Consider the following 56478-nt stretch of genomic DNA (forward strand, 5'->3'; position numbering starts at 1 on the left):
CCCACCTGCGGCTTGTACGAGATCCAGATCATGACGAACGCGATGGTCAGGGCGACCAGCATGCTGAAGAACACGCCCAGCCAGCGCGGCATCAGCCCCGGCTGTTCGTAGGTGCCCTGCACCGGCAGCGGTTCGGCGCCGGAGCGCTGCACGGAGAGCGTGAAGGGCCGCGATTCCTTCGCCCCGGCCCAGATGACCTGGCGCGGCTTCAGGGTGGTCTTGATGAAGGCGGCCCGGCCGGGTTCGATCTGGACGTTGGCCGGGTGGATGTCGTACGAGATCTGGTCGCCGTTGTCGCTGCCGCTGACGGACGCGGTGAGCTTGACGTTGCCGAGGTTGTCCACGGCGAGCTTGGGACGTCCCCGGAACCGGCCCTTGACCGTCTGCGGCACGAGTTCGGCCCGTACCTCGCTGAACGGCGTGACGGTGATGTTGCCTTCGGGGACGGTGGTGGCCTCGGGGTGCTCGGTCGGGATGATCTGCACCCCGTACGCGTTCGGCCCGGCCGTGGCGTCCGGTGTGCGCGGCGGGGCGAAGGTCAGCTCCACCGTGCCGGTCGTCCCCGGGTACAGCCGGAGCGTCTGCGGCTCCACGGTCGTCCACGGGGACAGCTCGCCGACCGGTACGAAGCGGTACTCGTCGACGACGTCGCCGGTGTTGCGCAACCGCAGCCGCACGCTGGCCGAGCCGCCGGGGTCCACGGTGGTCGAGGCGGGTTCCAGAGAGGTCCAAAGGCTCACCTCGCGACGCTATGGCGGGCGCCCGCCCGCTGTCGCAGGCGTCGGGGCACGGTCCGTTGCCTCAAGGCTCGTGCGCGTTGCCCCGCCGGGCTGCCTCCGGGTACCGGGGTGCCCCGGAGTGCCCCGCGGGCCCGGGAAGGCTGCCCCGGTTCCTCTGCCGCCGCGCGTCCGCCGGGCGTAGCAGAGGGAGCGGACGTACCGGACCAAGGAGAGGCGACGGCCGATGCACGCGCGACGAAAGCCGGACCACGACCAGTACCCCGACCGGGCCAGGGCCCTGGCCCGTCCCGCACCGGTCCGCGCCACGGCGCGGCCGGACGCCCACCCCGGACCCGGCGGCGCGATGACGCCGGGGCGGGCCATCGCCCTCCAGCGCTCGGTGGGCAACGCGGCGGCGAGCCGGGTGATCGAGCAGGAGCGGCACGTCCACGGCGCGGACTGCGGCCATGAGGCGCCGGTCCAGCGGGCGGTCGTCCAGCGGGCGGGAGGGCCGAGCGCGGGCGCGGCCGCCGCCGAGCCCGCCGAGGACGCCAAGGACAGCAAGGACGTCAAGGGCAAGGAGGTGATCTACCGGCTGAGCCGGTCGATCGAAAGCCGCGCCGTCGAGAGCAAGCTGAAGCCGAACGTCTGGGCGCCGGGCACGTGGTATCCGGAGAAGCTGATGCTGGAGGGGAAGATGCGCCTGAGGCGCACCCTGGACCGGCGGGTGATCGCCGGTGAGGTGTTCACCGCGCAGGACTTGGCGGACATCGAGGCGCTCACGACGGTCAACGCCACCTGGCTGAAGGACGTGGGCATCGGCACGATCGAGGATGCCAAGGCGTACACCGCCAAGGGCAACTACAAGGACTGGCTGACTCTCCCCGCGGGCAAGCGCGTCCTCACCGCGACCCTGGCCTACAACAACCATCTGAAGGGCGCGCCCGTCCCGGACGCTCCGGACTACACGCTCGGCCGGTTCTTCACCACCCAGGGGCGCAGCCTCACGGACGACCAGAAGCAGCCGCTGCTGGACGAGCGCGACGAGCAGATCCGGCAGACCGCCGTCCGCACGCTGCACCCGGCCGCGATTCCGCCCCAGGACATGCACCCCGACGCGAACAAGGCGCATGTCACCCAGCACCAGAAGAAGGCCGACAAGGCCCGCGACGTCTTCACCAACGTCCTTCTCGTCCTCCAGCACGGACTGAAGATCTACGACAAGGAGCAGCAGCAGCACCTCGACTACCGCGACGGCGACGTCGTCCGGGCCCTCGCGCACGGCGGCCGGGTCAACATCCGCGTCCCTGCCCTGAAGGGTGAGGAGTCGGCCACGGCCCTGACGGATTTCCTGGACGTCACCGACAAGGGGAAGCCCACGCAGTTCGTCGAGGACCGGCCCTACGCCACGCACGGCATGGACATCGAGAAGAACAAGGACGGTAAGCGGGGCAAGTTCAAGGAGACGAGCGGGGGCCTCGTCTCCCTCGGGAACCGCGTCAAGCCGGGTGGTCCGGACATGTGGGGGGTGGACGTGCCCGGCAACGGCTTCGGTTCGAAGGACTGGAACGGCGATGTGGTCCTGCCGACCGGATCGCACGGCCACATGCTGCTGGTCTTCACCGCGCCGACCAAGGAGAAGGACGGCTCCCTGCTGGTCGGCATCGAGACGATCGGGCCCGAGAAGCCCAGCCCGGTCGGCTACAAGCACGACTTCCGGTCCACCGAGGCCACGTCCAACCCCGAGACAATCCTGCACGGACACAAGCGCGACAAGATCGGCTCCGGCGGGACGGCCAAGAACGAGCGCTACGTGGACCTCAAGGAGCTGGGGGACGCACAGGGACACGGGAACTGGCGCGCGTTCCTGGACGACATCAAGCAGCGCTGGTACGCCGAGCTGAAGGAGACCCAGGACGGCTCCGACGAGCGGCAGGCGCTGTACCACCAGCTCGTCGGTCCGCGGCAGCACTTCTACGGGCAGACCGGCTGACGCGACCCCCGGGCGATACGGGCACGGCGGGGCCGGGACCGGGACCGGGCGCACCGGGGGCTGCCCGCCTGGCGCCGCCCATACCTTCGGGCACCCGCTTTGCCCCCGGATAGGGCCCGGGGGACCTATCCGGGCTGTCGCCGCCCGGTCAAGGGTGTGAAGGTCCTACGTTCTTCCTCATCCTTACCCCGAGGAGCACAGCGCATGCCGTCGTATCTGTCGCCGGGCGTCTACGTGGAGGAAGTCGCCAGCGGCTCCCGCCCGATCGAGGGGGTGGGCACCTCGGTGGCCGCCTTCGTCGGACTCGCCCCCACCGGGCCGCTGAACACCCCGACGCTGGTCACCAACTGGTCCCAGTACGTCGCCGCCTTCGGCGAGTTCACGGACAGGTACTACCTCGCGCACTCCGTCTACGGGTTCTTCAACAACGGCGGCTCCGCCGCGTACGTCGTCCGGGTCGGCGGATCGGCCGACGAGGACGCCGTGACCACGGGTGCCTCCGGTGGCCCGGCCGCCGTGGCGGGTTCCGCCGGCGCTCCGGCCGAACTGCCCGCGGGCGCCCCCGCCGAGCTGGGCACGTTCTCCGTACGGGCCCTCACGCCCGGCGGCGCGCTCAGCGTCGAGGTGGCCGACCCGGAGGGGGAGGGCCCGGCCGAGCGGTTCAAGCTGATCGTCAAGGACGACGGCAGGGTCGCCGAGACCTTCGACGTGTCCGCGAAGAAGGGCAACCGCTCCTACGTCGTCACGCAGGTCAAGGAGCGCTCCAAGCTGATCACCGTCCAGGAGACGGCCCCCGCAGGGCAGTTGGCCCGGCCGGAGAACCAGACCGTCGCCCTGGTCCGCCCCGCCCCCGCCGCCCCGGTGCCCGCCGGTGCCCCGGCCGAGGCGTCGGCCGCCCACCCCGGCCCCGCCGAGTACCTCGGTGATTCCGCCGACCGCACCGGCTTCGGCGGCCTGGAGGCGGTCGACGAGATCTCCATGGTCGCCGTCCCCGACCTGATGGCCGCCTACCAGCGCGGCGCGATCGACCTGGAGGCGGTCAAGGCCGTCCAGCTCGGGCTGATCGCGCACTGCGAGCTGATGGGCGACCGCGTCGCCGTCATCGACCCGCCGCCCGGCCTCAACGCCCGTGACATCCGGGTGTGGCGCCAGGAGACCGCGGGCTACGACTCCAAGTACGCGGCCGTCTACTACCCCTGGATCAAGATCTTCGACCCGGCCAGCGGCCAGGGGCGCATGGTCCCGCCGAGCGGTCACGTCTCCGGCATCTGGGCGCGCAACGACTTCGAGCGCGGGGTGCACAAGGCTCCCGCCAACGAGGTCGTCCGCGGTGTCGTCGACCTGGAGAACCAGGTCACGCGCGGCGAGCAGGACCTGCTCAACCCGATCGGCGTCAACTGCATCCGCGCCTTCCCCGGCCGCGGCATCCGCATCTGGGGCGCCCGCACCCTCTCCTCCGACCCGGCCTGGCGCTACATCAACATCCGCCGGTACTTCAACTACCTGGAGGAGTCGATCCTGATCGGCACCCAGTGGGTGGTCTTCGAGCCCAACGACCAGCAGCTGTGGGCCCGTATCCGGCGCAACGTCTCCGCGTTCCTGGTCAACGAGTGGCGCGCGGGTGCCCTGTTCGGCTCCAGCCCGGAGCAGGCCTTCTACGTCAAGTGCGACGAGGAGACCAACCCGCCGGAGTCGGTGGACGTGGGCCGGGTCGTGTGCGAGATCGGCATCGCGCCGGTCAAGCCCGCCGAGTTCGTGATCTTCCGGCTGGCCCAGTTCAGCAGCGGCAGCGGGGAGCTGGAGGAGTAGCGGCCGCGTCCACCCATCACTTCCGTTCATCAGTAGCAGCAGAAGGACAAGCGGTTCATGAGTCTCCAGCCCGGTGATTCCTTCACCTCACACAACTTCGGCATCCAGATCGACGGCGTCATGGTCGAGTACCTCCAGGAGGTCAGCGGCCTGAGCTTCGAACAGGACGTCATCGAGTACCAGCAGGTCTCCGCGCAGGGCAAGCCCAAGGTCAGCAAGATGCCGGGCGTGCAGAAGGCGGGTCAGTGCACGGTCGTGCGCGGCATGACCCCGTCCCCGGCGTTTACCCAGTGGATCCAGCAGTCCATCAAGGGCCAGATGTCCACGGCCCGTAAGAACGCCACGATCATGGTGATGGACTACGAGCTGAACCCGGTCAAGCGGTACAACCTGCGCAACGCGTGGTGCAGCAAGATCGACGCCAGCACCGTCAAGGCCGGTGAGGCCTCGGCGCTGACCGAGACCGTCACCATCACCTTCGAAGAACTGGAAATCGAGTAATGCGCCGCACGGCCGTCCGCGCGCCGGCAGCGGAAGCCGCCCCGCCGCCCGAGGCGGCCGTCGCGGCTCCCGCTCCGGCTCCCGCGCCGGACCCTGAGCCCGAACCGCAGCGGCTGCGGACCGAGTTCGCGTTCGAGCTGCCGCGCGGCTACGTCGACGAGTCCGGCACCGTGCACCGCTCCGGGACCATGCGGCTGGCGACCGCGCGGGACGAGCTGATCCCGCTGCGGGATGTGCGGGTGCAGGAGAACCCGGCCTATCTGTCGGTCGTGCTGCTCGGCCGGGTCATCACCCGGCTCGGCGCGCTGACTTCGGTGCACGACGGCGTGGTGGAGAACATGTTCGCCTCCGACCTCGCCTTCCTCCAGGACTTCTACCGGCAGGTCAACGCCGAGGGCCACACCCGGGCCGGGGTCACCTGCCCGCACTGCGAGCAGCCCTTCGAGGTGGAGCTGGGCGGGAGCCGCCTGGGGGAATCGTGACGTACGCGACCGACCGTCTCCACGAGGAGATCGCGTACATCGCCTACCACTTCCACTGGAGGCTGGAGGACATCCTGGACCTCGAACACGGCGACCGGCGACGCTACGCGCAAGAGATCGCCTCTCTCGTCACCCGCGCCACGGAGGGGTAGATGGGACTGCTCGACAGATTCCGCGGCCAGTCCCGGCGGAAGACGGCGGCCGGTGCCGCGGCTGGTGAGACGTCCGGGCGGGCGCCTGGGGAGGACGCCCGTCCGGCATCCACGGAGGACACCCGTCCGGCATCCGCGGAGGGGATGCCGGACGGTCCGTCGTGGGCGGACGCGTCCGCGGACGACCGCACAGACCGCCGGGCGGCGGCCGCGTGGGCTGGACTTCCCCCGATCCAGCCCACGGCCGTCGCCCGGCTTCCGCGCGGCGTCGCCGACCCCGGGTTCGGCGGCACGCTCAGCACCTGGCAGAACCCGTCCTTCACCGGGACGCTCTCGCACGCCGTGCTCGACGGCGCGCCGGGCGGCCTGGTCCGGGGCACCCTCAGGACGTCGGGCACCCCGCGTCCCGACCTCGGCGAGCCCTCGCTGACCGTGCCGGTGTCCCGGCCGGAACCGTCCACGGAGGCCGCCGTTCCGCCGGCGGGCCCCCGGGTGCGTCCGGTCCCACCGAGCGCCGCCCGCGCCACGACGCTGACCACGGCCCCCGCCGTACAACGCCGCGCCCTGCCAACGGCCCGCCCGGCGGGGCCCGCGACGGCTGCGGCGCCGACGCCGGGCCTGGCGGCCCCGGCTCCGGCGGATGCCGGGTCCGGCCCGGCTCCGGTCGCTTCGGGGACGGCTGTCCCGGCGCCCGGCCCCGCCCCGGGTACGCCTGCTCCCGCCTCAGCGGCATCGGCTCAACCGCCCGCCACGCCCGCGACCCAGCGGCGGGCCACCGCGGCTTCGACGCCTGACGCGGCGCCGGGTGGTGGCGCTCAGGCGTCCGCCGGGCTCACGGCTCCTGGGGTGTCGCAGTCGGCTGCTGCCGGTGCCGTGCCTGCGGTGCGGCGGCGGGCCGCGCAGGCTGCTCCGGGGCCCGCCTCGGGCCCGGCGGTGTCCGCTTCGGGGGCGTCTGCTGCGGGGCTCGCTCCGGGCCAAGGGGCTTCGGCGTCTGGTTCCGCTTCTGCGACGTCGGCTCAGGCACCTGCCGGGCGCGAGGCCAATGGCCCCGGGCCTGGAGGTACAGGCCTGGGCGCGCCAACGCCCGCCGCGCGTCCTGTCCAGCGGCGGGCCGCTGCTCCGTCAGCTGCGGCGGCGCCCGATTCCGCTTCGGGTGTTCCGACTTCGGCCCCGCTTGACGCGGCGCCGGACGGTGGCGCTCAGGCGTCCGCCGGGCTCACGGCTCCTGGGGTGTCGCAGTCGGCTGCTGCCGGTGCCGTGCCTGCGGTGCAGGGGCGGGCCGCGCAGGCTGCTCCCGGGTCCGCTTCGGGCCCGGGGTCCACTCAGGCGCCTGCCTGGCCTGCGGTTCAGCGGCGTGTGCCCGGTGACTCTGGTCCTGGGGGTACGGGCCTGGGTGCGCCGACGCCCGCCGCGCCTCCTGTCCGGCGGCGGACCGCTGCTCCGTCTGCTGCGGCTTCGGCGGCACCCGATTCCGCTTCGGCTGCTCCGACGTCGGCCCCGGCGCCGGACGCGGCGCGGGGCGGTGGGCCAAGCGGTGGCGCTCAGGTGCCTGCCGGGCCTACGGCTTCCGGGGTGTCGCAGTCGCCTGCCGTCGGTGCCGTGTCTGCGGTGCGGCGGTGGGCCGCGCAGGCTGCTCCGAAGTCCGCTTTGGCGGGTCCGGATCCGTCCGCTTCGGGGCTCGCCCTGGGCCAGGGGGCTTCAGCGCCTGGTTCCCCATCTTCGGCGTCGGCTCAGGCGCCTGCCGGGCCCGCAGTCCAGCGGCGGACCGCTGCTCCGTCTGCTGCGGCTTCGGCGGCGGCCGATTCCGCTTCGGCTGCTCCGACGTCGGCCCCGGCGCCGGACGCGGCGCGGGGCGGCGGGCCAGGCGATGGCGCTCAGTCGCCTGCCACCGGTGCCGTGCCTGCGGTCCAGCGGCGTGTCCCCAACGGCCCGGGCCCCGGAGGTACGGGCCTGGGCGCGCCGACGCCCGGCATGCCTGCGGCGCGTCCTGCCCAACGGCGGGCCGCGCAGGCTGCTCCGGGGCCGGAGCCTGCCCCGGAGCCGGGTGGTGGGCCAGGCGGTGGCGCTCAGGCATCCGCTGCCGGTGCCGCGTCTGCGGTCCAGCGGCGTGTGTCCGGTGGCCCCGGGCCTGGCGGTACGGGCCTGGGGGCGCCGACGACCGGCGCGCCCGCCGTGCGTCCCGTCCAGCGGCGGGCCGCGCAGCCTGCATCGGCTTTGGCGGCGGCCGACTCCGCTGCGGGTGCTCCGACTTCGTCTGCCACGGCGCCGGGCGGTGAGCCGGGTGGCGGCGCTCAGGCGTCCGCTGCGGCGACCGGTGTGCCTGCGGCGCGTCCTGTACAGCGGCGGGCCGCGCAGGCTGCCCCGGCGCGGGGTGGCGGGGCGGACGGGGGCGCTCAGGTGCCCGCCGGGCCCACGGCCTCTGGGGTGTCGCAGCTGCCCGCTGCCGGTGTCGCGCCTGCGGTTCAGCGGCGTGTCCCCAACGGCCCCGGCCCCGGAGGTACGGGGCTGGGCGCGCCGACCGGCGACGTCCCGCCTCGCCGTCGCCCGGGCCTGGGCGCGCCCCTGACCTCGCCCCCTGCCCCCTCGGCCCCCGTGCGACAGCCGGTCGCGGCCACGGCACGGCAGGCGCCCGTACAGCGCGCGGTCGCGCCGCCCTCCGGCTCGCCCCTGCCGGTCGTACGGCCCCAGCAGGCGACGTGGCTGCCGCCCGTACCCCTGGAGACCGCACCAGCCGTGCGGCGGAAGGAAGTTGAGGGCCGCCCGGCCGCCCCTGCCTCGCTTCCCCTGGCGTCGGCGCGCGCCCTGACCTCTGCGCTGCCGACGGCGACCCCGCCCGGTGCCGCCGCCGTACAGCGCGGCAGTGCGCCGACGGCGGTGCCGCTGCGCCGCATCGGTACGCCGGGGGGTTCGCCGACCGGGCCGGTGGCGTCGCGGCGCTCGGCGGTGGCGCCCGACCCGGGCGCGTCGGCCAGCGGCCACGATCTCCCACCCGCCCCGGCGGATGCCGGACACGCGCCCTCGCCCGGGCTGATCGGCCGCGCGGCGCGGCGACTTACCGGCCGTGCGGCAGCGCCGGGGCAGTCGCCCACGGGCGGCGCCGACCGGCCGGTGCAGCGTGCGGCTGTGTCGCCCGGCGGTGCGCGGACGCCCGTGCCGAAGGGTGCGGTCTCACCGCAGCGGCAGGGCGGGGTGCCGTCCCAGGCCGCGCCGGGTAGCGGGAACGGGTCCGCGTCGGTGGGGCAGTTGCCCGCGCCGGTGCAGCGTGCGGCTGTGCCGCAGGGCGGGGCGTTGCCGTCCGTGCCGATAGGGCGGCAGGCCGCCCCCTCGCAGGCCGCCCCCTCGCAGGCCGCCTCCTCGCAGGCCGCCTCCTCGCAGGCCGCCTCACCCGTGTTGCCTTCCGGCGCGTCGTCCGTGCGGCGAACGGCCGCGCCGTATGGCGTCGCGTCACCGCAGCCGCCGGTTCCGCCGAGGGGCGGGAGCGGGCCCGCGCCGCACAACTCCGCGTCACCGCAGCGGCAGGGTGCCGCACAGCCGCCGTTCCCGTCCGCGCGCATGGGGCTGCCGCCCCAGGGGGCACCCGGGGCCGGGCAGTTACCCGCGTCGGTGCAGCGTGGGGGCGCCGCGCCCAGTGGTGCGCAGCCGTCCGTGGCGTCCGCACCGCCGGGGTGGCCCACGCCCGGGGCCGGGCCGTCGCCTCTGCCGGTGCAGCGGCAGGTCGACGGCCCCGGTCCCGGGCAGCACGGCAACGGCGTACCGCCCGGCGCACCCGTGCGGCTGCGGGCGGCTGCCCCCGCACCGCCCGCCCCGCTGCCGGTGCAGCGCAGCGCCGCCCCAACGCCCGTCCCGACGCCCCCCGCGACCCCCACAACGGCACCGGCAACGGCACCCGCACCCGCACCCGCGCCGCCCCCCGCCCGCTGGCCACCGGCGGCCCCCATCCAGCGCATGCCCGCACGGGCGGCGGCCGTCCCGCCCGCGAAGCACATCGTCGGCAAGCGTCACACCGCGCACACCACCCGCAGCCGGAACCGCACCGCCGACTTCGACGCCCGGGCGCTGACGGACGGGCAGTTCGACGAGCTGGTGCACCGGCTCATCGGCCCGCTCACCCGGCTGCTGAGAACGGAATTCCGCCTCGACCGCGAACGGATCGGCAAGCTGCGCGATCCACGCCGATGACCCCTGGCCCCTGAGCCCTGAGCCCTGAGCCCTGAGCCCTGAGCCCTGAGCCCTGACCCGTAAGAAAGAAAGGCCGCCCCCGATGCCCAGTGATCTCGACCCGGGATCCACGATCTTCTTCACCCTCACCATCGACGGCGAGAGCCTGGGGTATTTCAACGGCTGCGAGGGGCTGTCGTCCGAGGTGGAGATCGAGCACCACCAGGAAGGCGGCAACAACGGCTTCGTCTGGCAGCTGCCGTCCCGCGTCACCTTCTCCAGCATCCGGCTGACCCGCCCCCTCACCCCCGACACGGCGAAGGTGGCGGCGTGGGTCTCGTCGATCACCACGGGGGTCACCCGTCCCACCGGGCAGATCGCCGCGCTGCGGGCGGACGGTTCGGTGGTGGCCCAGTGGGGGCTGCTCGACGTGCTGCCGGTGCGGTGGCAGGGGCCGTCGCTCAGCCCGGACAGCCCGGCGGTCGCCACGGAGGTCCTGGAGATCACCCACCACGGGTTCACGGACGCGGGGGCGGCGTAGATGGCCACCAAAGGCGGCGCAGGAGGCAAAGGCGGCGGCCGCGGCGGCAACCCCGGCGGCGGCCGCGGCGGCGGCAAGGGCGGCGCGGGCAAGAGCCTGGTGCGCGCCTCGCTCGCGATCCACGAGCCCCCGGTCGGCCAGAGCACCACCCCCGGCGGGCTGATCAAGAACTTCGACTTCGACTTCAACCCCGCCCAGCTCACCATGAGCCGCCGCACGGACTGGAAGTACACCCCGAGCCCGGCCGTCCGCGACGGCTCGCAGCCGGAGTTCATGGGGCCCGAACCGCGCACCCTGAACATCGACGTCTTCCTCGACTCCTCGGACCAGCCGGACAGCAACGAGGTGCTGAAGAAGGTCGAGGCGCTCTTCTCCTGCTGCGAGGTGACGGCGTCCAGCCTCTCCGCCAAGCAGCCGTCCACGCCGTGGGTGGTGTTCCAGTGGGGCTCGTTCTCCACGGCCCGCTTCACCGCGTACGTGGAGTCCGTGGACGTCACGTACACCCTGTTCGGCACCACCGGCGTGCCGATCCGTGCCACCTGCCAGGTGAGCCTGCACGAGATACCGAGCAAGACGAAGGGGCAGAACCCGACGTCCGGCGCGCTCACCGCGCGCCGCGTCCACCGCCTCGTGGCGGGCGATTCGCTGCAGTCGCTGGCCTGGCGGGAGTACGGGGACGCCACCGTCTGGCGGGTGATCGCCGAGACCAACGGCATCGACGACCCGTCCCGCCTCGCGCCCGGCACCGAACTCATCCTGCCCGCCGTCGAGGAGGTGACCGCCTGATGCCGCCGATCTCGTACTCCAGCATCATCCACGTCAAGCTGGACGGCACCCCGCTGCACCCGGTCAAGGTCGCACCGCTGCTGGCGGAGGCCTGGGTGGACTTCGGGGCGGGGGTGCCCGGCGCGTTCCAGCTCACCTTCCGCGACCCGAAGCGGGCGGTGCTGGGACTGGCGAAGATCAAAATCGGGACGAAGGTGGTCCTGGCGCCCGTCGCAGGCGGCAAGGGGACGCAGGATCCGCTGTTCACCGGCGAGGTCACCGGGCTGGAGACGGATTACGACTCCACCGGCGCGTTCACCGTCGTCCGCGGCTACGACCTCGGCCACCGCATGCTGCGCCAGCGCCGGGTGGCCGGGTACACCGCCATGCGGGCCTCCGACATCGCCAAGCGGCTGATCGGGAAGAGCGGGGTCACCCCGGGCCGGATCGAACCGACCAAGACCACCTACGACTTCATCACCCAGGACAACATCACCGACTGGGACTTCCTCGCCCGGCTCGCCGAGGACAACAAGAAGGTGATGTTCCTGGACGGGGACGGGAAGTTCCAGTTCGTCAGCCGCAAGAGCGCCTCCGGGGCGCCCCCGCCGACCACGGACGGCGACAAGAGCCCGTTCGTACTCCAGGGCGGCGTGGACGTGCTGCGCTGCCGGGCCTCCGTCACCTCGGCCGACCAGGTGCCCCAGGCGCAGGCGCGCGGCTGGAACGTGCAGAGCAAGAAGGCCATCACCGCCCAGGCGCCCACCAAGAGCAACCCGGCCCTCGCCAACGGCGCCAAGCCGGGCGAGGGCGCGGAGAAGTTCAAGGCGACCAAGCTGGTCGACACCGCGTTCCCGTACGACCAGCAGGGCGAGGTCGGCCGGGCCGCGCAGGCGCTGGCGGACGACGTGACGTCGGCCTTCGCCGAGATGGAGGTGACCGTCCACGGGAATCCCAAGCTGCGCGCCGACATCCCGGTGACGCTGCGGGACGTCGGCAAGCCCTTCGACGGCAAGTACACGACGACCGGTGTCCGCCACGTCTTCGAGAAGAGCAAGCCGTACACGACCTGGGTGACCGTCAGCGGCCGCCAGTGGCGGTCCCTGTACGGGCTCGCCTCCGGCGGCGCGGCGGCCGCCTCCCGCATGCCGTCCGTGGCCAACGGGATCGTCACCAATGTGAAGGACCCGCTCAAGCAGGGCCGGGTGAAGCTCAAGTTCCCCTGGCTGGACCCGGATTACGTGAGCGACTGGACCCGCACCGTGCAGTGGGCCGGGGTGGGCGGCGGCAGCGTCTTCCCGCTGGACGTCAACGACGAGGTGCTGGTGGCCTTCGACCGCGGCGCCCTCGACCACCCGTACGTCATCGGCGGCCTCTACAACGGCAAGGACAAGCCGAAGCCGGGCGACGTACCGCTGCACGACGCGCTCAAGGGCAAGGCGACCCGGCACACCGTCGCCGACCGGGAGAACAACCGCCTCGACCTGCTCAGCCAGAAGATCGGCAAGCGCGGGGTGCGGCTGAGCACGGGCAACGACCGGCTCACCATCAACCTGGACCGCACCAAGACCGAGATCACCGTGGACAGCAAGGGCACCGTCGTCATCAAGGGAACCGGGGCGGTGTCCGTCCAGGCCGGTGGCAACCTGAGCCTGCGGGCGGGCGGCAGCATGAACCTGAACGCCGGGGGAGCGCTCACCCTCAACGCGGGCGGAGCCCTGTCGGCCACCGCGGGCGCCGCCTTCAACATCAAGGGCGGCAGCGGATCGATCCAGACCGGGGCCCTGAGCGTGACGGCCGGGGCGGTCAACGTCCTGCCCGCGACGTTCACGATGATGACCCCCGGCGCCATCACCATCGGCGGCACCTCGGTCGCCCTGACCGGCCTCGTCACGATCAACAGCCACGTCCCGGTGGTGGTCTGATGGCCGGGCAGTTCGTCGGTTCCGGATGGTCCTTCCCGCTGCGCATCAGCCCGACCGGGGGCATCGCCCTGGTCAGCGGCGAGCGGGAGATCGAGGAGGCCATCCGGCTCGTGCTCGCGACCGCCCCGGGCGAGCGCCCCATGCGCCCGGAGTTCGGCTGCGCCATCCACGACCTGGTCTTCGCCCCGGTCAACGAGGCCACCGCGGGCCGCATCCAGCACGAGGTGTTCACCACCCTGGACCGCTGGGAGCCCCGTATCGAGGTGCGCGAGGTGGAGGTGACCGCGGGCGACAGCGACGAGCAGGGGGTGCTCTACATCGACGTCCGCTACGTCATCCGCGGCACCAACAACCCGCGCAACCTCGTCTTCCCGTTCTATGTCATCCCCTCCCACGACGACCCCGACCCGTCCTCCTCCGGTCCCGGCGACGGGCCCGGCGACCGCCCCGGCGACGGCGGCGGACCGGCCACCGAAAGCGATCGCTGATGGCACTGCCCTCCCCGAACCTCGACGACCGGCGCTTCCAGCAGTTCGTCGACGACGCCAAGCGCTACATCCAGCGGCGCGCCCCGGAGTGGACCGACCACAACGTGTCCGACCCCGGTGTGACCCTCGTGGAAACCGTCGCCCACATGGCCGACCAGATCGTGTACCGGCTCAACCGGATCCCCGAGAAGAACCACCTGGCCTTCCTCGACCTCGTCGGCATCACCCTCTTCCCGCCGTCCGCCGCCCGCACCGACGTCACGTTCTGGCTGTCCGCGCCGCAGGACGACCCGGTCCGCGTGCCCGTCGGCACGGAGACCGCCACCCTGCGCGCCGACAGCGAGGAACCGGTCGTCTTCGCCACCGAGCGCGAACTCACCGTCATCCCCAGCGAACTGAGCCACCTCGCCGTCCAGCACAGCGGCGAACAGGTCACCGACCGCACCACGGACCTCATCGAGGGCACCGACCTGCTGTGCTTCGCCGAATCCCCGTCACCCGGCGACTGCATGCTGCTCGGCCTCAGCGCCGCCGTCCCGCACTGCGCCGTCGCGCTGCGGCTCGACAGCCGCGTCGACGGCGTCGGCGTCGACCCGCGGCAGCCGCCGCTGGTCTGGGAGGCGTGGACCGCCGAGGGCTGGACGGAGTGCGAGGTCGACCAGGACACCACCGGTGGCCTCAACCGCCCCGGCGACGTCGTCCTGCACATCCCCGGCGGACACATCCTCTCCCGCACCGGCCGCAAGGAGGCGGGCTGGCTGCGCTGCCGGGTCACCGAACCCGCCGCCGACCAGCCCTTCTACACCACCTCGCCCACGGTGCGCTCCGCCGAGGCGTTCACCATGGGCGGCACCGTGCCCGCCGTCCACGCCGAGACGGTGTACGACGAGGCGCTGGGCGAGTCCACCGGGCTGCCCGGCCAGCGGCTGCGGCTCGCCCACGCCCCCGTCGTCGGCGACGTGCCCCCGCTCCACCTCCAGGTGGCCGACTACGCCGGGCAGGAGGGCTGGACCGACTGGGACGTCGTCCCGCACTTCGCCGCCTCCCGCCCGCACGACCGGCACCTGACCCTCGACGCGGCGACGGGCGAGATCGCCTTCGGCCCCGCCGTCCGCGAACCCGACGGCACCCTGCGCCAGTACGGTGCCGTCCCGCCCAAGGGCGCCGTGATCCGCGCCCGCCGCTACCGCACCGGCGGCGGGCGCACCGGCAACGTGGCGCGCGGCGCCATCCGTACCCTCCGCGACTCCGTCCCGTACGTCGCCGAGGTCGTCAACCGGGAGGCCGCCCAGGGCGGGGTCGACGGCGAGACCGTCGAGGAGGCCAAGGCCCGCGCCCCCATCACACTGCGCGCCCAGGACCGCGCCGTGACCCTGCGGGACTACGAGGAACTCGCCCGCCGCGCCGCCCCCGAGACCGCCCGCATCACCTGCCTGGAGGGCCAGGTGGAGGAGTACGGCTCGTACGCGGTACGCGTCCTCGTCGTCCCCCACGCCGTCCCCGACCCCGGCGGGCGGCTCCGCTTCGAACAGCTCGTCCCCGCCGACGCGCTCCTCCAGCGCATCACCCGCCACCTGGACGAACGGCGGCTCATCGGCACCCGGCTGGCCGTCGGCCCGCCGTACTACCAGGGCGTCACCGTCGTCGCCACCGTGCACGCCTTCCGCGGCATCGACGCCGACCGCGTACGGCGCGACGCCCACGACGCCCTCTACCGCCACCTCGACCCGCTCACCGGCGGCGCGGACGGCACCGGCTGGCCCTTCGGCCGCCCGGTCCAGGCGGGCGAGATCTTCGCGGTGCTGCAGCGGGTGCCCGGGGTGGAACTGGTCGACGAGGTACGGCTGCACGCCGCCGACCCGCTGACCGGCAAACGCGGCGACCGCACCGACCGCATCGACCTCGACCCGCCGTCCCTGGTCTTCTCCTACGACCACCGCGTCCGGGTGATCGGGGACTCGGCATGAGCCACCGCCTGATCGGAGGTACGCCATGAGGGGATCGATCGACGGTCTGGCCTCCTCCTCCCCGCTCGGCATGATGCTGCCCGCCGTCTTCGCCGACGACGACCTCGCGCAGCGCTTCATCGCCGGTCTCGACGAGGTCCTGGCCCCCATCCTCAACACCCTGGACTGCCAGGAGAGTTACTTCAGCCCCGCCCTCGCCCCCGCCGACTTCGCCCGCTGGCTCGGCTGGTGGATCGGCGCCGAGACGGACGGCATCGAGGACGACCACCCCGAGGGCGAGGCCCGGCTGCGCGCCGCGGTCGCCGCCGCCGCGTACCTGCACCGCGTGCGCGGCACCCGGTTCGGCCTGGCCGAGACGGTACGGCTCGCCTTCGGCGTCGAACCCGAGATCACCGAAAGCGGCGGCGCCACGTGGAGTGCGCGCCCCCGGGGCTCGTTCCCCGGCCAGCCCCGCCCCGGCCTGCACGTCACCCTGCGCCTGCCGTCCCCGACCCCGGCCGACGAACACCGCCTCGACGAACTCGTGGCCGCCGCCCGTCCCGCCCACGTCCCGTACACGGTCCAGGTGACCGCAGCCGAAAGGACCACCCAGAGATGAGCCCCAGTCAGGCCCCCGGCAGCCGCGGCAGCGGCACCGAAGAGCCGACCCTGACCTGCGACGAGTGCGGCACGCGGAACGAGCCGGGCCAGTCCTTCTGCGAAGGCTGCAACGCGGTCCTGCCCGATCCCGCCCCGGCCCGTCGCCCTGCCACCTCCGGTACGGACCGCCACGGCGCCCCCAGTGCGGACCCGTGGGCCGATGGCGGGACGGCGCCCGGCACGTTCGGCCCGCCCGGCTCCGTGGGCGGCCCCGGCGCCGCCCACGGGCCGGGCCAGCGCGGCGACCACGACCCGCGCGCGTACCAGGGCCGCCCCGACGGCGGCGCCGCACCCACGGCCCAGGGGACGGACCCGGCGCCGCGCGCCGACGTCCGGACCGGCGCGCCCACCCCGTCCGGCCCGGCGGGCGCCGACGACTGGCCGGTCACCGGCAACTCCGGCGGCAACCCCACCGGCGACGCCGACCCGACCCGCCCCGTACCCCGGGCGACCGCGCCCGGGACCAACGCCCCCGCACCCAACCCCGCCACGGACGGGAACCAGAACCAGACCCAGCCCTGGAACCACAACCAGCACGCGAACCCCACCCCGCCCCCGCCCCCGAACCCCCAAAGCGACGCGGACCGGGCGCGGGCCCTGCTCGTGCCCGTGGCCGACCCGCAGGGCGAACCGGCACGCCCCCCGTCCGTAGCGCCGGTCCTCCCGGGCCGCCCGGAACCCGCCCGTCCCGAGGTCCGCGCCCCGGTCGCGCCCGAGAACCACGGCGGCGTCGCGTGCCCCTGGTGCCACGTCGCCAACCGCCCCGACCGCCACTTCTGCGCCCGCTGCGCCATGCCCATGGCCCAGGGCCCGGAGAACCCGGCCCGCCTCCCCTGGTGGCGGCGGCTGTTCGACTACCGCAACCGGGAACAGCCCTGGGCGGGCGACCGCCCCCGCCTGCGCCACCAGATCGGCCGCATCCTGCGCTGGGTGGCCCTCGCGGCGGTGCTGGCCCTGGTGGGCTGGGCCCTGTTCCAGACCCCGCAGGCCGTCAGCGCCGTACGCGACCACTTCGCGAAGCGCGCCCCGCTCTCCCCGGACTCCGTCAAGGCGTCCCGCTCGTTCCCCGAGCACGGCCCGGAGAAGGCGTTCGACGTGGTCAGCAACTCCTGGTGGGGCCCGGGCGTCACCCAGTCCGCCCAGGGGGAGTGGCTGGAGGCCCGCTTCCGGGACCCGGTACGCCTGCTGGACATCGGCATCACGCCCGGCCAGTCCGGCCACGGCGACACCCTCACCAAGTCCGCCCTGCCGCACCGCATCGAGGCCCGCGTCACCACGGACGACGGCAAGACCACCGTCCGCGAACTCAACCTCGACCAGGGCGCGGGCTTCCAGCGCCGCAAGTTCCGCGCCCAGAACGTCACCGCGGTCCGCTTCACCATCCAGTCGGCCTACGGAGCCGACGGGAAGAAGCAGGTGGCCATCGCCGAGATCGAGTTCTTCGGCCCCTCCAAGGCGAGCCGCTCCTGACACCCGGACCTACGGGTCGGCCGGAGCGGTCCCGGGGACGACGTGTCACGCGGTTTCGCGAGAGCCCCGGATGTCCCGGGGAGTCTGCGACGGCGACGGGTCCGAGCCCAGACGGCGGAGCAGCGCGTGCAGGGCCGGGTTGTCGTTGTCCTCACGCCAGACGAGGTTGAGTTCCACCGGCCTGGGGGTGGGGAGTTCGATCGGTTTGAAGACGATGTCGGCGTAGCGGAGCCGGGCGGCGGCCTCGGGGACCAGGGCCACCCCCAGGCCGCAGTTGACCAGGGCCAGAATGCTGTGGACCTGGCTCAGGTACTGGCAGAAGACGGGGGCGACGTGCGCCGCGCGGAAGATGCTGATGAGCAGCTCGTTGAAGTAGCGGGCCTCGGTGGGCGAGTACATCAGGAACTGCTGTCCGTCGAAGTCGGTTATCTCCAGCGTCCTGCCGCGCGCCGCCAGGCCGTGGCCCCGTGGCAGCGCCGCGAGCAGCCGTTCGCGTACGGCCGGCCGGGTCCGCAGGTCGGGGCCGGTGACCGAGGGCCGGCCCAGCCCCAGGTCCAGGCGGCTTTCGGTGAGGTCCTCCAGTTGGTCCCGGGTGACCATCTCCCGCAGCACGATCTCCGCGCGCGGCACGACCTCGCGGGCGGTCTCCAGCAGGGTGCCGAGCGTGGAATAGGCGCTGGCCGCGGTGAACCCTATGACGATGCTCCCCGCCTCCCCGGTCGACACCTGCCGGACGGCGAGGGCGGCGTGCTCGGACTGCCGCAGGATGCGGCGGGCCTCGGTCAGGAAGGCGCGGCCGGCGGGGGTGAGCCGGACCGAGCGGTTCGTACGGTCCAGGAGCTGGACCCCCAGGTCGTTCTCCAGGAGCTGGATCTGGCGGCTCAGCGGTGGTTGCGTCATCTGGAGCCGCTCGGCGGCCCGGGTGAAGTGCAGTTCCTCGGCGACCGCCACGAAGCTGGTGAGTTGGGTGAGAGTGAACAATGATGCTCTCCCGGTATCAGTGCATACAAATTTTAAGTTAGACGGAGATCGTTCCACGACTTAGCTTCAAGGGGCGGCCGAGCGAGACACGCCCGCCGAACTCCGCGACCGGGTCCGCGAAGCGCGCCGGTCGCTCCGCCCCGCACTCACAGGAGCGCTCAGTGGTGATCTCTACGAAGCCGACCCCGGACGCCGCACAGCAGGCAGGCGAGGCGACACTCGACAGGATCTCCTGGATCAGGCTGTCGTCGGTGTTCCTGCCGCTGGCCACGCCCATCAGCGACGCCAAGGTCCTCACCGGACGGCAGAAGCCGATGACCGAGGTCGCCTTCCTCTTCGTCGAACTGGCCACCGAACAGGGGCACCAGGGCATCGGCTTCAGCTACTCCAAGCGCGCCGGGGGCCCGGGCCAGTTCGCCCACGCCCAGGAGATCGCGCCCACGCTGCTGGGCGAGGACCCCAGTGACATCGCCAAGATCTGGACCAAGCTGGTGTGGGCGGGCGCCTCCGTCGGGCGCAGCGGACTGTCCACCCAGGCCATAGCGGCCTTCGATGTCGCGCTGTGGGACCTGAAGGCCAAGCGGGCCGGTCTGCCGCTGGCCAAGCTGCTGGGTGCGCACCGCGACTCGGTGCGCTGTTACAACACCTCCGGCGGCTTCCTGCACACTCCCACCGGGGAGCTGCTGGAGAACGCCTCCGCCTCCCTGGCCGACGGCATCGGCGGTATCAAGATCAAGGTCGGGCAGCCCGACGGCAAGGAGGACCTCCGCCGGCTGACCGCGGTGCGCGAGCACCTGGGCGACGAGGTGCCGCTCATGGTCGACGCCAACCAGCAGTGGGACCGGCCCACCGCGCAGCGCATGGGACGCGCGCTGGAGGAGTTCGGCCTGGTCTGGATCGAGGAGCCGCTGGACGCGTACGACGCCCGTGGCCACGCGGCCCTCGCGGCCTCGCTGGACACCCCGATCGCGACGGGGGAGATGCTGGCCAGCGTCGCCGAGCACTGGGAGCTGATCCGCAACGACGCCGCGGACATCATCCAGCCCGACGCGCCGCGGATCGGCGGCATCACCCAGTTCCTCAAGCTGGCCGCGCTCGCCGAGCACCAGCAGCTCCAGCTCGCCCCGCATTTCGCGATGGAGATCCACCTCCACCTGGCCGCCGCCTACCCGCTGGAGCCGTGGGTGGAGCACTTCGACTGGCTGGAGCCGCTGTTCAACGAGCGGCTGCGGATCAGTGACGGCCGTATGCACGTGTCCTCCCGGCCGGGGCTCGGCATCACCCTCAGCGAGCAGGCCCGGGTCTGGACGCGCGTCGAGTGCGAGCTGGGCACGCGCCCGTAAGGCGCGTCCCCCCGGAGTCCTCTCCGGAGAGAAGTGGTGGACGCACACCCATTGACCTGGCGTGCACGCCACCCTAATCTCCATTTTCATATGTAGACCGAATCCATGTATGTGGAGAAGAGTTCATGACCTTGAACACGGTGCAGGACGTCGCGCGGCGGCTGCGTGACGGCATGGCGCGCGGTGTGCTGTCCTTCCCTCTCACCAGCTTCCGGGACGACGGCAGCCTCGACCTGGACTCCTACCGCACCTATCTGGCCGGTCAGCTGGCCACCGCCCCCGGCGCGGTGTTCCCGGCCTGTGGCACCGGCGAGTTCACGGCCCTGGACGAGGACGAGTACCGCGAGGTCATCACCGCCGCGGTGGAGGTGGCGGACGGCCGGACGCCGGTGGTCGCCGGCATCGGCTACGGCTGGGCGCAGGCGCTGCGCTTCGCCCGGATCGCGGAGGAGGCGGGCGCGGACGCCGCGCTGGTGCTCCCCCACTACCTGGTCAAGGCCCCGCAGGACGGTCTGGTGGAGCAGGTCCGCCGGATCGCCTCCGGGACCGGGCTGCCGCTCATCGTGTACCAGCGCGACCAGGTGGCGTTCTCCGTCGACGGCCTGCGCCGGATCGCGGAGATCCCGACAGTCATCGGCCTCAAGGACGGACACAGCGACCTGGACAGGCTCCAGCGCCTGACCCTGGCCGCCCCCGAGGAGTTGCTGTTCTTCAACGGGGCCGCCACCGCCGAGGTGCAGGCACGCGCCTACGCGGCCGTCGGCGTGCCGGCCTACTCCTCTGCCGTCCACGCCTTCGCCCCCGAGATCGCGAACGCCTTCTTCGCCGCACTGCGAGACGGCGACGACGCGACCATGGACCGGCTGCTGCGCGACTTCTACGTCCCGCTGGTCGAACTGCGCGACCGGGTGCCCGGCTATGCCGTGTCCCTGGTCAAGGCCGCCGCCCGGCTGCGCGGCAAGCCGGTCGGCCCGGTGCGCGCCCCGCTCACCGACCCCTCCTCCGGCGATCTCGCCGAGCTGGAGAGGCTGGGAAGGGAGGGTTTGGATTTGGTGTCTGCAACCGAACGCCCCACAAGCCGGGGGTGTTCGGGGCGCCTCGTGTCCCCCCCCCGCCCCGCTCCCCGCCCGCCCCTGAAGCACACCAGGGGCCAAGGGCGCCGGCACGCGCATCCGCCCGCCGGCCGCCGACACTCCCCGTCGCCCCTCCCGGCTCCACCCCCGCCGGTGACGACCGGGCCGCTGCCACCCCCCGCACACCTTCGTCCCGCCTTCTCACGCGCACGGCGCCTCAACGAGCGGGAACCACTTGCCAAGAGCAGTTCAAAGGGGAACTGATCCATGCCTCTTGTCGTTGTCGGAATCAGCGTTCTGATCCTGCTGTTCCTCATGACCAAGCTGAAGCTGAACGGCTTCATCGCCCTTCTGCTGGTGGCGGTCGGGGTCGCACTGGTCCAGGGGGTGTCCCTCGAAAAGGTCCCGGACGTCCTCGCGAGCGGGGTCGGGGACCAGATCGGCGACACGATGCTCGTCGTCGGGCTCGGCGCCATGGTGGGCCGCGTCATGGGAGACTCCGGCGCCGCCCAGCGGATCGCTGACAAACTCATCGGCGCGTTCGGCGTCCGCCGGGTCCAGGTGGCCATGGTGGTGACGGCCATGCTGCTCGGCGTGACCATGTTCTACGAGGTCGCCTTCGTCATCATCGTGCCCGTCGCGTTCACCATCGTCCGGGTCACCCGCAACAACCTGCTCTGGGTCGGGTTGCCGATGTCGATCGCCCTGTCGACCATGCACAGCTTCCTCCCGCCGCACCCCGGCCCCACCGCGGTGGCCACCACGTTCCACGCCTCCGTCGGGCTGACCCTGTTCTACGGCCTGTTCTTCGCCATCCCGTTCGGGGCGCTCATCGCCCTGGTGTGGCCGCGCCTCCCGTTCGTGAGGAAGATGGACCCCTCCATCCCCAAGGGTCTGGTCTCCGACCGCACCTTCACCGAGGACGAGATGCCGAGCATGGCCTGGTCGCTGTCGGTGGCCCTGGTCCCGGTGGTGCTGATCGCCAGCTCGGCGGTGTACGACATGGCCGTGTCCGAGTCCAACCCGGCCCGGCCGTTCGTCACCTTCATCGGGTCGGCTCCGGTCGCCCTGCTGCTGGCGCTGCTGCTGGCGATCTGGGCCTTCGGGCCGCGCATCGGCCGCCCGCTGTCCGAGGTCAGCGCGTCCTGCAACTCGGCCGCCCAGGCGATGGCCATGATCCTGCTGGTGATCGGCGCGGGCGGCGCCTTCAAGGGCGTCCTCGTCGAGGGCGGGATATCCGACTACATCAAGGACGTCACCCACGGCTGGTCCATCTCGCCGATCATCCTCGGCTGGCTCGTCGCGGTCATCCTGCGGATCGCGCTCGGCTCGGCCACGGTCGCCGTGGTGACGGCCGCCGGTGTGGTGGAGCCGCTGGTCGCCGGAAGCGGAGTCCACCCCGAGCTCATGGTCCTCGCCGTCTCCTGCGGGTCCATCGCCTTCAGCCATGTGAACGACCCGGGGTTCTGGATGTTCAAGGAGTACTTCAACCTCTCCGTCCTCGACGCGATCAAGGCCCGCACCACCTACACCACCGCGCTCGCGGTCCTCGGCCTCGGCGGGGTCCTCGCCGTCGAAGCCTGTCTCGACGCCCTCAGCATCTGACCACCGCCCACCGCCCACCGCCCACCGCCCACCGCCCACGCGCCCCACGGACGTAAGGACGACTTCCATGAGCCAACCCACCGTCACCTCGTTCGCCGTCTACCCGGTCGCCGGCCGCGACAGCATGGAGCTGAACCTCTCCGGCGCGCACGGCCCCTACTTCACCCGCAACGTGGTCGTCCTCACCGACTCCGAGGGCCGCACGGGGCTGGGCGAAGTACCGGGTGGGGAGAAGATCACGCAGACGCTGCGCGACGCCGAGTCCCTCGTCGTCGGGGCGGGGGTGGGTGACTACAAGCGCGTCCTGCGCGAGATCGGGGACCGGTTCAAGGACCGCGACTCCGGCGGCCGGGGCCTGCAGACCTTCGATCTGCGCACCACCGTCCACGCCGTCACCGCGGTCGAATCCGCGCTGCTGGACCTGCTGGGCCAGCACCTCGACGTGCCCGTCGCGGCGCTCCTGGGCGACGGACAGCAGCGTGACGCCGTCCGGGTCCTGGGTTACCTGTTCTACGTGGGCGATCCCGACCGCACCGACCTGGACTACGTCCGCGAACCCGACGCGTCCGCCCAGTGGTACCGGATCCGGCGCGAGGAGGCGCTGACCCCCGAGAAAATCGTCCGCCAGGCCGAGGCCACCTACGAGCTGTACGGCTTCCGCGACTTCAAGCTGAAGGGCGGGGTGCTGGAGGGCGCCGAGGAGGTCAAGGCGATCCGCGCGCTCAAGGAGCGCTTTCCGCAGGCCCGGATCACCCTCGACCCGAACGGCGCGTGGTCACTGCGCGAGGCGGTCGAGCTGTGCACGCCGCTGGTCGGCACGCTCGCCTACGCCGAGGACCCGTGTGGGGCCGAAGGGGGCTACTCGGGCCGCGAGATCCTGGCGGAGTTCCGGCGTGCCACCGGCCTTCCCACGGCGACCAACATGATCGCGACCGACTGGCGGCAGCTCACCCACGCGCTGGCCCTGCAGTCCGTGTCCATCCCCCTCGCGGACCCGCACTTCTGGACCATGCAGGGCTCGGTCCGGGTGGCCCAGCTCTGCAACGCGATGGGGCTGACCTGGGGATGCCACTCGAACAATCACTTCGACATCTCCCTGGCCATGGTGACCCACTGCGGCGCCGCCGCCCCGGGCGAGTACAACGCCCTCGACACCCACTGGATCTGGCAGGAGGGCATGGAGCGGCTCACCACGGCCCCGCCGCGCATCGTCGACGGCGAGATCGCCGTACCCAGGACACCCGGGCTCGGCATCCAGCTCGACATGGACCGGCTCCACGCCGCCCACGAGCTTTACCAGAAGAAGGCGCTGGGCGCGCGGGACGACGCGGCCGCGATGCGCCACCTCATCCCGGACTGGACGTTCGACCCCAAGCGGCCCTGTCTCGTGCGCTGAGTGCGGGCCACTCACCCCCCGAACCGTCCCCTCAGAAAGGATGAGCCTGCTCCCAGGCCTCGAGAACCTCGCGCGGCACACGCCCGCGAAAGGGCACCTCGTACCCATGGGCCCGCCCCCACTCCCGGATGCTCTCCGTGTCGACGGGCGGCCGGGCCCTCACGTTGACAGGCACCCAAGGCGTGGGCGCCGAGACCGTGAACCCCACCGGCCCCTCCAGCAGCCCGTCGGGAAACTGGGGGACCACGGTCTCGCCGCTCAGAACCGAGACGAGGAACGCGGTCAGCGTGCCGTCGAAGGTGAACCAGCGAAACCCACGACCCTCGTTCACGGCGATGCGCCAGGTGTCGGGGGCGTCCGGCGGGTCGGTGATCCAGAAAAGGTCTTCGCCGTTGTCTGTGCGGCCCATGGTGAACAGACGCCGCGGATGGCAAGGGACAGGAGCCTTGCCCTGGTCGTAGTCCTGCTGGAGGTACTCGCGGATGATGCCGGGCATGCGGCCGGTGAGGTTGCTGTACTCGGTGTACCCATGCGGATGACGAATGCCGATGAAATCGGCGAAATGCCCGGGCCCGTAAGCGGCGGCGAGCCACTTGTAGTCCGCGGGCAGTCGCATGCCGAGGGTGGCCTCGACCGCGCCCCAGTCGACCGGCCGCGGCGGATCGGCAGGAGGCGGGCACAGCTGGACGAGTGCGTCGATGGCGTTCACGGGATTCCTCATGTCGATGTCGTACGAAGCCTCTTACACCGGCGCCCCGCCAACGCATTCCCCCCAACGCGCCCAACGTGTCAGTCCCCGGCGCCCAGAACACCCCCCCGCCACAGCCCTCGACGACCGCCTGATCAGGAGCCTCCGCACCGAGCGAGCGCAGCACGTCGTCCACCGCCACATCGCGATCGTGGAGGACGACCAGGTACTGCGTATACGCCTCACGACGCACCTGCCGACGCCACTGGTCATGCTGCGAACGCGCCTGGGTCCGCCCACTGCCCGATGCGGCCCCCAATGAAGCGACCGCCCCGAGGGCAGCCCCCACCAGCGCCGCAAGTCCCGCATCCATGTCCGCAATTCTGCCTGCGCGGGTGCCTTCGGCAGAAGGGAACGGTCACATTTCCGCCCATTGCCCACTGCGCGGCCGTGATCCCCACTCCCGGGCCCTGGTCCGGCGAAATTCCCAACAGCCTTCTGTGCACGGCCTCTTGTCGTCGGCACTGGCCCATGCTTAAAGTCATGGCCGCAATGCCGACTGGGCATGCAACGTACGGGGGACGCAAGAGGAATGCCTTTCTGTGGGCAGTCCTGCGCGCCTCCCCTGACACACGGGGAATCAATGAGCTTCAAAGCCGGATCGGCGGCGGCCGCTGTGGTCGTCGCCGCCACCGCAAGCATCCTGATGGCGCCCGCCGCCTCCGCGGCTGACTCCACGGGTAATACCATCAAACCTGGTTACGTCTGCACCTCAAAGCACACGCAAACCACGGGATCTGCCAAGTGCTCCAACCTGGCCCGGTTCGACCAATATCGGGCGAAGGTCACCTGCATCGACTCCCGCGGTATCAAAGCGGTCTTCTACGGCCCCTGGAAGAAGGGCAAGAGCGGCGAGTGGTCGAGCCGCAAGTGCCCCGGCACCGAGGGCGGCCGGGTGGGCGTCTACAAGGCGGGCTACCAGGTCGAACTCATGTGACGCCCGGTAGGCCCGACCCGCCTGCCCGTCACAAGCACGAGTCATCGAAATCACGGGGAACACGTATGAATCGCAAGAAGGCATTCCTCGCCGTCGCGGGAATGGTGATGGGCGCCAGCCTCATCACACCCTCCGCCCTCGCGGAAGACGGCGATATCGGAGTTCGCTCCGTAGACTGCAACACATGGTCCAAGAACGGCACCACTGGCTACGCCTATTGCTCCGGCCTCGGCCAGGTCGGCGCACACCGGGTGAAGGTAGTGTGCGTGGACACTCGCGGCGTGGAGGTCACGTTCTACGGCCCCTGGGTCGGCAACGCCAAGACGTCGAAGCGAAAGTGCCCGGGCACGGACGGTGGCAGGGCGGGAGTTCTCCGCGTCGGCTCGGAGATCAAGGACTGAGCCAATAGGCAAATCCCTGATATGCCGGTGGGTGGCCCAACGAGCCGCCCACCGGCGACCTTTGCCCGCAGCTATTCCCGCGCCCTCTCCAACGCCGCAAGCTCCGACGGGGTGCCGACGAAGGCCGGACCGCAGCCCGGCGGCAGCCGCTCGATCACCATGGCCAAGGCCTCGTCCACGCTCCCGACCTCACCGACGCCCTCACTTCTGGACGGACCGTCGACCCGGTACCGGCCGTCGTACGAAGGAGCCACGTACGGAATGTCCCAGGTGTAACGCGGCTCCGTGCAGCGACTGAAGTGCAGCTCCCACATCCCCGTCCACGGATAGAGCTGCCGCAACAGCGGCTGCGCGTAGGCGGCCCGCACGAGCTCGCTGAAGGGACCCAGGAGCGGTGAACCTATTGGCCTGACGGGTTCTCCCGCGGTCTGCAACAGCCGGCGCCAGGCACTTTCGACAGGATCGGTCACGCCACCATTGTCTCCGGCGCCGGGTCCCGCAGCCCTGAGTCGACTCGGCAGTCGCGGCAGTGCCGACCGGGTTCGGCCGCGCGGAAGGCGCGTTCGCAGCCGTCGCAGTTCCGCCAGGGGAGGGCGGGCGGTGCCTTGGGGGTGGCGGCGGCTCGCGCGGGCGCGGGGAGGGGCGGTTCGCTGAGGCGGAACGCGAGGATGCGGGCGGGGCGGGTCCGCAGCTGGTCGGGGAGCCGGCTGGTGAGTGCGACGGTGATCTGCGCGGGCCCCACTCCGGCGGCGAGCCATTCGCTGACGGCGGGTGCGAGGTCGGCGGCCTCGCGGCGGGACAGGATGAGCCGGGGATCGGCGAGGCGCAGCGAGGCCAGGATGGCGACGGCCCGTGCGTCGGCCTCGGGAACGGGCTCCGGGGCAGGCGCGGGTGCCGGTGCCGGTGCCGGTGCCGGTGCCGGTGCTTGTGCGGGTGCCGGTGTCGCTGGACGTGCGGCGGGCGGCGGGGTGGGCGATCCGCCGCCCGGTACGTCGTAGAAGTACGTCCGGGTACGGATCACCCCGCCGGGTCCGCGTTCACGCCGCCGCACCAGGTATCCGGCGGACTCCAGCTCCCGCAGCGCCCGCGAGATCAGGATCTCGCCCTCGGTGAAGTGCTCGCACAGCGCGGCGATGCTGACGGCCGCGCCATCAGGCAGCGACAGGATGTAGGCCGCGACGCCAACGGTGACCGCGCTGCCGCGTCGCTGCGCGAGGGCGTTGGCGATGACGGTGAAGTCGGCGGTGAGGCGGGTGCGGATGTGGATCACGCCGGAGGTCGGTGCTCCGGCGTCAGCGCGCGCATGCGCGTTAGACTGCGGCTCAGCCATCGGGAAGCTACTTCTTCCTGATCGGTCAGGCCCTCGATCGGGATTGCCGTCCCGGCGGGGGCCGTCGTTTTGCGGTTGTGTTGCGGCGAACGTAACGACCGCCATGTGGCCACCGCAAGCCGGTCACCCGTACGAGTGATCGCAGCGGGAGGGTGGGTGGGCGGGAGTTCTTTACCCCGGTTCTTTGGGGGAGTTCGTGGCCCACCGGACCCCTGCGTACGAGGGCCCGGTGGGCCCGGAAGACCGACTGCGACCGGTACCCGGCAGGCTCAGAGCCGGTCGTCGGCCTTCAACTCGCCGATGAAGGAAGCCCAGGAGCCCGCAGGGAAGACCAGCACCGGACCATCGGGCCGCTTGCTGTCACGGACGGGGACGACGCCGGGGATGCCGTCGGCCACCTCCACGCAGTTGCCACCCTCCTGGTTGCTGTAGCTGCTCTTGCGCCAGGCGGCGTCGTTCAGATCGGGACGGGACACTCGCTCCACGGTGATAGCCCTCCATCACGGATCGGATCATGTCGAGCGACATGAGCGGGGGCAGGGATGCTGCCCGCAGCCGATCGTAGGACAGGGCGAAGCGCTTCACGTCGTCTGGTTCTTCGATGAGTTGGCCGTAGTGGGCGCCCTCGGTGTAGGCCACATCCGAGTCGTCCGGGGCCGTGAGCACGGTCAGAGAGCCGCCCATCACGTCGTGCTCGCCTTGATCGAACGGCAGTACCTGCACGGTGACGTGGGGCTCCATGGCTGCCTCCAGCAGCCGGACCAACTGCTCCCTCATGACAGCCCGGCCACCGACCGGACGTCTCAACACCGCCTCGTCCAGGACGACCCACAGCTCAGGCCGGTCCGGCGAGTGCAGCCGCTGTTGCCGTCCGAGCCGGGCGACGATGCGCTCCTCCAACTGCAGTTCCCCTCGACGCCCCGCGGGGCGCGGCTCGCCCGGCGGGGCGCCGTACGGCACATGGAGGAGTGGGGCTACCCGCCCGCTTCGGACGCGTCCTGCACGGTGGCCCTGCTGGTGGCGGAGCTGGCAGCCAACGCCGTACGCCACGGGCGCGTCCCCGGGCGGGACTTCCGCCTTCACCTCACCCTGCGCCAAGCGCCGACGCAGACGATCCGCATCGAGGTCTCGGACACCTGCGACGACCGTCTACCCCTCAGGCCGACGACCACCTCGCCCGATGACGAAACGGGCCGCGGGCTACTCCTGGTCGACAGGCTCGCCACGCGCTGGGGCACGACTCCCCGCGTACCGGTCGGCAAGACCGTCTGGGCGGAGTGCGCTCCGGAGGAGCAAGCGCACGGGGCCTGATGTCGTACCGGCGGGCGGCCGACGCTGAGGCCCCCGCCGGGCCGGAGGTGGCCGGTGTCGGCCGCTTCTCTATGACGTGCGCCTGTGCCCAGACCTCTTCAGAATTGACATGAGGAGGTGAGGGCCATGCCCACCTACATCACCATGCTGAACTGGACCGATCAGGGTGTCCGCGCCTACCGCGACACCGCGAAGCGCTACGAGGCCTTCGGGGCGGCGCTGGACAAGCTCGGGGTGAAGCTCCTGGACTTCCACTGGACCGTCGGCCCGTACGACGTCATCTACACCATCGACGCCCCCGACGACGAAACCGCCACCGCGGCTTCCCTGCAGCTCAGCGGCCTGGGCAACGTCCGCTGCACGACCCTGCGCGCCTTCGACCGGCAGGAGATGGACGGCATCATCGCCAAGGCGGCGGGCTGACCGCTTCGGCCCCTTCCCGGGCGAGTCCGGGGCCGGTCTGCGCGCCGATGGCCCGGGCCACCTCCGCCGGGTGGGTCAGCTGCAGGTGGTGGCCCGCGCCGTCGACCACCGTGACGCGGGCGCGGGGCAGCGCGTCCAGCAGGGTCTGGCCCTCGGGGGTGAGCGGATCGTCGGAGCCCACGATGACGTGCACCCGGCCCGGGTAGCGCCGCAGCTTGGCCCGGAGGGCCGACCGCCACCGCGGCTTCGCGGCGGCGGCCAGGAGACGGGAGACATTCGCCGCAACGGTGCCGCGGTGGAGGTCCGCCACGCTCGATCGCAGGGCGGCCGCGTGCGCCGGGTCGCCGGTGAGGCGCTTGGCCAGCGCCTCGGGGGACACGTGGCTCAGGTACGGGCGGGTCAGGGGCGCCCACCGGGTGGTGAGTGCCGGGCGCGCCTGGAGGAAGTACGGGGCTACGAGCGTGAGTTGCTCCACCGCTGCGGGGTGGGCGGCTGCGGCCTCGACGGCGGCCGCGGCGCCGATGGAGTGGCCCACCAGGTGACGGGCGCCGGTCCCGGTCACCAGCGCGGTCAGCCAGGCCGGCCAGTCGTCGCGGCATCCGCCGCTCAACCCCAGCCCGGGCAGGTCGACGGCGCGGACGCGGCCGACGGAAGTGACGACCGGCGCCCAGGTGTCGGCGTTGACCGGCAGGCCCGGCATCACCACCGTGGGGGCGTCCGGCTCGCCGAGCTGAAACGTCCGTACCCCGCCCGGCGCGGTGAACCGCCTGTCGCCCGCCGGGGCCACCGGGGCGTCCCCGAAGCGGTGCGCCGCGAGGTGGTCGGCCCAGCGGCGGATCGTCGTGACGGCGTCCGGCATGGCCAGACCGTGGCGAGCGGCGAAGGCATGCGCCGACTCGGTGGGGTAGCGGTCGCTCGACAGGAAGGTCAGGGTCTCCGGGTCGGCCTTGGTGAGCCGCCGGGGCAGCCGCTTCACCAGGGATACGGGAATCCGCACCCGGGGCGCCTTGATCCGGTAGTGCTCCGCGATGAGCGTGAGCAGGCGGGGGAGTGGGGGCGTGGCGTCATCCAGCAGCCAGTACGAGGTGCGCTCGGCGGCGTCGTCGATCGGAAGCAGGGTCATGAACCGGGCGAGGTAGTCGGCCGTTACCACCGGTACGAACGTGGACGCGTTCCCCGGCAGCGCAGCGAGGGAGCCCCGCCAGAGGTCCTTCACGCTCGACGCGAGCCCCACGTACTGGTCGGATTCGCCGGTGACGCTGTCACCGATCACGGTGGCCGGGCTGACGATGGACCAGGGGACGCCCAGCTGGTCCGCCGTGGCCTGGAAGACGGCGTCCGCCTCGGCCTTGGACGCCTCGTAAGGGCCGAGGGCCCGGTAGGCCGCCGATCGCCGCTCTTCGCTCCAGGCGGCCGGGTCCTGTCCGCCCACCCGGTACCCGGAGACGTGCACCAGGCGCCGCAGGCGCGGCAATCGCGCCGCGAAGGCGACGACGGCGCGGACGCTGTCGACGTTGGCGCGGCGGGCATCGTCCGCCGACATTCCGAACCGGTAGGCACCGGCGCAGTTGTAGATCTCTGTGACGTCGTCGCACGCGCCCTGGATCAGCGACAGCTCCGCGAAATCGACCCGGAGATCGGCCGGGGCCTCGCCGTGCCCGTGCTCGGCCAGCCACCGGACGAGCCGCCGGTAGGACTCATGGCTCCGGCTGGCGGCGCTCACCCGGACCCCGGCCCGGCCGAGCGCGAGGACCAGGTGGCGTCCGAGGAAGCCGGTCGCGCCCAGCACCAGTGCGTGCCGGTCGTGCCGGTCCCCGACCGCGCTCATGCCGACGCCTCCGCACCCTCGTCACCCTCGTCCAGCAGCACGGCGAGCGCCTGGGCGGCGCAGTGCAGCGGCTCGGTGGACCGCTGGGCACGCGACACGATCATCGCTCCCTCCACCATGCTGACCACGGCGGTCGCCATGGCGCGGGCGTCGGTACGAGGCCGGCCGTGCGCGACGAGGTACTCGGTCACGGGCTCGATCCACGACGTGAAGGCGTTCGCGCAGGCGTCCCGTAGCCGCTCGCTCTGCGCGCCCATCTCCAACGTCACCACCGAGACCGGGCATCCGAGACGGAAGTCGCTGTCGGCGAGCATCCCGGCCAGGGTGTCCATCACGCGGCGCACCACCTCGCCCGGCGTGGCGGATTCCAGCGCCGAGTCGGCGATGAGAGAGCCGAATTGCGCGGCCGCGAGCTCGACGGCCTTCTCCCCGAGCGCCTCCTTCCCCTGGGGGAAGTGGAAGTACAGCGACCCCTTGGGCGCGCCCGAGTGCTCCACCACCGTGTTGAGCCCCGTGCCGCTGTAGCCGTGCCGCTGGATCAGTTCGAGCATCGACTCTGCCAGCCGTGCGCTGGTCATGGCTCCCTTGGTTCCCGTCATGACTGCACAATAGACCGGTCTACATATTTTTCAAACGTGAGGCTGCCAGGGGGTGCCGGGGCGCCGGGGGCCGCATGGCGGCAGGCCCCCGCCGAGACGGGGGCCTGCCGACCGCTGCTACTTACTTGCAGTAAATCGCCGCATTCGACTTGCGAATCGTGGACTTCCCCGAGCTGCCCCCCTTGGCGCTGGCAAAACTCGAGTACTTACCGCAGGTGCCGACCTTGGCGGTGACGCTCACGGACCCGGCCTGAGTCGTTTTGCACTTCTTGGCCACCTCGATGTCGGGGTAGTAGGGGTGGGCCACCAGGAGGGACACGCACAGTTTCGTGCCCGCCGGCTGCGGGCCGAGCATGGTCGCCTTTGCCGTGACCTTTCCGGACTTGTAGGTGGGCGCCTTCGCGGTGAGCCAGTCGGCAGCGGATGCCGATTGGGTTCCCCCGAATACTGCGAGTGACGCGACGACAGCCACACCGATGGTCTTGAACCTCAAAATTGCTCCCCGTTTTCGCGTGATCAAAGTGATCGTGCTTGGCGGGAAAGCTATCAGACGTCATGGGTGAAGTCAGGGTGTCGGCAAGGCAGTTCCGCTTGGTCCTTGATGGCGACGCAAAGATGGGATTTTGTCCGAAATGGAGGGAGTCCGGTGCCCCTGCGATGGGGTGACGTAAACCCCTTGCGCCCGGCGAACAGGCGCATGTACAAAGTTCCGCGACCGCAAAAACAGGCTCAGCCTGAAAATTGAAAACGGGGGATTCTGAACGAGGAGCAAAGTCGGCTCCATCGCGGCCATCGCGGCTGCGCACGGAGACCGCCGCGTCTGCCAAGTGCGCCGACCTGGCGCGGTTGGACCGGTATCGGGTAAAGGTCACCTGCATCGACACCCGGGGTGTGAAGGCCGTCTTCTGCGGCCCGTGGCGGATGGGCACGAGCGGTGACTGGTCCACGCGCAAGTGTCCTGGCACTCAGGGTGGCGCTGTGGGCGTTTACAAGGCGGGCTATCAGGTCGAGTTGTTCTGATGCGGAACCGTTCTGACGTATGACCACCGCACCACGCGTCCAGCACGGATTTCGCACATCTCCGCGTCGGCTCGGAGATCAGGTATTGACAGCCCCCACGGGATAGCGCCCGCTCGACAAGGCGGCGTCACGGGTTCACTCGGTGGCGCCGCCTTCGGCGTTGGGGTGTGGGAAAGATAGGCCCCGCCTATACGGGGCATCGATTTTTGGTCGTGGACCCCCTGAGCTGTGTCCCGGTTCACTGTGGCGCAAGCTGGCGCGGACCGATCGGGCTCGGTATCGCGCGATCAGGGAGGCCGCAATGACGCATACCCCGGACCCAGAGCGAGCCGCGACCCCGACCCCACCGACCTCACCGGCCCCGGAGCGCGCCGCGGCGAAGCCGTGGTACCGGCAGTTGTACATCCAGGTGCTGGTGGCGATCGTGATCGGCATCGTCCTGGGCTGGCGATGGCCGGACCTGGCCACGGACATGGAGCCGATCGGCACGACCTTCATCACCGCGATGAAGATGCTGATCGGACCGATCGTGTTCCTGACCATCATCGGCGGCATCGCCGGAGTCGCCGATCTGAAGAAGGTCGGCCTCACCGGGATCAAGGCGCTGACCTACTTCCAGGTCGGCACGATCGTCGCCCTGCTCACGGGCCTGGTCGCCATCAACATCTTCCGGCTCGGCGACGGCGTACACGCCGATCCGTCGACGCTGGACACCTCGGGCGACGCGGGCCAGTACATCGAGCAGGGCGCGCACCAGCACTGGTGGGAGTTCCTGACGAACATCGTGCCGGGCAGCTTCTTCGGGCCGTTCGTCGAGGGCGACATCCTCCAAGTGATCTTCCTGGCGGTGATCTTCGGGATCGCGCTGAAGTCGGTCGGGCAGGTCGGCGAGCCGGTCATCGCGGGTGTCCACCGGCTGACCGAGGTCGTCTTCAAGGTGCTGTCGTTCGTCATGAAGGCCGCGCCGCTCGGCGCGTTCGGCGCGATGTCGTACGCCATCGGGAAGTTCGGCCTGTCCACGCTGACCAGCCTCGGTTCGCTGATTCTGCTCTTCTACGTCACCTCCGCCCTGTTCGTCGTGGTGGTGCTGGGCGGTGTGCTCGCCGCGTACGTACGGCTGAACATCTTCCAGCTCATCCGCTACTTCAAGGAGGAGTTCTTCCTGATCCTGGGCACGTCGACCGCCGAGCCCGCCCTGCCGGGGCTGATGCGGAAGCTGCAGTTCATGGGCGTCGAGCGGTCCACGGTCGGTCTGGTCGTCCCGACCGGCTACAGCTTCAACCTCGACGGCGCGGCGATCTACCTCTCCCTCGCCACCCTCTACATCGCGCAGGCCACGGACACGCCGCTGTCCATTCCGCAGCAACTCGGGCTGCTCGCCGTGATGTTGCTGACGTCCAAGGGCGCGGCGGGCGTCGCGGGCGGTGGCTTCATCGCGCTCACCGCGACCCTGTCGACGGCGGGGCACGTCCCCGCGGCGGGCATCATGCTCATCTTCGGCATCGACAAGTTCATGTCGGAGTGCCGGGCGCTGGTGAACTTCTTCGGCAACGCCGTCGCCACCCTGTTCGTCGCCCGCTGGGAGAACGGCCTGGACGTGGCGCGGGCGCGCAAGGTGCTGGCGGGGAAGGGCGGTGAGCCACCGACGGAGGCGCGACCCGTAAGGCCCACGGCGCCGACGGCCGTGGCGCCCGCCGCGCACACCGCCGAGGTGGCCCCCTGATGGTGTCCGTGCTGATCGCCCCGGGCAAGTTCAAGGGCTTCCTCACCGCTGACGACATCGCCCGTGCGCCCGGACCCGCCGACTCGCGGCCGCGGACGGGGGAGAGGGGAGCGTGGCCGCCGCCTGCGGGGGCGGTTCACGCCCGAGACGGTCACGGTGACCGGTCCGACCGGACTGCCGGTCACGGCGCGCGTGGCGGTGGACGCCCGTGCCCGTACCGGTGGCCGCCAAGCGTGCCGGTTCCCGTGGCCGTACGCATGCCGGTTCCCGTGGCCGTACGGCACCGCTCACCGCCACCAGCTCAGGCGTCGGCCAGACCGTCCGGCACGCGCTGGCGGGCGGAGCGGACACGGTCGTCCTCGCCCTCGGCGGCGTGGCCACCACCGACGGCGGCGCGGGCCTGCCGCAGTCCCTCGGCGCGGTGCTGGCCCCGTGAGGACGGCACGCCGATCGGCCCCGGTGGCCGGGGGCTCGCGGACCTCCGTACGGCCGACCTCGCCGCAGCCGGTACCGCGCTGGCCGGTGTCGACCTCGTCCTCGCCACCGATGTGGACAACCCGCTGCTCGGGCCGATGGGCGCGGCCGCCGTCTACGGTCCCCAGAAGGGCGACCGCGAGCGACGTACGCGAACTGGACGCCGCCCTCGGCGCCCTCGTCCGCGGCCCGGCGGCGGCGCTCGCCGCGCGGTCCCGCCGGCAGGGCGTACCGGTGCACGCCGTAGCGGGCCGGCGCACACTGCCCGCCGAACGGACCGCGACCCACTTCCGGTCCGTCGTAACGACCCGAGGGCGAGGGATAGGTTGACCCGGCAACGGCCGCAGCAGGCGCAGCAGCCACCGCTGTCGCAGCCGCAGCCCAGATCCGTCGCCCGGGGAGGCACCGTGGACGCGCGGCAGCTCGAGTACTTCCTGGCCATCGTCGAACACGGCGGCTTCAGCAAGGCGGCCGCCGCGCTGCACGTGGCCCAGCCGTCGCTGTCGCAGGCCATGGCGACCCTGGAGGCCGACCTCGGGGTGGCCCTGTTCCACCGCGTCGGCCGGGGCGTCGTCCTCAGCGAGGCCGGGGCGGAGCTGCTGGAGCCCAGCCGCCGCGTGCTGCGGGACCTGGCCGCCGTACGCGACACGGCCGCCGGGCTCGCCGGGCTGCAGGGCGGCACCGTCGAGGTCGCCACCATGCCCTCGCCCGGCATCGAACCGCTCACCACCCTCATCCACCGCTTCGCCGAGCTGCACCCGTCCGTGACGGTGAGCACCCAGGCCGCGTTCACCCCGGACGAGGTCCTGTCCCTGGTGCGCAGCGGCGCCTGCGAACTGGGCCTGCTGGGCTCGGCGAGCCCCGTGAACCCGTCCGGGCTGGACGTCCTGCACGTCGAGGACCAGCCGTTCGTCGTCGTCGCCGCGCCCGGCGGGGCCATCGAGGACGGGGTCACGCTCCGGCCCGGGGACCTGGCGGGCCACAAACTCATCGCCTCCCGCACCGGCAGCCTGATGCGCAGCATCGTCGACGACATCACGGCGACCGCGGGCGGCACCGGCACGCAGATCGTGACCATCGTCGATCACCGGACATCGATCCTGCCGCTGGTCCTCACCGGGGTCGGGGCCGCCGTCCTGCCTTCCTCCTGGACCCGGCTCGCCCGGCGCTGCGGCGCGGCGGTGGCGCCCCTCGAACCGACCGCGCACCTGCACGTGGCGATGGTCAGCCTGCCCGCGCACCTCACCCCGGCGGCCCGGGCCCTCCTCGCCCTCACCGGCGCGCTGGCCGCCCAGCGGGCGCGGGGTACTGCCCGCCCGGCCTGACGCCCGATCCATCGGCCACACCTATACGTCGCATCGAAACCAGGTCTTGGACGCGCCACGACCGCCCTGTGTTGACTCGAACCGTCCCCTCGGGGCCCGACCCACCACAGCGAGCCGGAGGCACTCATGACCGCCGCCCCCCGTACGTTCCGTATCGCCGCCATCCCCGCCGACGGTGTGGGCAAGGAAGTCGTCGCCGCGGGGCGCGCCGTCCTGGACGCGCTGGCCGAGGACTCCCGTAACTCCCTGAACACCGACGAGGCCTTCGCCCTCGCCTGGGAGGAGTTCCCCTGGGGCTGCGGGTACTACGAGCGCACCGGCAAGATGATCGACGACGACGGCCTGGACCGCCTCAAGGACTTCGACGCCCTCTACTTCGGCGCGGTCGGCTGGCCGACCGTCCCCGATCACATCAGCCTGTGGGGCCTGCGCCTGAAGATCTGCCAGAACTTCGACCAGTGGGCCAACGTCCGCCCCGTGCAGTTCCTGCCCGGCGTCCAGAGCCCGCTGCGCAAGGCCGACGACACCGAGCTGGACTGGGTCGTCGTCCGCGAGAACAGCGAGGGCGAGTACGCGGGGCTCGGCGGCCGCAACCTCTCCGGCCGTGGCCCGGGCGGCGAAGTCGCCGTCCAGTCGTCCCTGTTCACCGAGGTCGGCTGCGAACGCATCATCCGCTTCGCCTTCGACCTGGCCCGCACCCGCACCCGCCGCAAGGTCTCGTCCGTCACCAAGAGCAACGCGCAGCAGTACGGCATGGTCCTGTGGGACGACGTCTTCCGGCGCGTCGCCGCCGACTACCCGGACGTGGAGACCGAGAGCGTCCTCGTGGACGCTATGTCCGCGAAGTTCGTCCTCCACCCCGAGGACCTGTCGGTCGTCGTCGCCTCCAACCTCAACGCCGACATCCTCTCCGACCTCGGCAGCGCGCTGGCGGGCAGCCTGGGCCTGGCCGCCAGTGCCAACCTCAACCCCGAACGCCGCTTCCCCAGCATGTTCGAACCGGTCCACGGCTCCGCCCCGGACATCGCGGGCCAGGGCCTGGCCAACCCCATCGGCGCGGTCGGCAGCGCGGCCCTCATGCTGGACCACTTCGGCCTCCCCGCCGCCGCGGCCCGCCTCCGCCAGGCCATCGAGGCGACGACGGCCGCGGGCATCCTCCCCCGCGACCTGGGCGGCACCGCGACGACGGAGGAGGTGACGAAGGCGCTGATAGCCGCTCTGAACACCTGACTTTCCCCCTGCCTACAAGTTGGGGGCCACGGCGCGGCCGGTCTGCGGAGAGATCATCCCGGCGCAGAGGCCGCGAGCGGCCAGCCCCTGGGCGATGCGGGGGATCGCGGCACGGGTGTTGGCGGGCCCGTCGTGCATGAGGATGACCTGGCCGTTGGTGAGTCGGCCCGCGGCCTGCACGATCGCGTCCGTACTGGCGTTGTTCCAGTCCTGCGAGTCGACGTCCCAGATGATCTGGGTCAGGCCGTACCTGGCCGCGACCGACTTCACCGTCGCGTTGGTCTCCCCGTACGGCGGCCGGAACAGCTTCGGCGTGCCGCCGCCCGCGCCCGCGATGGCCGTTTGCGTCCGGGAGATCTCCGCGTCGATCTGCGCCTGACTCAACTGGGTCAGGTGGGGGTGGGTGTAGCTGTGGTTGGCGACCCACATCCCGGCGCTGACCTGGGCCCGCACCTGGGCCGGGCTGGCGGCGGCGTTCTGCCCCGTATTGAACATCGTGGCCCGCAGCCCGCTCTGCTTGAGCGCGTTGAGCAGGGCGGGCGCGTTGCCGGACGGACCGTCGTCGAAGGTGAGCCCGACGTACCCGGCGCAGGCCGCAGCAGCGTGGGTGGTGGTGGTGAGGGTGCCCGCGGCGGCCATCGCGACGACGGCCAGTAACGCGAGACGCGGTCTGATTCTCATGGGGAGCCGTCCTCGTCAGCTCGTGCTACTTCACCGTGATGTTGGAGCTTCCGCTGCTCTGGTAGCCCTCGGTCGCGAGGATCATGTAGTACTTGAAGCTGCCCAGCGGCATTCCGGCGCGGGCCCAGGCGTCGAAGTGGTTGCCGGTGGTGATGGTCCCGCCCGTCCGCTTCGACTGCCGGACGCTCCAGTATTGGTCGAAGGTGCGCGTGCCTTCGACGGACGGCGCGTTGTACCGCGTCGTCTTGTAGATGTCGTACGTACCGCCGTCGCTGGTGACGGTGCCCTTGTACGTCCCCGTGGGCCGGTACGTGCCCCAGTTGTCGACGACGTAGTACTCGACGAGCGGGTTCGACGTCCAACCGTAGAGGGCCAGGTAGGCGTTGCCGGACGGGTTGAACGTGCCCGAGTAGGTCACGCTCCTGCGTCCGCCGTTGCTCCAGCCCTTGCCCGCGACGAAGTTCCCGGTGTTGCGCCACGACGTGCTGTAGCTGCCGCCGGAGGCCAGGTTCATGGAGACGGTGCCCTGGGCGTCCGTCCAGAACGAGTAGTAGTAGCCGTTGTTGGTGCCGGTCTGGTTCGTGGTGATGACCGTGTCGGCATGGGCGGTACCGGGCAGGGCCACCGCGGCCACGGTGACCAGGACCGTCGTACAGGCCGCGCTGATGAGCAGCCTGAAACGGCTGAGCGGCCCTAATCGGCCGTGTCTGCGACTTGCCAGAGTGTCCTTCATGTGCGCAGTTTTGATCTGCTCACGTCAACAGTCAACAGCGTTCCGGAAAGAATCTCGAAAAGTTCCGAAGCATTACCGGTCGCATCAGGCAAGGTCGGAGAGATCCTCCGGGGTGAGGGTCATCGACCCCGCGCCCATGTTCTCCTCCAGGTGGCTGAGGGAGCCGGTGCCGGGAATGGCCAGGGTGACGGGGGAGGAGGCGAGCAGCCAGGCCAGGGCGATCTGCGGCACCGTGGCGCCGTGCCGCTCCGCGACCTTGGCCATGCGGTCACCGGAGAGATCACTGATGCCGCCGCCCAGCGGGAAGAACGGCACGTAACTGATGCCCGCCTCCTCGCAGGCGGCCAGGACCTCGGCGTCATCGCGGTTACCGGCGTGGAAGTGGTTCTGCACGGACGCGACGGGCGCGATCGTACGGGCCTCCGCGAGGTGACCGGCGTCGATGTTGCTCAGACCGAGGTGGCGGATCGGCCCCTCCTCGCGCATCGCGGCCAGCGCCTCGAAGCGTTCGGCGATGGACTCGCCGTGCGGTGGTTCCATGAGGCCGACGCGCAGATTGACCAGGTCGAGGCGGTCCACCCCGAGGGTTTCCAGGTTCTCCTCGACCATCGGCCGCAGCACCGCGGGGTCGGTGGTCGGGCCCAGACCGTGGCCGGGCGTGTGCACCGGGCCGACCTTGGTGGCGATGACCAGGTCGGCCGGGTACGGGTGGAGGGCCTCGCGGACCAGGGCGTTGGCCCGGACGGTGGGCGCAGGACGGCACGACCGGTTTCGGGATCGCGGGCCGGGCCGAAGAAGCTGTTCGTGGGCAGGCGCATGGCTCCGAAGCCGATGCGGTTGATCGGAAGGTCGCCGCCGAGGCGGAAAACATCGCTCATGGGCACAGCTTCGGCGGCAGGGCGCCTGGGCCGCGAACCCGTGGCAGCTTGCTGCCAGCGGGGCACAACGGATCCGTGGCAGAGATTCTGACGATCCGCGGTGACCTGGAACTCCTCGCCCGCACCGAGCACATCTTCTCCTCGATCCGCGAGGAGTTCCTCTGCACCGTCCGGGACCTTTCCACCTACGCTCACCTGGGCGCTGCCCGGCAGGCGGCCCACGACCAGGCCCGAAACCGGGCCCACGAGAAGGCACGGAACCAGGCCCGAAACCGGGCCCATGACCAGGCCCGGAACGGCGGCACACAGCAGGTCCGCAAGCTGTGCGGCCCGGCCGCCCTGGCCGACGAGCACAGCCGCGAGCACCTGAGAGACCTCGTCGGCCAGGGCGCCGAGGTGCGGATCGCCGCCACCGCCCTTCCTCACGAGACGATCATCATCGACCGCCGCTTCGCGATCCTCGCTGGCCTGGACACCCCCGGTGGCGCGCGGCTCGGACGCCACGGACGAGGGAGCGGCGAGGCAGCTCGGCACCTCCCTCCGCACCTACCGCCGCCGGGTCGCCGACCTGCTCAACACCCTCGAAGCGGGCTCCCGCTTCCAGGCCGGGCTGCGCGCGGGCGAGCTGGGCCTCAGCGGCTGAGCCCCCCTGGCCGCGGCCGCGCCGCCGGATCGGTCCCCTCCTCGTCCAGCACCAGCCGTGCGGCCTCGGCGAAGTCCTGCATCTTGGCGATGAATTCGAAGTCCGCGTACGCCTTACTGCGCGGCTCCCGACGCTCCCGTATGTGCTCGACCCGCAACTGCCGCCGCGCCTGCACGTCCTGTGCCTCCAGCTGGCGCTGCGTAGCCTTGGCTCCCCAGAGCCCCGTAACAAAGGCCGCACCACCGGTGCCCAACGCACCCACAGCCGCCCCCAAGATTGCTGCGATACCTGAATCCACTGCGACAGTCTGCTCGACTCCGTCCCTGATCAGCACGTCTGCGTCGGCTGGTGCCTGGAGACCCGCGGCACCGACCCGCTGCGGAGGGGCGGCCCGTTCGGGCCGGGCCAGGTCAGCCTGTGAAGAGCTTCGGCTGCGGGCAGGACTCCAAGCCGCCGTACAGCCCGTCGGGGCAGCCGGTCAGGGGAGCGCGGCGGTGGTACGGCCACCCGTGACGCGCAGAAGGTCGAGCTTCGCCGCGTCGCTGCTGCCCGTCGCCGCCGTGTAGGTCACCATGCGCAGGTCCGCGCCGGGGACGATGAGGACGTCGCAGTCGAGCAGGATCTCGCCGACCTCCGGGTGCCGGATCGTCTTCCGGTCGGTCGTGTGCTGAACGGCGACCGTCCGCGTGGCCCAGTGATGATTGAAGGCGTCGGATACGTCTCGCAGTCCGCTCACGAGACGATCGAGCTGGACGTCCCTGGGATAGCGGGACACGGCGTCCTTGAGGTCGGCGACGATCGACGCCTCGAACGCGTCCTGACCGTGCTCGGACTGTACGGGAAGCATCGAGGCGTGAGCGGCCCCGCTGCCGAACAGGGCGCGGGCGAGGTTGCGTTCGAGGGGCGGGAGGACGGCGGGGTCTCCGTGCAGGGCGCACCATGTGGCGTTCCACCACACCAGGGTCCAGTCGGCGGTGAAGACTCCGATCGGGACATCGCCCAGGCGCCCGGCGAGCCGTTGGATTCCCGCGGGCACATGAGCGCTGACCGTCCCGTCCTGGGGCGGCAGGAGTCCGGCGCTCCGGTACAACTGGTCGCGCTCGGCGCGGGAGAGCTGGAGGGACCGGGCGAGGGCGCCGACGACCTGAGCCGAGGGGTTCTTCGCGCGCCCCTGTTCCAGCCGCAGGACGTAATCGACGGAGAGCCCGGCCAGCTGCGCCAGCTCCTCGCGGCGCAGTCCCGGGGCACGACGGTCGGGCGTCACGGCGAAACCGGCGTCGGCCGGAGAGAGGCGGTCGCGCCAGGCGCGCAGGAGTGCGGCGAAGTCGGAGCGCGTGGAACCCATGGGCTCATTCTCGCCGTTCCGCTCCACATCAGCCTAGGTACTGCCAGTCCTAGTGACGGGCACGGCACTGGTCGGCGGCGACGGGAGCGGCGAACGTGGACCCGCCCGAGCCGGGCAGCAATGCCGAACAGTGAAGGGGCCTCCCATGAAACACACCATCGTGATGACGGGCGCGAGCCGCGGGATCGGCCGCGTCGCCGCCGAGCACATCCTGCGCCGGTCGCCGGACGCGCACCTCCTCGTCGTCGCCCGCGGAGCCGCTGGCACACACCTCGCCACGGGCGGGCGTACGGTCTCGTACGTCACGGCGGACCTCGGCTCCCTGCGAAGCGTCCGCTCGGCCGCCACCGAGATCCGCGACCGGCTCGACGGCGGTGAACTCCCGCCCTTGCGCGGCTTCGTGGGCAACGCGGGCGTGCAGTACACCAACGCGCTGACCGAGGGGCCCGACGGGTTCGAGTCCACCTTTACCGTCAACGTGCTCGCCAACCACCTCTTCGTCCGCCTGCTCCAGGACCACTTCGCCGCTCCCGCCCGGATCGTGATCACCGCCAGCGACACCCACTTCGGCGACCTCAGGCACAACCTGGGCCTGGTGCCCGGCCCGGACTGGAAGTCCCCGGACGTCCTGGCCCGCACGGGCGCCTTCCCCAGGCCGGATACCACCACCGCTGGGCGCACCGCGTACTCGACGAGCAAGCTGGCCGCGATCTACCTCGTGCACGAGTACGCGCGCCGCCTGCCGACCGGGATCGACGCCGTCGCCTACAACCCCGGATTCGTCCCCGGTACCGGTCTCGCCCGCAACGCGGACCCCGTCTCCCGCTTCGCGATGCGCCGCGTCCTGCCGATGACGACCCTCACCCCGTTCGCCACCACCCGCAGCGCCGCGGGCCGCTACCTGGCCGACGTCGTCCTCGGCGCGACCAGGGCGACGACCGGGTCCTACGTCGACCGCGGCCGCGAGGCCCGTTCGTCCGAGGAGTCCTACGACCGGCGGCGCGAAGGCGAACTCTGGGAGTCCGTCGAACGGTTCACGGGGGCGCCGTCTTGACCCGACACAAGCCGACCTGCACGAGCTGACCGCGCCCCTCCGCCGCGACCACGACGTGACGACCTTCGACCTCAGGGGCCACGGCCTCGCCCCGGCCGGCGACCGGTACTCCTTCGACGCGTTCCTGAGCGACCTCGTCGCCGTGCCGGCGGAGGTCGCCCTGCCCTCGGCGCCCCTCCTCGTGGGCTACTCGCTGGGCGCGGACCTGGCCGTCCACTACGCCTCCGAGCCCCCCGACGCCGTAGCCGGGCCAACCTCGTGGACGGCGACGCCGACTACGCGCAGGCGGTTCGGCTCTTCATCGCCGAAGAACAGAACCACGCCCGGCTACTGGCTCGACTTCTGGCCGCGAGCGGCATACCGACGTTGACCGGTCACTGGAGTGACACGGTTTTCGTGCGCCTGCGGCGTCTCATGGGCCGTGCATGGAACTGCTGGTGCTGATGATCGCGGAAGTGGTGGCGCAACGACGTCGATCACATATGACGCCATGGCAATCGTGCAGCAGGCGAACCGGGCCACTTTCGGCTGCGCAACGCCCCCGCGTGGCGAGCAGGTTTTTCAGACACCTCATCCGGGCGTGAACGCACCCGACGGGACCGGATCCGGCGATCACATCACCGTCGCACCTTCTTTCGGTCGCCGTTCTCTGGGCGTTCGGGGATTATCGCGCATCCCCATGGATGCCAGGGGTTCTGCTGGTGACGGCGGGACTCCAGCGGATAGGATGTCGCGCGCTGCTCGCGGTGGCGGTCGGTGAGGTCGGCGGTGGGGGCGAGGGTACCGTGGTTGAGCTGCAAAGACCCACATTCCGGGGCGGCCCTGGCCGAGGCCCTGAACGTGCGTTCGCTTTTTCTGGTCTGCGGCGCTTACGGCCTGCCCGCAATATTCCTCAAACGATCATCACAAAGCGGTCCACGCGACAGCAGTGGGCCCTTTTTCTTTTCCGTGGCTTCCCGACTGGCGTTCGCCTGTGGGGTCACGAAGTGGACGTGCGGCGAGAAGCGGGTGCTTAGTTTTCATGACAAGAGGAGTGTGGAGTGTGATGCCATGAACAGAGTAGGCACAGGCTCTCCCCAGTCGGCCTGGAGGCTCGTGGAGCCTCTGGGGCGCATGGGGTTATCTGTTCTTTTGCTGGCAGGCGGAATCGTGGGAGTGGCGGCTGGACCTGCTGCCGCTTCGACCGCCGACGGCACGCTGACGGTAGAAGTGCTGCGTGACTTCTTCGGCACCGGCGTGATCAACGCGACGATGGACGTGCCGCAGCGGGGCATGAAGGTGGAGGTCTCCGACCCCGCTGGGCACCATGTCACCGGTGTCACGGATGCCACCGGAAAGGTCGTGGTGGCGCAGTCGACGGTGCTGGACGGCGGCCAGTACCGCGTCGACGTCAGCATCCCGGCACCGTACAGCGCCTATCTGCGGGCGGCGCCGGCGTCGACGGCGGAGAACCACTTCAACAGCTTCACTTCCTTCGTGGATGTGTCCGACGGAAAGAACGCCGCGGTGGTGACCGGGGTGTGGGATCCGGCCGACTACGCGCTGCCGGACTCGCGGTACTTCGTACCGGTCCAGAACGGCCCCAACGGAAACGACACCCGGGCCTTGGTGGCGTTCGGAACGAAGACCCGGGGCACCTGTCCTACCGATGTGTCGTGCCCGGACACGCTGGCCACGCAGGACCAGGTCGGCACGACGTTCGGGTTGGCGTACGACAAAAACCAAAGCCGGCTGTTCCAAGGCGCGTTCGCCCGCCGGTACACCGCCTACGGGCCGAAGGGCGCCGGCGCGATCTATACGGTGCCGGTCAGCGGCTCCGGTGCGCCGGAGCTGTTCGCGCAGGTGCCGGACGCCGCGGTGACGCAGCACGACACCGCCAACATGGTCAAGGACGCCGGGTTCACCGACGCACCGGGCAAGGAGAGCATCGGTGGCCTGGCCCTGTCGGAGGACGGCTCCACGCTGTACGCGGTGAACTTGCTGACCCGCAGCCTGGTGAGCTTCGACGCGACAGGGGCCACCGCCTCGGAGCCCGAGGCGACGGTGCCGATCCCGGACCCGGGGTGCGCGAGCGCCGGCGACTGGCGGCCGTTCGGTCTCTCCGTCCACAACAACACGCTGTACGTGGGCGGTGTGTGCAACGCAGAGAGCACACAGCAGCGCGCGGACCTGAAAGCCGTCGTCTACACCTACGACGGCGGGCGGTTCACCACGGTGCTGACCCACGCGCTCACCGACAAGCGCGGCAGCGTCTTTGGTTCCGGCGACAAGGCCACCCACTGGAACCCGTGGAACACCAGCCTTGACACGTGGGACGACCGGAAGTCGGGCAACACCTTCATCGATCCGCAGCCGGAGCTGGCCTCCCTCGCCTTCGCCCGCGACGGCTCGATGATCCTGGGATTCCGCGACCGGTTCATGGACGTGCTCAGTTGGGGAGGGCTGGACCCGCGTCCGGGGAACGACACAGCGGAAAACGGCATGTCCGGTGGTGACATCACCATGGTCTGTGCCACTCCCACCGGTGAATACCAGTGGGAAGGCACCGGGAGCTGTCCCAACCACGCCACCCCCGCCAACAGTGGCGGCCAGGACGCCGATGTCGTCGAGTACTTCCCGGGCGACTCCTACGCCAACGCCCACCAGGAGACCGCGCTGGGGTCGGTGGCCTATATCCCGCAGCAGCAGTGGGTCGTCAGCACGGAGTTCGACCCGGTCGTCAACGTCGCGACCTCAGGGACCGGATACCACGACATCACGACCGGTCAGGGCCCGGGCAATAACCCGACCGCCAACGGGTTCCAGTTCGTCAGCCGGGAACAAGGCGGGTTCGGCAAGGCCGGCGGGCTCGGCGACATCGCGTACGCGGCGGCGAACGCGCCGATCCAGATCGGCAACGTCGTGTGGTTCGACGGCGACCACAACGGGATCCAGGACCCGGGGCACGTACTGCTGCCGGGGGCGACGATCAACCTGCTGGACGCGGACGGCAAGCAGGTCGCCACGACCAAAACCGATGCCGCCGGGGAGTACTACTTCGGTGGCGTCGGCGCCGAGTACGAGCTCACGCCGGGCGCCAAATACACGGTGCAGTTCGACGTGTGCACCGCGGACACCAGCGAGGTGCCCGAGCAGCCCCCGGCGAGCGAGCTGCGGTTCACCCTCCCGCGGGCCGGCGCCAACCGTGCGCATGACTCCAATGTGACCCCGCCGACCACCGGACCGTTGTGCAACGGCTCCGCGCCTGTCACGGCGCCGGACAAGCCGGGCGGGGTCGATCACACGATCGACGCCGGGGTGTACATCCCGAAGGAAACGCCGACCCCGACCCCGACCCCGACTCCCACCTCTCCACCGACCCCGACCCCGACCTCGCCACCGACTCAGGCTTCGCCACCGGCCGGTACGCCGCCCGCCGACCCGGGCCCGGCCGGCAACCCGGTGGTCCCGGCCGGCAACCCGGCTCCGGCCGGCAACCCGGCTCCGGCCGGTAGGAGCTCGGGTTCGCTGGCGCACACCGGTATGTCCGGGCTGTCAGAGGTGGTCGCCCTCGTCGGCCTGCTGGTGGGCGCGGGCCTGGTCCTCGCGTTCGTGAGCCGGAGGCGTCGCGCCCAGAAGCACTGAACGAACCGAACAAGAGTGATCTGCCTGCCCGCGACCATCCAGGTCGCGGGCAGGCAGATCACGTCTCTCGAGAGGGTGAATCAGAAGAGTGTCAGCGTCGAGCCGCGTGCGGAGCGCGAGAATCCGGCAAGCTCTACCAGGCCGTGCGGCTGACCGGCGCCGATGGCTGCGGCCACGCTGGGCGGCAGCCGTCCTCGGCATGGCGGCCGTCGCGGTGACCGTGTTCCTGGTCGTCGGCGGTGGCTCCGGCCCCAGCGGTCCGCGCGCACTGACGATGGATGAGGCGAACCGGCTGGCGATGACGCGGTTCCGTAACTACGAGGCGCACGGCCGAGCAGTGACGATCACCGTGCCGGGCACCGCCGGTGGGCTGACCGTCACCGGGTCCGTCGACTACCGGGGCAAGCTCGGTTACGGCGTGGTGCACGGCACCGGGCGCGACACGTCCAGCGACGGGCTGATCGAGTGGACGGCCACCTCGGTGTTCGTCCACCCGATGGCGAACGCCCCGGCGCGCGCACCCGCGTCGCCGCCCCGCTCGGGCTGGTACGGGCGCCCGCTGCAGTCGTCCGGCAGCTCGCTGGACAGTTCGCTGGCCATCGCGCTCAGCCTCGGCAGCGACCGGCCGGAGAACGCCGAACTCCTGCCGCAGAACGGCGCCGCCTGGTGGGGACGAGACAAGGTGGACGGGCATCGGGTGGACGTCATGACCGGGCCGTCCTCCCGTGACCGCTCCGGTACGGCGGACAAGGTGCGCTACTGGGTCGGCTCGGACGGCACCATGTACCGGGTCCGCGTCAGCGTGGGTTCCGCGTCGGAGCCGGCGGTCATCGATTTCGACACCCAGAAGTACCTTCCGGTCAAGCCGGTGCCCGGAGTCACCCCGACGCGGTAGCCGCTGTTCAGGACGTCCGCACCCGCGCCTCCGTGGCAAGCAGGGATGACGGCGGCAGCGGGATGTCTGCCACGTCCGGGAGAACCGGAACGGCCGGGACGGCGGTGGCGCCCGTAGTGGTGGCACCCGGGAACTGCGGCTGTCGGCCAGGCGCCGCGACCTCGGTGAACGGGATGCCGCCGGGTGCCGTCGGCGTCGCCCACCTGCCGTCCGGTGAGGCCGACTTGGCCGGCAGCGGACAGGAGGCCGTTTTCGCGAGCCGGGCGGGCACTGTGGTGCGCAGATCGTTGCCGCGCAGGCAGTTGCCCCGGCCCCGCGTGGCGGTGGGGAACGTCCAGCCGACGTCGACGCCGTTGCCGGCGAACGTGTTGTCCACGATCTGGTTGCCGACCGACGGTATGTCGGCGGTTGCGGTGATCACCAGCCCGGCGTTGCTGTTGTCGGCGATGCGGTTGCGGACGAACCTGTTGTCGCTGCCGCCGTCGATGCCGATGCCGGTACCCCACCCGCCGTCGGCCTGCTCCGGGGTGGCCCTCTGCTGGTTGGCGGCGACCAGGTTGCCCGCGATGGTGGCGCCCCGCTGCGGGAGCAGCTTCTCCTGGTGGTCGGAGTTGGTGGTCAGGCCGACCCGGTTGCCGACGAGACGGTTGCGGACCACGTACATGTCGCCGCCGGCGTTGGTGCCTTCGTAACCGACCGCGTTGAGTTCGGCCACGTTGTCCCGCACCACGATGCGACACGGCTTGCACTGCCCGACATAGATCCCCGAGTCGGCCCCGCCCGAGGTGTACGAATGCTCGATGACACCGTTCTGCGCGGAGAAGGCGTAGATGCCGTACAGCCCGTTGCGGGTCGCGGTGACATGCGAGACCAAGAACGACTTCAGGAAGGTGACGGGCTCATCGCCGGTGTCGTAGCCGCCGCTTCGCCCCGGCAGCCCGGCGGAGGCCGCCGCCGCCGAACCGGTGACCAACACCCCGTTCTGCGTGTTGTTCTCCACGGTCAGGTTCTCCACGGCCACTCCGGGCGCCGCGACGACGACACCGTTCGGCTGCCGCAACCGCCCGTCGATGACGACCTTGCTCCGGGACGCGCCGCGAAGGGTGATGCGGGCCGTGTCGATCTTCACCGACTCGTGGTACACCCCCGGAGCGACCAACACCAGGTCACCGGGGCGCGCCAAGGACACCGCATCCGAGATCGTCGGGGCATCGGCAGGCACCCGGATCGTCACGCGCGCACCGTCCGGCCGCCGGCCCTTGCCCGACCCGCCGTCGCCGCCGCTGCAGCCGGCCACAAGTGCCAGCGTGCCCAGTACCGCCGCCACCACGCGAAGAGCTAATCGAGGCATGATCCCAGTCTGGCAGAACGCCCAATTCCTCGCCATAATCGGTGAGATCGCCCGGCATGCGCGATGAGCGTGTGGCACCCTGCACACCATGCGCCGAGCCGATCACCACCCGTCGCGCCGCACGTTCCTCGATGTCACCGGCGCCATGATGGCCGCCGGTCTGACCGCCGGGTGCACATCGGACGCCGCCCAGTCGGCCCGGCACGCCCCTACCGCAGCGGCCACGCCGATGGCGGTTCCGGCGACGGGCCGGCATCAGGCAGGCATCACGCTTCCCCAGCCGGCCCAGCGCAACCTGCTGGCCGTGGTGGCCGACCTCGATGCCACCGTGGCCGCAGGCCGGTTACTGGCCGAACTCGGCCAGGCCATCCGCACCCTCAGCGCGGGGACCGACCCGCGGCTGCTGGGCCTGCCGCCGGGCGACCTCACCGTGACCGTCGGCGTGGGCCCCCGGCTGGTGCGCGCGGCCGGTGCCTCGCTGCCCGGCGCGGCCGACCTCCCGCGCTTCTCCCGAGAGCGGATCGCCCCGCGGGCACGCGGCGGTGACCTGTTGATACAGATCTGCGCCAGCGACGCGCTGCTCTTACCGGTCGTCGCCGCCGCGCTCCTGGACCAGGCCGGTGACCGCGTCCACGAACGCTGGCGGCAGTCCGCACGCCGCGGTGCGAACGTGTCCGTCGGCAACGGCCTCACCGCGCCACGAAACCCGCTCGGTTTCATCGACGGCATCGTGGGCCCGCACACGACCGCCGAACAACAACGCGACCTGTGGCTGGCCGGACCCCCCGCGGTCGCCGGCGGCACCCTTGCCGTACTGCGGCGCATGGCACTCGACCTGCCGCGGTTCGCCGCCCTGTCCGTAGCCGAGCAGGAAGCGGTCTTCGGGCGGCGCAGGGCCAGCGGCGTCCCCCTCTCCGGCGGCCCCGTCGCCTCGGGCCCGGACCTCGGCGCCAAGACACCGGACGGGCGCTATCTCGTCCCCGCGGACGCCCACGTGCGCAGGGCGAACCCCGCCGTGGTCGGCGCCGGCCTCATGCTCCGCCGCTCCTACAGCACCGACGAGCCCGCCCCCGGCCTGCTCTTCATCAGCTTCCAGAACGACCTGCGGACCTTCACCGCCACCCTCACCCACATGGACACCTCCGACGCGCTGCTGCGATTCACCACCACGACCGCCAGCGCGACGTTCCTGATCCTCCCCGGCTTCGACCGGCGACACCCGCTCGGTTCCCAGCTGTTCGGCTGACCCCCGCCCCACCCCTCCGGCCCGATCGGACGGCTGACCGGCAGCGGCTCAGACCAGGACGAGTGCGCTGATCAGGCGGTGCGGTCCGGCCCGCCTCCGGCCAGGGCGTCCATGGCTGCCCTGGCCGCGTGGTACCCGCACATGCCGTGGACCGACGGGCCCGGCGGAGTCGCCGAGGAGCACAGCCAGGTGCCGGGGAGGGGCGTCCGGTAGGGGTTCCAGCGGGGCACGGGGCGGGCCAGCGTCTGCCACAGGGTCATCGCGCCGGAGGCGATGTCGCCGCCCACGTAGTTCGCGTTGTACGCGCCCAGCCGGGCCGCCGACATGCCCCGCTCGGCGATCACCGTGTCGGTGAAGCCCGGGGCGTGGGTCTCGATGGCGGCACGGATCATCGGCAGGGGATCACGGGGGTCGCCGTGGGGCACGTGCGCGTAGGCCCATACCGGTCTCCTGCCCCGGACGGCCCGTGCCGGGTCGGCGGCGGCCGGGTCGACGACGATGATGTAGGGGTGCGGGACGCGCAGGCCCCGGGCCGTCGCCGTCTCGGCGCGGGCCAGTTCCGGAGCCGTGCCGTGCGCGCCGCCCAGGTGGATCGTGGCGGCCTGGGAGAGGCGGGGGTCGGCCCAGGGGATCGGGCCCTCGACGAGGAAGTCGGCCTTCGCGGCGCCTGGGCCGTAGCGGTAGCGGGACAGCGCGCGGAGGTAGCCGCTGGGAAGGGGGGCGATCCGGGCCAGTTCGCGGGGCGAGACGTCCAGCAGGGTGAGGCTGCGGTCGGGCAGGTCATCCAGGCTGTCCACCCGGACGCCGGTGTGGATCCGGCCGCCGAGCCGCTCGATGTGCGCGGCCATGACGGCGGCGACGGCTTGCGAGCCGCCCTGTGGGACGGGCCAGCCGGTGGTGTGGGCGAGGTGCCCGAGGAACAGTGCGACCGCGGCGGTTGCCGGTGAGGGGAGCCGGCCGATGCCGTGGGCGGCGACGCCGGTGAGGAGCGCCCGGGCCTCCTCGGTGCGCAGGCCGCCGCCGACGCGCAGGGCCTGCGCCGGCAGGCGCGTGGCCAGGACGGCGAGGGCCCGCGGTTTCGGCGGGGTGCGCTGGGTGGAGAGCATCAGCTCCGCCACCTCCGCCGAGCGCTCCATGAGCGGGAGCATGAGCCGCCGCCAGCGCCGCCCGTCGGCGCCCAGTTCGGCGCAGGTGGCGTCGAGGTCGCGCCAGGCCATCGCGGCCGGGCGGTCTTTGAGGGGGTGGGCGTAGGCAGCGGGAGAGTGCAGCAGGGCGACGCCGTGCGCCTCCAGATCGAGGGAGCGCATGAACGGGGAGATCGGCGCCATGGGGTGGACGGCCGCACAGATGTCGTGCAGCACCTCCGAGTCGAACAGCGGCTCCGTGCGCAGCCCCCCGCCGATGCGTTCGTGCGCCTCGAACACCTCGACCCGGAGCCCGCCGCGGGCCAGGGTGAGCGCGGCCGCGAGCCCGTTGGGCCCGGAACCGACGACGACGGCGTCCGTCATACGAGTCCCCTCAGTGGAAGGCCAGCCACCCGATGCCCAGGGCACAGGTGAGACCGGCGGCGGCCACGGCGGCCGGACGATGGCGGTACAGGGCGAACCAGAACAGCGCGGCGGTCACCAGCACCGCGCCCGAGCCGATCGCGGCGCGCAATGGCCCGTCGCTGTAGCCGTATTCACCGAAGTGCCTCGCCAGCCAGGCGAACCACGCGATCCTCATGACGCTACCGTTGCTCTCTCTTGGTGGTGGTGTCAGTTCCCGCCCCGCGGCGCGGGAGCCGCGAGGAGGGTCTTCCTGGCCAGACGGTCGGTGCCGTCCGGGTCGCCCAGGCGGTGCAGGACGATCCAGCGGCCGTCATCGTGCGCCGCCGCCACCACGGACGAGCCGCGGGTCGCGCCGTTGTGCCAGGTGATCGAGGGGCCCCGCTGCCAGCTGGGCGCGGGCGGGCCCAGCCGGCGTTCGACGAGCAGTCCGACCACGGCCTGGGACAGGGTCCGGCAGGTGGACCACAGGCCACCGGCCGGCAGGATCGGGCCCGTCAGCGTCCACAGCGGGCGGGGCCGGCCGAACAGGCCGCGCGGGACGAGACGCAGTTCCTGTGGCGGCAGCGCGGTCACCGAGCCCGCCTCCAATCCCAGGGGCGACAGCACGTGCTCGTCGACGAGTTGCTGGTAGGAGCGGCCCGTGACCGTGGTGAGGGCGTGCCCGAGCACGGCGTAACCGAGGTTGGAGTACTCCTCCTCCCCCAGCCGGCCCGTGGCCACCCGGTCCAGCTCGCGCAGCGACGCCCGCAGGGCCTCCTCGGTGAAGGTCGCGTACGGGTCGTCGGGCGGACCGAAGGGGCCGACGGGCAGGCGCGGCAGGCCTGATCTGTGCTCGACGAGGTGCCGGAGCGTGATGCCCGTCCCCGCGGGGACCTCGCCCACGCACTTCTCCAGCGGGGTGTCGAGGCCGAGGACCCCGTCCTTCGACAGCTGGGCCAGGACGGTTCCGGTGAACACCTTGCTGAGGGAGCCGATTTCGACGAACCGGTCCTGGTCATGGCCGTGGGGGGGCCGGTCGTCGATACCGGGGCCGCCCAGCAGGCAGGTCGGGGTGGGCACGTTGGGTGTCGCTCCTGTTGGTCAGACGAGTTCGGCCTCGGGCGCGGCCGACTTGGTTCCGCTCTCCGCGCTCGGGGGCGCCGCTTCCGCGGGTTCCGCCGGCTCCGCCTCGGGCGTGCGAGCTCCAGGGAGGCGGCCCTTGGCCCACAGCACAGCACGGTCGAGGGCGCCGGACAGGAAGACGAGATCACAGGCGATCATGGTCAGCGCGAAGCCGGTCAGCCCCATGAAGAACGCGATCGACAGGTGGAAGCAGATGGACGCGGCGGCCGCCCAGGGACGCAGCGCCGGAACGAGGACCCCCATGGGGAAGTAGACCAGGAAGGCGACCGTCCCGTACGTGCCCAGCACGACCAGGAAGTCGTTCTCGTACACCAGGTTCGACCAGCCGGGCAGTTCGAACTCCGCCACGCGCATGATGTAGAAGAGCGCCGTGCCGTCCTGCCACTCCTCGCCCATCACCTTGTAGAGGCCGGAGACGACGTAGACGAGACAGATCTGCGCCGCCACCATGAGGACGCCCAGGTTGTGGAACGGCACGGACACCGCCCGCAGGTGCCCCGGGATCCGCTCGGCGAGACGGCGCGCGAGGCCGGTAGGCAGCGCGAACCGGTCGTAGCAGTGCGTCAGGAGCAGGAACGGGATGACGACGTAGGCGAGGTTGTCGCCGCCGTCGAGGAGACCGGGCTGCCGCTGGTAGACGGACCACAGCAGGGCCCAGTGGAGGGCCAGTCCGGGCCGGCCGCCGACGCCGAGCGTCACGGCCAGCGCGGCCGCGATCCCCAGGTGGTAGACCAGCTGGAAGTACCCGGGCGACGCGGACAGCGTGTAGACGCTGAAGCCGGTCAGCTGGGCCTTGAACTCGTCGTGCGGCAGCACCCCGTCGGGGCCGAACAGATAGTTCCGCTCCTGGTACTGGCTGACGTAGTACATGAGCCCGACGAAACCGAGCAGTACGCGCGTTCCCGATACGCCGGTGACGGCCACCGGGTTCAAGGACCAGGAATCCAGCCGGGCGGTGACATTCTTCATGGCATTCTTCATCGCAGGTCCCGGGTCTTCTGCCAGGAGAAATCCTTCACCAGGACCTTTCCTTCGGCGGACGGGTCGTTACGCTTCGACCACGGCGGCAACTCGTGGACGTACATACGCACCTGAACCTTCACCGCTTTTCCCTTGCACGCGGTCGGCATCTGGTCGTAGGCGTACCGGGACAGCCCTTTCACCGCTTCCGCCTCGGTGGCCTTCTCATAAGGCAGCGGTGGCAGTGCAGGTTTCTTGTCGTTGGTCTGCTGCTGCCGGAGCCTGCGCAGGAGTTCCTCGCTGCTGGTGATGTTCTGCAGGTGCGCGGAGACGATACGGACCTCCCGCGAGGGGAAGAACCGGGAACTCTGCGCCTTTTCCACTCCTCGGGCCGAGACGTCGTAGTACGGCGACACCGATCCGTCCGCGCAGGTGGTCCGCGCGAGAATGCCGCGGTCGTCGGAGACGGGCGTCGGGGCGAAAAGCTGCCAGTTCTGCGAGAAGTACGGATCGAGGTATTCCGCCACCGGGTCGTCGTAGACGAGTTTCGCCGGGCTGAGCGGCGCCTGGGACAGGGCGGCCATGGTCATGTGAGCGCCCAGGAGGGCGCCGCCGACAACGAGCGCCACCCTCCTGGTCGTGCGATACGTGGTCGTCACGTGGTGCTTACCGGTCGAAGACCGAGTCGGCCGTGACTCCCTGCGGCAGGTCGGCCGGAGCCGCGAAGACGCTGCCGTGGGACAGCATGTTGTCGACGTTGCTCTTCCCGACGACGGACATGCCCTTGCCGACCGCCGTGGCCTTGTGGGCGGCCTTGGTGGCGGCCTTGCCCACGGACTTGGCGGCCTTGCCGACCAGGGAGCCGAGGGCCTGCGGGGCCTTGTCCTGCGACGGCTGGGCGGTGGCCACGGGCGCGGCCGGCTGTGCCGGGGCGGCTTGAGCGCTGCCCTGGGTCGCGACGAAGAGAGCGACACCGGCGGTGGCGACACCGGCGGCGGTGGCGATCTTCTTGATGTTCATAGGGTTCTTCTCCCCCAGGATGGTGATCCAGGTACGGACAAGCCATGCGCCCGGTGAGGTGTTCCGGACGCATGGCGAACAACGCGGCCGAGCCTGCCATTTGTGGGGCGGGCCCTTCTATTGCCTCATGCGGCATTGCCAGGAACGGCATTGCCTCAGGAGGCAATTGCCTCCCCAATCAGATCCTCATAATGATGGAATGCCACCAGGCTGGCTTCGAACCTGGATTTCACGCCCAGCTTGCGCACGATGCTGGTGATGTGGGCGCGGACGGTCCGTTCGGCGATGTCGAGCTGCCGGGCGAGGACGCGATTCGACTCGCCTTTCGCCAGATGGTGCAGCACTTCACGCTCCCGGCCGGTCAGACGCGCCAGCGTCGCCACATCCACGGAAACGTCGAACGGTCGGGTCGGTGCGACCGTGGTCAAGAGCAGTCTCCCCACACTGTTTTCACTTGTTCCTGCCGATCGGAAATCGACACAGCAGGACGAGCCGGTTACACCTTTGGGTGGGCGGTGGTCAATCGCCACACCGGTGTTCACTCGGCTCGGTTCTTTACTCGCAGTCTAGTAGGGGGAGTTGAAGAGAAACCAGTCGGCGTGACCTGAATCACAGGCGGATAGCCAATTGCAGCCTGGGATTTACCGCTCGTACGCCTCCCCAGCCTTCAGTACCTCGCTCTCCCGGTCGACGAGCGTGCGCGGGCCGACGACCGGGCCGCGTGGCTCCTGTGCGGGGTGGGTGCGCCTCCACGCCGTGGTCGGCGGCTTCCTCGGCGTTCCAGCCGAAGCCGAACCCGAGCGTGAACCGGCCGCCGGAGAGGTTGTCCAGTACGGGCCCGGCTATCTACGCGTGCGCGGTCTGTAGGTGAGCGAGTGCCTGTTCGGCTGCTGCCTCCTGTTGGGCGTGCTGGGTTTGCGGTGCCAGTGCATGGCGAAGGCCACCGCGGTGAGCGCCGCGTTCCGGAGCATTGCCGGCCCGGTACCGTCGCCTTGCCCGGTCGGGTTGCGCCAGATCCCCCGGACGCTGCGGCGCAGGGCGCGGGCGCTGGTGCGGTCGGCGGCGACGCGGGAGCGGGCGGCGTGCTCAGGTGGTGGCCGCCGGTTCGAGTTCCGCCCGTGCAGCGGCCGGGGCGGTGGCCGGAAGCAGGTCGAGCCCTCCGCCGAGCGCGGTCAGCCGGCCTTGGGCCACGCAATCGCCGGGGCCGCAGCCCGGCTCGTGCCGCGCGCACGCGCCGGCTCCGAGGACCCGAATAAGGCGCCTCCCTGGGGGAGGAACCCCAGGTCAGCGGCATAATGCATGGTGCCCCCGGCAGGATTCGAACCTGCGACACCCGCTTTAGGAGAGCGGTGCTCTATCCCCTGAGCTACGGAGGCATGGTCGCTGGTATGGCGGCCGAGGGTCAGCCTACCGGGTTCGGGATCGCGGTGTGGAACAGGTTGCCTACGTCGCGCTGTCCTGCCTGGCGGCGGGGGTGTGTCTGTGGGCGGTGAGGTCGCTGGTCAGGGCGAGGGGAGGTCCGGCGTGATCATGGATTGGCGGCTGGGAGCGTAGGCGATCATGTACCGGGGTTCGGGGTGGGGCAGGTCGGTGTCAGCCCGCCCCTGGGGTTCTGCGTGATCGGTAATTTTGCTGACTCAGGGCGCTCAGGGGCGGTGTTTCAGGAATTCCGCGCGGCGCCATCGGCGTCGATCGATTTGAGGCTGGCCAGATTCTCGACGGGAATGGCCAGCCCTATCTGATCGCTCGCACATTCTTTATGGCCGTTTGGGTGCCGCGCGCGTCTGCGCAGCTCACGGCGGTGGGCTGCTGCTGACAAGGCTGCCATCCGGTGCTGACGAATCGCTGTTGGTTCACTAACGCGTCGCTAACGAAAATCGGGCGCCCTTTCCGTTGTTGCGCGATATGGGAAATCGATGCAGGGTTATGTGGCGAGCCATCAGAACGTCGATTGCGAGAGCCCCATGCCGACCAGCACCATTCCCCGTTCACGCCCGCGCGGCCCGGCCGTTCTCATATC

Annotated in this window: 50 protein-coding genes, 1 tRNA gene and 8 pseudogenes; 33 read left to right on the forward strand and 26 right to left on the reverse strand. The window is 71.3% G+C overall.

The genetic code is table 11. The features are described 5' to 3' along the window. A partial coding sequence (locus ACZ6CL_RS00005) for a COG1470 family protein (RefSeq protein ID WP_468929105.1) occupies positions 1-740 on the reverse strand: 740 nt, incomplete at its 3' end. Positions 741-963: 223 nt separating this feature from the next. On the opposite strand from ACZ6CL_RS00005, the gene ACZ6CL_RS00010 reads away from it, so the two are divergent. The 13 genes from ACZ6CL_RS00010 to ACZ6CL_RS00070 all read left to right on the forward strand — a co-directional run bounded on the left by ACZ6CL_RS00010 (position 964) and on the right by ACZ6CL_RS00070 (position 17609). Further along, entirely contained in the window at positions 964-2712 is a 1749-nt protein-coding gene (locus ACZ6CL_RS00010) for a PE-PGRS family protein (RefSeq protein ID WP_468929108.1), read from the forward strand. Positions 2713-2916: 204 nt separating this feature from the next. Next, positions 2917-4521 (forward strand): phage tail sheath family protein, encoded by a 1605-nt coding sequence (locus ACZ6CL_RS00015; RefSeq protein ID WP_468929111.1) that lies wholly within the window; start codon positions 2917-2919, stop codon positions 4519-4521. A gap of 57 nt (positions 4522-4578) precedes the next feature. Beyond that, positions 4579-5022, forward strand: a complete 444-nt coding sequence (locus ACZ6CL_RS00020) for a phage tail protein (protein WP_123100677.1) — start codon at positions 4579-4581, stop codon at positions 5020-5022. Next, complete coding sequence (locus ACZ6CL_RS00025; RefSeq protein WP_468929114.1) at positions 5022-5504, forward strand: hypothetical protein; 483 nt, start codon at positions 5022-5024, stop codon at positions 5502-5504. The genes ACZ6CL_RS00020 and ACZ6CL_RS00025 overlap by 1 nt, the downstream gene beginning before the upstream one ends. Continuing rightward, positions 5501-5656, forward strand: coding sequence for a DUF6760 family protein (locus ACZ6CL_RS00030; protein WP_468929116.1), 156 nt, complete (start codon positions 5501-5503; stop codon positions 5654-5656). Before ACZ6CL_RS00025 ends, ACZ6CL_RS00030 begins: the two co-directional genes overlap by 4 nt. A 2592-nt stretch (positions 5657-8248) precedes the next feature. Next, positions 8249-9835: a hypothetical protein gene (locus tag ACZ6CL_RS00035; RefSeq protein WP_468929119.1), complete on the forward strand. Its 1587-nt coding sequence runs from the start codon at positions 8249-8251 to the stop codon at positions 9833-9835. A gap of 82 nt (positions 9836-9917) precedes the next feature. Beyond that, entirely contained in the window at positions 9918-10355 is a 438-nt protein-coding gene (locus ACZ6CL_RS00040) for a phage tail protein (RefSeq protein WP_468929122.1), read from the forward strand. Continuing rightward, complete coding sequence (locus ACZ6CL_RS00045; RefSeq protein WP_468929125.1) at positions 10356-11141, forward strand: CIS tube protein; 786 nt, start codon at positions 10356-10358, stop codon at positions 11139-11141. Then, a complete protein-coding gene (locus ACZ6CL_RS00050) occupies positions 11141-13045 on the forward strand; it encodes a VgrG-related protein (RefSeq protein ID WP_468929127.1) in 1905 nt (634 codons plus the stop codon). Before ACZ6CL_RS00045 ends, ACZ6CL_RS00050 begins: the two co-directional genes overlap by 1 nt. Then, positions 13045-13533, forward strand: a complete 489-nt coding sequence (locus tag ACZ6CL_RS00055; RefSeq protein WP_468929130.1) for a GPW/gp25 family protein — start codon at positions 13045-13047, stop codon at positions 13531-13533. The genes ACZ6CL_RS00050 and ACZ6CL_RS00055 overlap by 1 nt, the downstream gene beginning before the upstream one ends. Further along, on the forward strand, positions 13533-15500 hold the full coding sequence (locus tag ACZ6CL_RS00060) for a putative baseplate assembly protein (protein WP_468929132.1): 1968 nt from the start codon (positions 13533-13535) through the stop codon (positions 15498-15500). The genes ACZ6CL_RS00055 and ACZ6CL_RS00060 overlap by 1 nt, the downstream gene beginning before the upstream one ends. Positions 15501-15525: 25 nt before the next feature. Beyond that, the gene (locus ACZ6CL_RS00065) at positions 15526-16098 is read left to right on the forward strand and encodes a phage tail protein (protein WP_468929135.1); all 573 of its coding nucleotides are present in this window, start codon (positions 15526-15528) and stop codon (positions 16096-16098) included. Continuing rightward, a complete protein-coding gene (locus ACZ6CL_RS00070; RefSeq protein WP_468929137.1) occupies positions 16095-17609 on the forward strand; it encodes an NADase-type glycan-binding domain-containing protein in 1515 nt (504 codons plus the stop codon). Before ACZ6CL_RS00065 ends, ACZ6CL_RS00070 begins: the two co-directional genes overlap by 4 nt. Before the next feature lie 45 nt (positions 17610-17654). Here ACZ6CL_RS00070 and ACZ6CL_RS00075 read toward each other — a convergent pair whose 3' ends face one another. Then, entirely contained in the window at positions 17655-18590 is a 936-nt protein-coding gene (locus ACZ6CL_RS00075; RefSeq protein WP_468929139.1) for a LysR substrate-binding domain-containing protein, read from the reverse strand. 161 nt (positions 18591-18751) lie between these two features. Here ACZ6CL_RS00075 and ACZ6CL_RS00080 point away from each other — a divergent pair, with 161 nt between their 5' ends. The 4 genes and pseudogenes from ACZ6CL_RS00080 (at position 18752) to ACZ6CL_RS00095 (ending at position 24007) form a co-directional block, all read left to right on the forward strand. Beyond that, a complete protein-coding gene (locus ACZ6CL_RS00080; protein WP_468929142.1) occupies positions 18752-19933 on the forward strand; it encodes an L-talarate/galactarate dehydratase in 1182 nt (393 codons plus the stop codon). Between the two features lie 125 nt (positions 19934-20058). Beyond that, positions 20059-20994, forward strand: a pseudogene (locus ACZ6CL_RS00085) (5-dehydro-4-deoxyglucarate dehydratase); the annotation flags it as partial. A gap of 279 nt (positions 20995-21273) precedes the next feature. Then, entirely contained in the window at positions 21274-22611 is a 1338-nt protein-coding gene (locus tag ACZ6CL_RS00090; RefSeq protein ID WP_468929145.1) for a gluconate:H+ symporter, read from the forward strand. Between the two features lie 67 nt (positions 22612-22678). After that, positions 22679-24007, forward strand: coding sequence for an enolase C-terminal domain-like protein (locus ACZ6CL_RS00095; RefSeq protein WP_468929146.1), 1329 nt, complete (start codon positions 22679-22681; stop codon positions 24005-24007). 31 nt (positions 24008-24038) lie between these two features. Here the strand turns inward: ACZ6CL_RS00095 and ACZ6CL_RS00100 are convergent, their stop codons facing one another. Next, complete coding sequence (locus ACZ6CL_RS00100; protein ID WP_468929148.1) at positions 24039-24716, reverse strand: Lsr2 family DNA-binding protein; 678 nt, start codon at positions 24714-24716, stop codon at positions 24039-24041. A 622-nt stretch (positions 24717-25338) separates the two neighbouring features. Here ACZ6CL_RS00100 and ACZ6CL_RS00105 point away from each other — a divergent pair. Both ACZ6CL_RS00105 and ACZ6CL_RS00110 read left to right on the forward strand, forming a co-directional pair. Next, positions 25339-25692 carry a hypothetical protein gene (locus tag ACZ6CL_RS00105; protein ID WP_468929150.1) on the forward strand — a complete coding sequence of 118 codons (354 nt, stop codon included), beginning with the start codon at positions 25339-25341 and terminating at the stop codon, positions 25690-25692. 65 nt (positions 25693-25757) lie between these two features. After that, positions 25758-26093: a hypothetical protein gene (locus ACZ6CL_RS00110; protein WP_468929152.1), complete on the forward strand. Its 336-nt coding sequence runs from the start codon at positions 25758-25760 to the stop codon at positions 26091-26093. Between the two features lie 71 nt (positions 26094-26164). Here ACZ6CL_RS00110 and ACZ6CL_RS00115 read toward each other — a convergent pair whose 3' ends face one another. The 4 genes and pseudogenes from ACZ6CL_RS00115 to ACZ6CL_RS00130 form a co-directional block, all read right to left on the reverse strand. Then, positions 26165-26563, reverse strand: coding sequence for a DUF6193 family natural product biosynthesis protein (locus ACZ6CL_RS00115; RefSeq protein WP_468929154.1), 399 nt, complete (start codon positions 26561-26563; stop codon positions 26165-26167). Further along, positions 26560-27423, reverse strand: a complete 864-nt coding sequence (locus tag ACZ6CL_RS00120; protein ID WP_468929157.1) for a hypothetical protein — start codon at positions 27421-27423, stop codon at positions 26560-26562. The genes ACZ6CL_RS00115 and ACZ6CL_RS00120 overlap by 4 nt, the downstream gene beginning before the upstream one ends. Before the next feature lie 269 nt (positions 27424-27692). Beyond that, the gene (locus ACZ6CL_RS00125) at positions 27693-27908 is read right to left on the reverse strand and encodes a DUF397 domain-containing protein (RefSeq protein ID WP_468929158.1); all 216 of its coding nucleotides are present in this window, start codon (positions 27906-27908) and stop codon (positions 27693-27695) included. Between the two features lie 82 nt (positions 27909-27990). Continuing rightward, positions 27991-28383: pseudogene (locus ACZ6CL_RS00130) on the reverse strand (DUF5753 domain-containing protein); the annotation flags it as partial. On the opposite strand from ACZ6CL_RS00130, the gene ACZ6CL_RS00135 reads away from it, so the two are divergent. Together ACZ6CL_RS00135 and ACZ6CL_RS00140 are read left to right on the forward strand one after the other, a co-directional pair. Next, entirely contained in the window at positions 28276-28734 is a 459-nt protein-coding gene (locus ACZ6CL_RS00135; RefSeq protein WP_468929159.1) for an ATP-binding protein, read from the forward strand. The pseudogene ACZ6CL_RS00130 and the gene ACZ6CL_RS00135 overlap by 108 nt on opposite strands. Before the next feature lie 126 nt (positions 28735-28860). Further along, the gene (locus tag ACZ6CL_RS00140) at positions 28861-29157 is read left to right on the forward strand and encodes a GYD domain-containing protein (RefSeq protein WP_468929161.1); all 297 of its coding nucleotides are present in this window, start codon (positions 28861-28863) and stop codon (positions 29155-29157) included. Here ACZ6CL_RS00140 and ACZ6CL_RS00145 read toward each other — a convergent pair. The 3 genes from ACZ6CL_RS00145 to ACZ6CL_RS00155 all read right to left on the reverse strand — a co-directional run bounded on the left by ACZ6CL_RS00145 (position 29135) and on the right by ACZ6CL_RS00155 (position 32077). Further along, entirely contained in the window at positions 29135-30985 is a 1851-nt protein-coding gene (locus tag ACZ6CL_RS00145) for an alpha/beta fold hydrolase (protein WP_468929163.1), read from the reverse strand. The two genes, ACZ6CL_RS00140 and ACZ6CL_RS00145, sit on opposite strands and share 23 nt — an antisense overlap. After that, complete coding sequence (locus ACZ6CL_RS00150) at positions 30982-31584, reverse strand: TetR/AcrR family transcriptional regulator (protein ID WP_468929165.1); 603 nt, start codon at positions 31582-31584, stop codon at positions 30982-30984. Before ACZ6CL_RS00150 ends, ACZ6CL_RS00145 begins: the two co-directional genes overlap by 4 nt. 121 nt (positions 31585-31705) lie before the next feature. Beyond that, complete coding sequence (locus tag ACZ6CL_RS00155) at positions 31706-32077, reverse strand: hypothetical protein (RefSeq protein WP_468929167.1); 372 nt, start codon at positions 32075-32077, stop codon at positions 31706-31708. A gap of 828 nt (positions 32078-32905) precedes the next feature. Between ACZ6CL_RS00155 and dctA the strand changes: the two genes are divergently transcribed. The 5 genes and pseudogenes from dctA to ACZ6CL_RS00180 all read left to right on the forward strand — a co-directional run bounded on the left by dctA (position 32906) and on the right by ACZ6CL_RS00180 (position 37356). Then, complete coding sequence (gene dctA / locus ACZ6CL_RS00160) at positions 32906-34327, forward strand: C4-dicarboxylate transporter DctA (protein WP_468929170.1); 1422 nt, start codon at positions 32906-32908, stop codon at positions 34325-34327. Between the two features lie 208 nt (positions 34328-34535). Beyond that, entirely contained in the window at positions 34536-34763 is a 228-nt protein-coding gene (locus ACZ6CL_RS00165) for a glycerate kinase (protein ID WP_468929173.1), read from the forward strand. A 13-nt stretch (positions 34764-34776) separates the two neighbouring features. Then, positions 34777-34887, forward strand: a pseudogene (locus ACZ6CL_RS00170) (glycerate kinase); the annotation flags it as partial. Between the two features lie 321 nt (positions 34888-35208). Next, the gene (locus ACZ6CL_RS00175) at positions 35209-36126 is read left to right on the forward strand and encodes a LysR family transcriptional regulator (RefSeq protein ID WP_468931184.1); all 918 of its coding nucleotides are present in this window, start codon (positions 35209-35211) and stop codon (positions 36124-36126) included. 126 nt (positions 36127-36252) lie between these two features. Next, on the forward strand, positions 36253-37356 hold the full coding sequence (locus tag ACZ6CL_RS00180) for a tartrate dehydrogenase (RefSeq protein WP_468929176.1): 1104 nt from the start codon (positions 36253-36255) through the stop codon (positions 37354-37356). 12 nt (positions 37357-37368) lie between these two features. Here the strand turns inward: ACZ6CL_RS00180 and ACZ6CL_RS00185 are convergent, their stop codons facing one another. From ACZ6CL_RS00185 to ACZ6CL_RS00195, 3 genes and pseudogenes are all read right to left on the reverse strand, one after another. Further along, positions 37369-38037: a polysaccharide deacetylase family protein gene (locus ACZ6CL_RS00185; RefSeq protein WP_468929178.1), complete on the reverse strand. Its 669-nt coding sequence runs from the start codon at positions 38035-38037 to the stop codon at positions 37369-37371. A 25-nt stretch (positions 38038-38062) separates the two neighbouring features. Next, positions 38063-38770, reverse strand: coding sequence for a glycoside hydrolase family 11 protein (locus ACZ6CL_RS00190; protein WP_468929181.1), 708 nt, complete (start codon positions 38768-38770; stop codon positions 38063-38065). Positions 38771-38854: 84 nt separating this feature from the next. Next, a pseudogene (locus ACZ6CL_RS00195) lies at positions 38855-39648 on the reverse strand (aldo/keto reductase). A 481-nt stretch (positions 39649-40129) separates the two neighbouring features. Here ACZ6CL_RS00195 and ACZ6CL_RS00200 point away from each other — a divergent pair. Beyond that, positions 40130-40291 (forward strand): hypothetical protein, encoded by a 162-nt coding sequence (locus tag ACZ6CL_RS00200; RefSeq protein ID WP_468929183.1) that lies wholly within the window; start codon positions 40130-40132, stop codon positions 40289-40291. Here ACZ6CL_RS00200 and ACZ6CL_RS00205 read toward each other — a convergent pair. Together ACZ6CL_RS00205 and ACZ6CL_RS00210 are read right to left on the reverse strand one after the other, a co-directional pair. Continuing rightward, on the reverse strand, positions 40281-40466 hold the full coding sequence (locus tag ACZ6CL_RS00205; RefSeq protein ID WP_468929186.1) for a hypothetical protein: 186 nt from the start codon (positions 40464-40466) through the stop codon (positions 40281-40283). The two genes, ACZ6CL_RS00200 and ACZ6CL_RS00205, sit on opposite strands and share 11 nt — an antisense overlap. 303 nt (positions 40467-40769) lie before the next feature. After that, positions 40770-41636 (reverse strand): helix-turn-helix transcriptional regulator, encoded by an 867-nt coding sequence (locus tag ACZ6CL_RS00210; protein ID WP_468929188.1) that lies wholly within the window; start codon positions 41634-41636, stop codon positions 40770-40772. Between the two features lie 145 nt (positions 41637-41781). Here ACZ6CL_RS00210 and ACZ6CL_RS00215 point away from each other — a divergent pair, with 145 nt between their 5' ends. The 5 genes and pseudogenes from ACZ6CL_RS00215 (at position 41782) to ACZ6CL_RS00235 (ending at position 47209) form a co-directional block, all read left to right on the forward strand. Further along, a complete protein-coding gene (locus ACZ6CL_RS00215) occupies positions 41782-42690 on the forward strand; it encodes an SDR family NAD(P)-dependent oxidoreductase (RefSeq protein ID WP_468929191.1) in 909 nt (302 codons plus the stop codon). A gap of 55 nt (positions 42691-42745) precedes the next feature. Then, a pseudogene (locus ACZ6CL_RS00220) lies at positions 42746-42898 on the forward strand (alpha/beta hydrolase); the annotation flags it as partial. A 53-nt stretch (positions 42899-42951) separates the two neighbouring features. Continuing rightward, positions 42952-43160 (forward strand): annotated as a pseudogene (locus tag ACZ6CL_RS00225) (ferritin-like domain-containing protein); the annotation flags it as partial. Positions 43161-43803: 643 nt separating this feature from the next. Continuing rightward, positions 43804-46314, forward strand: a complete 2511-nt coding sequence (locus ACZ6CL_RS00230) for an SdrD B-like domain-containing protein (RefSeq protein ID WP_468931186.1) — start codon at positions 43804-43806, stop codon at positions 46312-46314. Positions 46315-46513: 199 nt separating this feature from the next. Beyond that, positions 46514-47209 carry a hypothetical protein gene (locus ACZ6CL_RS00235; protein ID WP_468929193.1) on the forward strand — a complete coding sequence of 232 codons (696 nt, stop codon included), beginning with the start codon at positions 46514-46516 and terminating at the stop codon, positions 47207-47209. 7 nt (positions 47210-47216) lie between these two features. Here ACZ6CL_RS00235 and ACZ6CL_RS00240 read toward each other — a convergent pair whose 3' ends face one another. Beyond that, entirely contained in the window at positions 47217-48560 is a 1344-nt protein-coding gene (locus tag ACZ6CL_RS00240) for a right-handed parallel beta-helix repeat-containing protein (RefSeq protein ID WP_468929196.1), read from the reverse strand. 88 nt (positions 48561-48648) lie between these two features. On the opposite strand from ACZ6CL_RS00240, the gene ACZ6CL_RS00245 reads away from it, so the two are divergent. Continuing rightward, a complete protein-coding gene (locus ACZ6CL_RS00245; RefSeq protein WP_468929198.1) occupies positions 48649-49806 on the forward strand; it encodes a Dyp-type peroxidase in 1158 nt (385 codons plus the stop codon). A gap of 71 nt (positions 49807-49877) precedes the next feature. Here ACZ6CL_RS00245 and ACZ6CL_RS00250 read toward each other — a convergent pair whose 3' ends face one another. The 10 genes and pseudogenes from ACZ6CL_RS00250 to ACZ6CL_RS00295 all read right to left on the reverse strand — a co-directional run bounded on the left by ACZ6CL_RS00250 (position 49878) and on the right by ACZ6CL_RS00295 (position 55834). Then, positions 49878-51314: a phytoene desaturase family protein gene (locus tag ACZ6CL_RS00250; protein ID WP_468929201.1), complete on the reverse strand. Its 1437-nt coding sequence runs from the start codon at positions 51312-51314 to the stop codon at positions 49878-49880. A gap of 10 nt (positions 51315-51324) precedes the next feature. Then, positions 51325-51531, reverse strand: a complete 207-nt coding sequence (locus ACZ6CL_RS00255; RefSeq protein ID WP_468929204.1) for a hypothetical protein — start codon at positions 51529-51531, stop codon at positions 51325-51327. Positions 51532-51563: 32 nt separating this feature from the next. Further along, positions 51564-52415, reverse strand: a complete 852-nt coding sequence (locus ACZ6CL_RS00260; protein ID WP_468929206.1) for a serine hydrolase domain-containing protein — start codon at positions 52413-52415, stop codon at positions 51564-51566. A gap of 21 nt (positions 52416-52436) precedes the next feature. Continuing rightward, positions 52437-53447: an HTTM domain-containing protein gene (locus tag ACZ6CL_RS00265; protein WP_468929209.1), complete on the reverse strand. Its 1011-nt coding sequence runs from the start codon at positions 53445-53447 to the stop codon at positions 52437-52439. An 8-nt stretch (positions 53448-53455) separates the two neighbouring features. After that, positions 53456-54067: a DUF5819 family protein gene (locus tag ACZ6CL_RS00270; protein ID WP_468929212.1), complete on the reverse strand. Its 612-nt coding sequence runs from the start codon at positions 54065-54067 to the stop codon at positions 53456-53458. A gap of 37 nt (positions 54068-54104) precedes the next feature. Further along, positions 54105-54458: a hypothetical protein gene (locus ACZ6CL_RS00275; RefSeq protein ID WP_468929215.1), complete on the reverse strand. Its 354-nt coding sequence runs from the start codon at positions 54456-54458 to the stop codon at positions 54105-54107. Between the two features lie 155 nt (positions 54459-54613). Beyond that, complete coding sequence (locus tag ACZ6CL_RS00280) at positions 54614-54886, reverse strand: response regulator transcription factor (protein ID WP_468929218.1); 273 nt, start codon at positions 54884-54886, stop codon at positions 54614-54616. Between the two features lie 319 nt (positions 54887-55205). Continuing rightward, positions 55206-55289: pseudogene (locus ACZ6CL_RS00285) on the reverse strand (LLM class F420-dependent oxidoreductase); the annotation flags it as partial. Between the two features lie 18 nt (positions 55290-55307). Then, positions 55308-55649 (reverse strand): annotated as a pseudogene (locus ACZ6CL_RS00290) (mobilization protein); the annotation flags it as partial. Between the two features lie 109 nt (positions 55650-55758). After that, positions 55759-55834 (reverse strand) — tRNA-Arg (locus ACZ6CL_RS00295). Positions 55835-56478: the final 644 nt, after the last annotated feature.

The organism is Streptomyces sp. NPDC041200, from assembly GCF_055591805.1.

What these genes read in the sequence shown, in the direction of transcription:
- ACZ6CL_RS00010 (WP_468929108.1), top strand. Translation starts at nt 964, where the DNA reads ATGCACGCGCGACGAAAGCCGGACCACGACCAGTACCCCGACCGGGCC.
- ACZ6CL_RS00015 (WP_468929111.1), top strand. Translation starts at nt 2,917, where the DNA reads ATGCCGTCGTATCTGTCGCCGGGCGTCTACGTGGAGGAAGTCGCCAGC.
- ACZ6CL_RS00020 (WP_123100677.1), top strand. Translation starts at nt 4,579, where the DNA reads ATGAGTCTCCAGCCCGGTGATTCCTTCACCTCACACAACTTCGGCATC.
- ACZ6CL_RS00025 (WP_468929114.1), top strand. Translation starts at nt 5,022, where the DNA reads ATGCGCCGCACGGCCGTCCGCGCGCCGGCAGCGGAAGCCGCCCCGCCG.
- ACZ6CL_RS00040 (WP_468929122.1), top strand. Translation starts at nt 9,918, where the DNA reads ATGCCCAGTGATCTCGACCCGGGATCCACGATCTTCTTCACCCTCACC.
- ACZ6CL_RS00045 (WP_468929125.1), top strand. Translation starts at nt 10,356, where the DNA reads ATGGCCACCAAAGGCGGCGCAGGAGGCAAAGGCGGCGGCCGCGGCGGC.
- ACZ6CL_RS00050 (WP_468929127.1), top strand. Translation starts at nt 11,141, where the DNA reads ATGCCGCCGATCTCGTACTCCAGCATCATCCACGTCAAGCTGGACGGC.
- ACZ6CL_RS00055 (WP_468929130.1), top strand. Translation starts at nt 13,045, where the DNA reads ATGGCCGGGCAGTTCGTCGGTTCCGGATGGTCCTTCCCGCTGCGCATC.
- ACZ6CL_RS00060 (WP_468929132.1), top strand. Translation starts at nt 13,533, where the DNA reads ATGGCACTGCCCTCCCCGAACCTCGACGACCGGCGCTTCCAGCAGTTC.
- ACZ6CL_RS00065 (WP_468929135.1), top strand. Translation starts at nt 15,526, where the DNA reads ATGAGGGGATCGATCGACGGTCTGGCCTCCTCCTCCCCGCTCGGCATG.
- ACZ6CL_RS00070 (WP_468929137.1), top strand. Translation starts at nt 16,095, where the DNA reads ATGAGCCCCAGTCAGGCCCCCGGCAGCCGCGGCAGCGGCACCGAAGAG.
- ACZ6CL_RS00090 (WP_468929145.1), top strand. Translation starts at nt 21,274, where the DNA reads ATGCCTCTTGTCGTTGTCGGAATCAGCGTTCTGATCCTGCTGTTCCTC.
- ACZ6CL_RS00095 (WP_468929146.1), top strand. Translation starts at nt 22,679, where the DNA reads ATGAGCCAACCCACCGTCACCTCGTTCGCCGTCTACCCGGTCGCCGGC.
- ACZ6CL_RS00105 (WP_468929150.1), top strand. Translation starts at nt 25,339, where the DNA reads ATGAGCTTCAAAGCCGGATCGGCGGCGGCCGCTGTGGTCGTCGCCGCC.
- ACZ6CL_RS00110 (WP_468929152.1), top strand. Translation starts at nt 25,758, where the DNA reads ATGAATCGCAAGAAGGCATTCCTCGCCGTCGCGGGAATGGTGATGGGC.
- ACZ6CL_RS00120 (WP_468929157.1), bottom strand. Translation starts at nt 27,423, where the DNA reads ATGGCTGAGCCGCAGTCTAACGCGCATGCGCGCGCTGACGCCGGAGCA.
- ACZ6CL_RS00140 (WP_468929161.1), top strand. Translation starts at nt 28,861, where the DNA reads ATGCCCACCTACATCACCATGCTGAACTGGACCGATCAGGGTGTCCGC.
- ACZ6CL_RS00145 (WP_468929163.1), bottom strand. Translation starts at nt 30,985, where the DNA reads ATGAGCGCGGTCGGGGACCGGCACGACCGGCACGCACTGGTGCTGGGC.
- ACZ6CL_RS00150 (WP_468929165.1), bottom strand. Translation starts at nt 31,584, where the DNA reads ATGACGGGAACCAAGGGAGCCATGACCAGCGCACGGCTGGCAGAGTCG.
- dctA (WP_468929170.1), top strand. Translation starts at nt 32,906, where the DNA reads ATGACGCATACCCCGGACCCAGAGCGAGCCGCGACCCCGACCCCACCG.
- ACZ6CL_RS00180 (WP_468929176.1), top strand. Translation starts at nt 36,253, where the DNA reads ATGACCGCCGCCCCCCGTACGTTCCGTATCGCCGCCATCCCCGCCGAC.
- ACZ6CL_RS00185 (WP_468929178.1), bottom strand. Translation starts at nt 38,037, where the DNA reads ATGAGAATCAGACCGCGTCTCGCGTTACTGGCCGTCGTCGCGATGGCC.
- ACZ6CL_RS00190 (WP_468929181.1), bottom strand. Translation starts at nt 38,770, where the DNA reads ATGAAGGACACTCTGGCAAGTCGCAGACACGGCCGATTAGGGCCGCTC.
- ACZ6CL_RS00210 (WP_468929188.1), bottom strand. Translation starts at nt 41,636, where the DNA reads ATGGGTTCCACGCGCTCCGACTTCGCCGCACTCCTGCGCGCCTGGCGC.
- ACZ6CL_RS00215 (WP_468929191.1), top strand. Translation starts at nt 41,782, where the DNA reads ATGAAACACACCATCGTGATGACGGGCGCGAGCCGCGGGATCGGCCGC.
- ACZ6CL_RS00230 (WP_468931186.1), top strand. Translation starts at nt 43,804, where the DNA reads ATGGGGTTATCTGTTCTTTTGCTGGCAGGCGGAATCGTGGGAGTGGCG.
- ACZ6CL_RS00235 (WP_468929193.1), top strand. Translation starts at nt 46,514, where the DNA reads ATGGCGGCCGTCGCGGTGACCGTGTTCCTGGTCGTCGGCGGTGGCTCC.
- ACZ6CL_RS00240 (WP_468929196.1), bottom strand. Translation starts at nt 48,560, where the DNA reads ATGCCTCGATTAGCTCTTCGCGTGGTGGCGGCGGTACTGGGCACGCTG.
- ACZ6CL_RS00245 (WP_468929198.1), top strand. Translation starts at nt 48,649, where the DNA reads ATGCGCCGAGCCGATCACCACCCGTCGCGCCGCACGTTCCTCGATGTC.
- ACZ6CL_RS00250 (WP_468929201.1), bottom strand. Translation starts at nt 51,314, where the DNA reads ATGACGGACGCCGTCGTCGTCGGTTCCGGGCCCAACGGGCTCGCGGCC.
- ACZ6CL_RS00255 (WP_468929204.1), bottom strand. Translation starts at nt 51,531, where the DNA reads ATGAGGATCGCGTGGTTCGCCTGGCTGGCGAGGCACTTCGGTGAATAC.
- ACZ6CL_RS00265 (WP_468929209.1), bottom strand. Translation starts at nt 53,447, where the DNA reads ATGAAGAATGTCACCGCCCGGCTGGATTCCTGGTCCTTGAACCCGGTG.
- ACZ6CL_RS00275 (WP_468929215.1), bottom strand. Translation starts at nt 54,458, where the DNA reads ATGAACATCAAGAAGATCGCCACCGCCGCCGGTGTCGCCACCGCCGGT.